Origin of the sequence: Paraburkholderia sp. GV068, from assembly GCF_003058125.1 — a bacterium.
GTDB classification, from domain to species: Bacteria; Pseudomonadota; Gammaproteobacteria; order Burkholderiales; family Burkholderiaceae; genus Paraburkholderia; species Paraburkholderia graminis.
On record NZ_QBUB01000003.1, the window covers coordinates 1 to 55,619 of the forward strand.

At 62.6% G+C, this 55,619-nt stretch carries 55 protein-coding genes (1 of these 55 running past the window's edge); 34 read left to right on the forward strand and 21 right to left on the reverse strand.

Annotated features, from left to right (window positions below):
• Positions 1–136: 136 nt before the first annotated feature.
• Positions 137–337, reverse strand: coding sequence for a CsbD family protein (locus C8K18_RS07635; protein ID WP_006048404.1), 201 nt, complete (start codon positions 335–337; stop codon positions 137–139).
• Positions 338–539: 202 nt separating this feature from the next.
• Between C8K18_RS07635 and C8K18_RS07640 the strand changes: the two genes are divergently transcribed.
• Both C8K18_RS07640 and dcm read left to right on the forward strand, forming a co-directional pair.
• Positions 540–866, forward strand: a complete 327-nt coding sequence (locus tag C8K18_RS07640) for a hypothetical protein (RefSeq protein WP_006048405.1) — start codon at positions 540–542, stop codon at positions 864–866.
• Positions 867–1,189: 323 nt separating this feature from the next.
• Positions 1,190–2,464, forward strand: coding sequence for a DNA (cytosine-5-)-methyltransferase (gene dcm / locus C8K18_RS07645; RefSeq protein ID WP_181324832.1), 1,275 nt, complete (start codon positions 1,190–1,192; stop codon positions 2,462–2,464).
• Positions 2,465–2,539: 75 nt separating this feature from the next.
• On the opposite strand, the gene C8K18_RS07650 is transcribed toward dcm, so the two are convergent.
• Positions 2,540–3,235, reverse strand: coding sequence for an alpha/beta hydrolase (locus tag C8K18_RS07650; RefSeq protein ID WP_029970011.1), 696 nt, complete (start codon positions 3,233–3,235; stop codon positions 2,540–2,542).
• A 148-nt stretch (positions 3,236–3,383) separates the two neighbouring features.
• Entirely contained in the window at positions 3,384–4,310 is a 927-nt protein-coding gene (locus tag C8K18_RS07655) for a LysR substrate-binding domain-containing protein (protein ID WP_006048408.1), read from the reverse strand.
• A gap of 165 nt (positions 4,311–4,475) precedes the next feature.
• On the opposite strand from C8K18_RS07655, the gene C8K18_RS07660 reads away from it, so the two are divergent.
• The 6 genes from C8K18_RS07660 (at position 4,476) to C8K18_RS07685 (ending at position 10,291) form a co-directional block, all read left to right on the forward strand.
• Positions 4,476–5,798: a hypothetical protein gene (locus C8K18_RS07660; RefSeq protein ID WP_107707353.1), complete on the forward strand. Its 1,323-nt coding sequence runs from the start codon at positions 4,476–4,478 to the stop codon at positions 5,796–5,798.
• A gap of 31 nt (positions 5,799–5,829) precedes the next feature.
• A complete protein-coding gene (locus tag C8K18_RS07665; RefSeq protein WP_107707155.1) occupies positions 5,830–6,750 on the forward strand; it encodes a glutamate/aspartate ABC transporter substrate-binding protein in 921 nt (306 codons plus the stop codon).
• Positions 6,751–6,776: 26 nt separating this feature from the next.
• Positions 6,777–7,514 (forward strand): amino acid ABC transporter permease, encoded by a 738-nt coding sequence (locus tag C8K18_RS07670; RefSeq protein WP_107707156.1) that lies wholly within the window; start codon positions 6,777–6,779, stop codon positions 7,512–7,514.
• A gap of 1 nt (position 7,515) precedes the next feature.
• Positions 7,516–8,193: an ABC transporter permease subunit gene (locus tag C8K18_RS07675; protein ID WP_107707157.1), complete on the forward strand. Its 678-nt coding sequence runs from the start codon at positions 7,516–7,518 to the stop codon at positions 8,191–8,193.
• 76 nt (positions 8,194–8,269) lie between these two features.
• A complete protein-coding gene (locus C8K18_RS07680) occupies positions 8,270–9,124 on the forward strand; it encodes a LysR family transcriptional regulator (protein ID WP_232292248.1) in 855 nt (284 codons plus the stop codon).
• A 216-nt stretch (positions 9,125–9,340) separates the two neighbouring features.
• Entirely contained in the window at positions 9,341–10,291 is a 951-nt protein-coding gene (locus C8K18_RS07685; RefSeq protein WP_006048414.1) for a LysR family transcriptional regulator, read from the forward strand.
• Positions 10,292–10,362: 71 nt separating this feature from the next.
• Here C8K18_RS07685 and C8K18_RS07690 read toward each other — a convergent pair whose 3' ends face one another.
• Positions 10,363–10,968: a hypothetical protein gene (locus C8K18_RS07690; RefSeq protein WP_107707159.1), complete on the reverse strand. Its 606-nt coding sequence runs from the start codon at positions 10,966–10,968 to the stop codon at positions 10,363–10,365.
• Between the two features lie 422 nt (positions 10,969–11,390).
• On the opposite strand from C8K18_RS07690, the gene C8K18_RS07695 reads away from it, so the two are divergent.
• The 5 genes from C8K18_RS07695 to C8K18_RS07715 all read left to right on the forward strand — a co-directional run bounded on the left by C8K18_RS07695 (position 11,391) and on the right by C8K18_RS07715 (position 15,112).
• Complete coding sequence (locus C8K18_RS07695) at positions 11,391–11,660, forward strand: hypothetical protein (RefSeq protein ID WP_006048416.1); 270 nt, start codon at positions 11,391–11,393, stop codon at positions 11,658–11,660.
• A 200-nt stretch (positions 11,661–11,860) separates the two neighbouring features.
• Positions 11,861–12,142 (forward strand): hypothetical protein, encoded by a 282-nt coding sequence (locus tag C8K18_RS07700; RefSeq protein WP_258196080.1) that lies wholly within the window; start codon positions 11,861–11,863, stop codon positions 12,140–12,142.
• Between the two features lie 250 nt (positions 12,143–12,392).
• Complete coding sequence (locus tag C8K18_RS07705; protein WP_006048418.1) at positions 12,393–12,839, forward strand: very short patch repair endonuclease; 447 nt, start codon at positions 12,393–12,395, stop codon at positions 12,837–12,839.
• Positions 12,840–13,011: 172 nt separating this feature from the next.
• Positions 13,012–13,515: a YbhB/YbcL family Raf kinase inhibitor-like protein gene (locus C8K18_RS07710; RefSeq protein WP_006048419.1), complete on the forward strand. Its 504-nt coding sequence runs from the start codon at positions 13,012–13,014 to the stop codon at positions 13,513–13,515.
• A 148-nt stretch (positions 13,516–13,663) separates the two neighbouring features.
• Positions 13,664–15,112, forward strand: a complete 1,449-nt coding sequence (locus tag C8K18_RS07715; RefSeq protein ID WP_082366951.1) for an MFS transporter — start codon at positions 13,664–13,666, stop codon at positions 15,110–15,112.
• A gap of 170 nt (positions 15,113–15,282) precedes the next feature.
• Here the strand turns inward: C8K18_RS07715 and otsA are convergent, their stop codons facing one another.
• The 6 genes from otsA to C8K18_RS07745 all read right to left on the reverse strand — a co-directional run bounded on the left by otsA (position 15,283) and on the right by C8K18_RS07745 (position 20,113).
• Positions 15,283–16,716 carry an alpha,alpha-trehalose-phosphate synthase (UDP-forming) gene (otsA, locus tag C8K18_RS07720; protein ID WP_029970024.1) on the reverse strand — a complete coding sequence of 478 codons (1,434 nt, stop codon included), beginning with the start codon at positions 16,714–16,716 and terminating at the stop codon, positions 15,283–15,285.
• Positions 16,717–16,942: 226 nt separating this feature from the next.
• Positions 16,943–17,215 carry a hypothetical protein gene (locus C8K18_RS07725; RefSeq protein WP_107707160.1) on the reverse strand — a complete coding sequence of 91 codons (273 nt, stop codon included), beginning with the start codon at positions 17,213–17,215 and terminating at the stop codon, positions 16,943–16,945.
• A gap of 153 nt (positions 17,216–17,368) precedes the next feature.
• Positions 17,369–17,584, reverse strand: coding sequence for a hypothetical protein (locus C8K18_RS33640; protein WP_107707161.1), 216 nt, complete (start codon positions 17,582–17,584; stop codon positions 17,369–17,371).
• A 118-nt stretch (positions 17,585–17,702) separates the two neighbouring features.
• Positions 17,703–19,103 carry a sigma-54 dependent transcriptional regulator gene (locus C8K18_RS07735; protein WP_006048425.1) on the reverse strand — a complete coding sequence of 467 codons (1,401 nt, stop codon included), beginning with the start codon at positions 19,101–19,103 and terminating at the stop codon, positions 17,703–17,705.
• Between the two features lie 299 nt (positions 19,104–19,402).
• A complete protein-coding gene (locus tag C8K18_RS07740) occupies positions 19,403–19,684 on the reverse strand; it encodes a hypothetical protein (protein WP_107707162.1) in 282 nt (93 codons plus the stop codon).
• Between the two features lie 111 nt (positions 19,685–19,795).
• Entirely contained in the window at positions 19,796–20,113 is a 318-nt protein-coding gene (locus tag C8K18_RS07745; RefSeq protein ID WP_006048427.1) for a YqjD family protein, read from the reverse strand.
• Positions 20,114–20,427: 314 nt separating this feature from the next.
• Here C8K18_RS07745 and C8K18_RS07750 point away from each other — a divergent pair, with 314 nt between their 5' ends.
• From C8K18_RS07750 to C8K18_RS07760, 3 genes are all read left to right on the forward strand, one after another.
• Entirely contained in the window at positions 20,428–21,486 is a 1,059-nt protein-coding gene (locus tag C8K18_RS07750; protein WP_006048428.1) for a sigma-54-dependent Fis family transcriptional regulator, read from the forward strand.
• Positions 21,487–21,728: 242 nt separating this feature from the next.
• Positions 21,729–22,343 (forward strand): hypothetical protein, encoded by a 615-nt coding sequence (locus C8K18_RS07755; RefSeq protein ID WP_006048429.1) that lies wholly within the window; start codon positions 21,729–21,731, stop codon positions 22,341–22,343.
• Positions 22,340–22,882 carry a hypothetical protein gene (locus C8K18_RS07760; RefSeq protein WP_006048430.1) on the forward strand — a complete coding sequence of 181 codons (543 nt, stop codon included), beginning with the start codon at positions 22,340–22,342 and terminating at the stop codon, positions 22,880–22,882. The genes C8K18_RS07755 and C8K18_RS07760 overlap by 4 nt, the downstream gene beginning before the upstream one ends.
• An 82-nt stretch (positions 22,883–22,964) precedes the next feature.
• Here the strand turns inward: C8K18_RS07760 and C8K18_RS07765 are convergent, their stop codons facing one another.
• A complete protein-coding gene (locus C8K18_RS07765) occupies positions 22,965–24,311 on the reverse strand; it encodes an AAA-associated domain-containing protein (RefSeq protein ID WP_053857721.1) in 1,347 nt (448 codons plus the stop codon).
• A gap of 111 nt (positions 24,312–24,422) precedes the next feature.
• Positions 24,423–26,174: an ABC transporter permease subunit gene (locus tag C8K18_RS07770; protein ID WP_006048432.1), complete on the reverse strand. Its 1,752-nt coding sequence runs from the start codon at positions 26,172–26,174 to the stop codon at positions 24,423–24,425.
• A 684-nt stretch (positions 26,175–26,858) separates the two neighbouring features.
• On the opposite strand from C8K18_RS07770, the gene C8K18_RS07775 reads away from it, so the two are divergent.
• Positions 26,859–28,550, forward strand: coding sequence for a sensor domain-containing diguanylate cyclase (locus C8K18_RS07775; protein ID WP_029970034.1), 1,692 nt, complete (start codon positions 26,859–26,861; stop codon positions 28,548–28,550).
• Between the two features lie 114 nt (positions 28,551–28,664).
• The gene (locus C8K18_RS07780; protein WP_006048434.1) at positions 28,665–28,931 is read left to right on the forward strand and encodes a hypothetical protein; all 267 of its coding nucleotides are present in this window, start codon (positions 28,665–28,667) and stop codon (positions 28,929–28,931) included.
• 120 nt (positions 28,932–29,051) lie between these two features.
• Here the strand turns inward: C8K18_RS07780 and C8K18_RS07785 are convergent, their stop codons facing one another.
• Positions 29,052–30,371, reverse strand: a complete 1,320-nt coding sequence (locus C8K18_RS07785; protein ID WP_006048435.1) for an ATP-binding protein — start codon at positions 30,369–30,371, stop codon at positions 29,052–29,054.
• Positions 30,355–31,080 carry a response regulator gene (locus tag C8K18_RS07790; protein WP_006048436.1) on the reverse strand — a complete coding sequence of 242 codons (726 nt, stop codon included), beginning with the start codon at positions 31,078–31,080 and terminating at the stop codon, positions 30,355–30,357. Before C8K18_RS07790 ends, C8K18_RS07785 begins: the two co-directional genes overlap by 17 nt.
• A 219-nt stretch (positions 31,081–31,299) precedes the next feature.
• Here C8K18_RS07790 and C8K18_RS07795 point away from each other — a divergent pair, with 219 nt between their 5' ends.
• Positions 31,300–31,833: a periplasmic heavy metal sensor gene (locus C8K18_RS07795; protein ID WP_053857719.1), complete on the forward strand. Its 534-nt coding sequence runs from the start codon at positions 31,300–31,302 to the stop codon at positions 31,831–31,833.
• Between the two features lie 215 nt (positions 31,834–32,048).
• Here the strand turns inward: C8K18_RS07795 and C8K18_RS07800 are convergent, their stop codons facing one another.
• Positions 32,049–32,759, reverse strand: a complete 711-nt coding sequence (locus C8K18_RS07800; RefSeq protein ID WP_107707163.1) for a pirin family protein — start codon at positions 32,757–32,759, stop codon at positions 32,049–32,051.
• 481 nt (positions 32,760–33,240) lie between these two features.
• Between C8K18_RS07800 and C8K18_RS07805 the strand changes: the two genes are divergently transcribed.
• The 5 genes from C8K18_RS07805 (at position 33,241) to C8K18_RS07825 (ending at position 38,315) form a co-directional block, all read left to right on the forward strand.
• Positions 33,241–34,017, forward strand: coding sequence for an ABC transporter substrate-binding protein (locus C8K18_RS07805; protein WP_006048439.1), 777 nt, complete (start codon positions 33,241–33,243; stop codon positions 34,015–34,017).
• A gap of 312 nt (positions 34,018–34,329) precedes the next feature.
• Positions 34,330–35,019 (forward strand): ABC transporter permease, encoded by a 690-nt coding sequence (locus tag C8K18_RS07810; RefSeq protein WP_006048440.1) that lies wholly within the window; start codon positions 34,330–34,332, stop codon positions 35,017–35,019.
• Positions 35,016–35,729: an ABC transporter permease gene (locus C8K18_RS07815; protein ID WP_006048441.1), complete on the forward strand. Its 714-nt coding sequence runs from the start codon at positions 35,016–35,018 to the stop codon at positions 35,727–35,729. Before C8K18_RS07810 ends, C8K18_RS07815 begins: the two co-directional genes overlap by 4 nt.
• A gap of 41 nt (positions 35,730–35,770) precedes the next feature.
• A complete protein-coding gene (locus tag C8K18_RS07820) occupies positions 35,771–36,550 on the forward strand; it encodes an ABC transporter ATP-binding protein (RefSeq protein ID WP_006048442.1) in 780 nt (259 codons plus the stop codon).
• Positions 36,551–37,190: 640 nt separating this feature from the next.
• Positions 37,191–38,315, forward strand: a complete 1,125-nt coding sequence (locus C8K18_RS07825) for a porin (protein WP_006048443.1) — start codon at positions 37,191–37,193, stop codon at positions 38,313–38,315.
• A gap of 208 nt (positions 38,316–38,523) precedes the next feature.
• On the opposite strand, the gene glnK is transcribed toward C8K18_RS07825, so the two are convergent.
• The gene (glnK, locus tag C8K18_RS07830) at positions 38,524–38,862 is read right to left on the reverse strand and encodes a P-II family nitrogen regulator (protein WP_006048444.1); all 339 of its coding nucleotides are present in this window, start codon (positions 38,860–38,862) and stop codon (positions 38,524–38,526) included.
• Between the two features lie 115 nt (positions 38,863–38,977).
• Positions 38,978–40,735: an NAD+ synthase gene (locus C8K18_RS07835; protein WP_107707164.1), complete on the reverse strand. Its 1,758-nt coding sequence runs from the start codon at positions 40,733–40,735 to the stop codon at positions 38,978–38,980.
• Positions 40,736–40,883: 148 nt separating this feature from the next.
• On the opposite strand from C8K18_RS07835, the gene C8K18_RS07840 reads away from it, so the two are divergent.
• The gene (locus tag C8K18_RS07840) at positions 40,884–42,053 is read left to right on the forward strand and encodes a GNAT family N-acetyltransferase (protein ID WP_107707165.1); all 1,170 of its coding nucleotides are present in this window, start codon (positions 40,884–40,886) and stop codon (positions 42,051–42,053) included.
• A gap of 7 nt (positions 42,054–42,060) precedes the next feature.
• Positions 42,061–42,378 carry a GIY-YIG nuclease family protein gene (locus tag C8K18_RS07845; RefSeq protein WP_029970043.1) on the forward strand — a complete coding sequence of 106 codons (318 nt, stop codon included), beginning with the start codon at positions 42,061–42,063 and terminating at the stop codon, positions 42,376–42,378.
• Positions 42,379–42,446: 68 nt separating this feature from the next.
• Here the strand turns inward: C8K18_RS07845 and C8K18_RS07850 are convergent, their stop codons facing one another.
• Positions 42,447–44,561 carry an FUSC family protein gene (locus C8K18_RS07850; RefSeq protein ID WP_107707166.1) on the reverse strand — a complete coding sequence of 705 codons (2,115 nt, stop codon included), beginning with the start codon at positions 44,559–44,561 and terminating at the stop codon, positions 42,447–42,449.
• Positions 44,562–44,847: 286 nt separating this feature from the next.
• Positions 44,848–45,375: an inorganic diphosphatase gene (gene ppa, locus C8K18_RS07855; protein ID WP_006048449.1), complete on the reverse strand. Its 528-nt coding sequence runs from the start codon at positions 45,373–45,375 to the stop codon at positions 44,848–44,850.
• 284 nt (positions 45,376–45,659) lie between these two features.
• Between ppa and C8K18_RS07860 the strand changes: the two genes are divergently transcribed.
• The 4 genes from C8K18_RS07860 (at position 45,660) to C8K18_RS07875 (ending at position 50,293) form a co-directional block, all read left to right on the forward strand.
• The gene (locus C8K18_RS07860; protein WP_107707355.1) at positions 45,660–47,099 is read left to right on the forward strand and encodes an aldehyde dehydrogenase family protein; all 1,440 of its coding nucleotides are present in this window, start codon (positions 45,660–45,662) and stop codon (positions 47,097–47,099) included.
• 60 nt (positions 47,100–47,159) lie between these two features.
• Positions 47,160–47,918 (forward strand): SDR family oxidoreductase, encoded by a 759-nt coding sequence (locus C8K18_RS07865; protein WP_107707167.1) that lies wholly within the window; start codon positions 47,160–47,162, stop codon positions 47,916–47,918.
• Positions 47,919–48,095: 177 nt separating this feature from the next.
• Complete coding sequence (locus tag C8K18_RS07870) at positions 48,096–49,415, forward strand: MFS transporter (protein WP_006048452.1); 1,320 nt, start codon at positions 48,096–48,098, stop codon at positions 49,413–49,415.
• A 152-nt stretch (positions 49,416–49,567) separates the two neighbouring features.
• Complete coding sequence (locus tag C8K18_RS07875) at positions 49,568–50,293, forward strand: hypothetical protein (protein ID WP_107707168.1); 726 nt, start codon at positions 49,568–49,570, stop codon at positions 50,291–50,293.
• On the opposite strand, the gene C8K18_RS07880 is transcribed toward C8K18_RS07875, so the two are convergent.
• A complete protein-coding gene (locus tag C8K18_RS07880; RefSeq protein WP_258196081.1) occupies positions 50,275–51,249 on the reverse strand; it encodes a transcriptional regulator GcvA in 975 nt (324 codons plus the stop codon). The two genes, C8K18_RS07875 and C8K18_RS07880, sit on opposite strands and share 19 nt — an antisense overlap.
• Positions 51,250–51,428: 179 nt before the next feature.
• Here C8K18_RS07880 and gstA point away from each other — a divergent pair, with 179 nt between their 5' ends.
• Together gstA and C8K18_RS07890 are read left to right on the forward strand one after the other, a co-directional pair.
• The gene (gstA, locus tag C8K18_RS07885; protein ID WP_107707170.1) at positions 51,429–52,040 is read left to right on the forward strand and encodes a glutathione transferase GstA; all 612 of its coding nucleotides are present in this window, start codon (positions 51,429–51,431) and stop codon (positions 52,038–52,040) included.
• Positions 52,041–52,128: 88 nt separating this feature from the next.
• Positions 52,129–52,890: an Imm50 family immunity protein gene (locus C8K18_RS07890; RefSeq protein ID WP_165919804.1), complete on the forward strand. Its 762-nt coding sequence runs from the start codon at positions 52,129–52,131 to the stop codon at positions 52,888–52,890.
• Position 52,891: 1 nt separating this feature from the next.
• Here the strand turns inward: C8K18_RS07890 and C8K18_RS07895 are convergent, their stop codons facing one another.
• Positions 52,892–53,830 carry a LysR family transcriptional regulator gene (locus C8K18_RS07895; RefSeq protein WP_029970053.1) on the reverse strand — a complete coding sequence of 313 codons (939 nt, stop codon included), beginning with the start codon at positions 53,828–53,830 and terminating at the stop codon, positions 52,892–52,894.
• Positions 53,831–53,960: 130 nt separating this feature from the next.
• Between C8K18_RS07895 and C8K18_RS07900 the strand changes: the two genes are divergently transcribed.
• Positions 53,961–54,818, forward strand: coding sequence for a class I SAM-dependent methyltransferase (locus C8K18_RS07900; RefSeq protein WP_107707171.1), 858 nt, complete (start codon positions 53,961–53,963; stop codon positions 54,816–54,818).
• Positions 54,815–55,619, forward strand: the 5' portion of a protein-coding gene (locus C8K18_RS07905) for an MFS transporter (RefSeq protein ID WP_107707172.1). 26 nt of this gene lie beyond the right edge of the window; the window shows 805 of its 831 coding nt (coding positions 1–805); it begins with the start codon at positions 54,815–54,817; the stop codon falls past the right edge of the window. The genes C8K18_RS07900 and C8K18_RS07905 overlap by 4 nt, the downstream gene beginning before the upstream one ends.

A 55,619-nucleotide genomic window follows, 5' to 3' on the forward strand; every position in this document is an offset into this window, starting at 1 on the left:
GCTGCATGGGTGTCGGTTTCCTGAGCATGACGCCCATTAAACGACAAAGCCCGGCGCGTGGCCAGGCTTTGGGGGGTACTTTGTCAGCAGTCTGAAGGCGCCGAGGCGCCCTTTCGTCAAACCGCATCACACGGGATTACGGGTTGTTGCGCTTGGCTTCGTCCCTGGCGTCCTTGGCGTCTTCCTTCGCGTCGCCGTAGCTCTGCTGAACCTTGCCCGCGCCCTGCTGGAGATCGCCCTTGAGTTCCTTGCCGGGGTTATCGGTTGCCTTGCCCACGGCTTCGTTGATCTTGCCCTTCACCTGTTCGCCTACCCCTTTTACCTGGTCCTTGTTCATCTTCGACTCCGGTTGAAAGCAATGCCGACGCGATATTGCGCCAGTAACCGGATCGAGCAACGGCCATGCCCGCCATTCTTCGGACCGAAACGGCCACGCATAAGCGGGCGGAATGCCCGCGCGCCGCCAACCGCAGGAATATTTTTCGCGGAAGCCCTAAAGTTTCCCTTCAGCCGGCCGTAATAGCGGCCATGGAGGAGCCATGGACCGCACACCCATCAACCTGTCGGCATCGTCGAAAGCCGCGCTGATCGACGGCGACATCACGCACATCGCGCGTGTCATGCGACTGTCGCTGCAAGGCGACCTCGCCGGACCGATCCTGGCGCCGGCCTACTGGCGCGAGCGCCTCTACAAGCTGCTCGATACGGGCAGCCTCACGCACCCGCAGCTCTGCGCAGTCGACAGCCTCCTGCTCCAACTCGACCAGTTCGAGGCCGAGCCGCCCGTCCCGTGGGACGAACTCGCGCCCGCGACCGCGGCGCTCTTTCCGCCGACGCACGAATCCGGCGCGGGGCACCCCGTCTAGCCGCCGCTTCATCGCGCTTGCCTCACGCGGCCCGGCCTAGCGCAGCCGGCCTGACGCGGCCCGCCGCGCGAACGACGGCGATGCGCCGTCGCCGACGACCTTCTCGCCCTAAAAAAACGGCCGCGAACCATGCCGCGGCCTGAACACGTCGCAACGCAGGGACTTCGCGTCACGCTGCTAGCGTACACATCCAACCGTGACAAGCGCATTTCGCCGCCGACGTTCCGGCGCGCCACATCGCGCCCCAAAATTCCTGGACAGGCGGTTATCGAACGGTCAAAATGTCCGCCAAAATTCCCAGCGAAAAACACATGACACGCGACATGACCCTGGCGACGAGCCACGACCTGCTCACTCAAGCGTTGCAGGTCTATAGCCAGGCCGAAATCGCGGCACGCTGCGGAAAAAACGTTCGAACCATTCGCCGCTGGAAGACCGATCAGAGTTGCCCGCGGATTGCGCAAGCGGCGTTGCGTGAAATGCTGCGAACGAAATCACGCAGCGGGCTCGCGCAAGGCGCGCCGGCTTTTCGCTTCATCGATCTCTTTGCCGGCATCGGCGGGATTCGGCGCGGCTTTGAAGCACATGGCGGTCAGTGCGTCTTCACGAGCGAATGGAACGAGTTCTCGAAGAAGACGTATCAGCAGAATCATCGCGACGCCGACGACTCGCATCAGTTCGTCGGCGACATCGTTTCGTTCGCGGAAGACGAGATTCCGCCGCACGACGTGCTGCTCGCCGGCTTTCCATGCCAGCCGTTCAGCATCGCGGGCGTGAGCAAGAAGAATTCGCTCGGCCGCCCGCATGGTTTCGAATGCACGACGCAAGGCACGCTCTTCTATGACGTCGCACGCATTATCGATGCAAAACGTCCGGCCGCGTTCGTGCTCGAGAACGTCAAGAACCTCATGTCGCACGATAAGGGCAATACGTTTCGAACGATTCTCGAAGTATTGCGCGACGAGTTGAAATACGACGTGCACTATAAGGTCATCGACGGGCAGCATTTCACGCCGCAGCATCGCGAGCGAATCGTGATTATCGGGTTTCGTTCGGGCACCGAATTTTCTTTCGACGACCTGCGCTTGCCCGCAATCGGGCCGCGCCTCGCGTCGATCCTGCACAAGACCGACGGCAGCGAGCCGCTGTTGCCGCACGACGGCGAGCGTTTCTTCGATCACGTTCAGCGCAAGGTTCAGCCGAAGTACACGTTGACGCCGAATCTGTGGGCGTACTTGCAGGCCTACGCCGACAAACATCGCGCCGCTGGCAACGGGTTCGGCTTCGGGTTGGTCACACCGCAAAGCGTCACACGCACGCTGTCGGCGCGTTACCACAAGGACGGCTCCGAGATTCTTCTCGCGCAAGGCCAGGGCGAACGGCCGCGCCGCTTGACGCCGCGCGAGTGCGCCCGTCTGATGGGCTTTCCCGACGACTTCGTGATTCCCGTGAGCGACACCCAGGCGTATCGTCAGTTCGGCAACAGCGTGGTGGTGCCGGTCATGCAGGAAGTGGCGCGCATCATGGCGCCGCATATCGGTGCGCTGCTCGGGCAAGACGTTCAAGCGAAGCGCGCAAAAGTAGCACTGCGCGCATAGTCGCTTGCACACACGCGGTCCTGTCGCGTAGTCGGCGTGGACAGAACCGCGTGGCCGCAAGACTCGTCCGTAAACTCAGCTTGTCGGCTGCGTCGCGGCCTCGTGAATCAGCGCCGCGACCTCCGTGGGCCGCGACGCGAGCGACGCGTGACTAGCCGCAAGCGTCACGATCTTTCTTGCGTTGAGCCGCGCGGACATCATCTTCTGGTTCTCCGGATGAATCATTCGGTCTTCGCTGGAAATCTGATACCACGATGGTTTCCGCGCCCATGCCGCCGAAGTGATTGGGTCTCCGAACGTTCCCGCTAATGGCGCCTTCTGCGTGACGGCCATGACAAGCGCCTCATCGGCGCTCAGGTCCTGACAGAAGCTTTGACGGAATTTCTCCGGCTTGATCCACAGGTAACCGTCGCTGTCCGGCTCGAGATTGGCGGCCGCCTCTGGCGGACGCTGCTGCGTGATGCCGCCCGGACTCTCCCCCGTATCCGGCGCGAACGCCGCGATATACACGAGCCCCGTCACGTTCGGATGATTGCCCGCCTGCGTGATGACCGCGCCTCCATACGAATGACCGACCAACAAGACCGGTCCGCCGATCTGGGCGATCATCTTGCTGGTTCGTTCGACGTCGTCAGCAAGCGAGGTCAGCGGCAATTCAACGGCGCGAATCGATTCGTGACCTTGACGCGCAAGCTCGACGATGACTTTGCTCCAATGGGCGGCTCCTCCCCAAAAACCGTGGACCAGCAAGATCGCAGGCTGATTGCTCATGACAGCACTCCTGTTGTTCGATTCGTAATGGCTCTGCGCTCACCACGGCATTGATCGTCTCCGAAGTTTGCACGCGACGTGTCAACCGCTGTCGCAAAGACAGCGGTGAAAACATCATAGGTCCAATGAAACGGAACAACGAGAAAGTTTATCGGCGTGCGGAGACGTCGAGCGCGGACCCGGCGATCGTGTCCAGATGCGCGCGCAGAACATCGATGAAATGCCGGCTCAATAGCGATGGCGCAGTGTGCGCGGGCATCGCCATGCGCACCGGCACATCGATCGTCGGCTCGAACGGTTTCACCAGCAACTGACCGGCATAGGTGCTCGCCACATACGGATTGACGATTGCCACGCCAATGCCCGCGCTCACGAGCGCACAGATGGTGATGGACGACGTGGTCTGGATCGCAAAGTCGACCGGCATATCGTGCGCAGCCAGCACCGCCTTGATCGCGATGGTCAGGTCGTCCATCTCTCCAAGCGAGAGCAAGGGCTCGCCGCGCAGCGCCTCCACATGAACCGTGGACTGATCTTTCAACCGATGACCAGGCGGCAGCACGCATACGGCCGGCACCGTCTTGATGATCTCGGTCTCGAAGTCGAGTTCGTCGAGCTTGCCGGTAGTTAGTATCAGATCGAACAGATCCTGACGCAGCAGGTCGGTCAATTGCGGCGTAGCGGCCGTCTGCAAGTTCAGATACGTTTGCGGAAAACGCGAGCGGAACTCGCGGATGACCTGCGGCAAAAGGCCGCTGCCGAGCGTCGGCGTGCAGCCGATATGCAGTGCGCCCGTCCCCGAATTGCGCAGAATCGAGACCACGGACTCGATGTTCTCCAGACCGTTGAAATGCTTCTGCACCGTCTTGTACAGCAGTTGTCCTTCGCTTGTCGGTCTCAACCTGCCGTGGTGCATCTCGAACAGTTTCAGGCCCGAAGAGCTTTGCAGTTCAGCGAGGCGGCGACTGACGGACGGCTGAGTCGTATTGAGCGCCGCAGCGGCGCCGGTCGTCGTACCCATCTGCATGACGGCGCGGAACGCCTGAATCTGCTGGAAGTTCAATGGCCGCGTCATGTAGAGGAAATCCAATCGACTAGGACGGCTGACTATACCAAACGCGAATAGCCGTACCGCAAAAATGAATTGTCCGGCGTCGCCGAGCGGCGATATTCTTCTGCCACTCTTCGCGCCGGCATGAACCGTCGGCGCTTTGTCTGCATTCTTTGCCTTTGGCCGCTCATGATCGCCTCGCCGCTTTGCATTGCTGACCGCCCTGGCCACCGCGCACGAACCGTTCGGCGCACCTGTCCTATCCAGCGGCTACGCGGCGGCGAGCAGCATCATTTCTTCGGCTATTACAACAAGAGCGCGTGGGATCGCACGGGCCGCTATCTGCTCGGCAACGAGGTCGCAATGATGGATGCGCCGCTTACGCCGGACTTGCAAGCCAACGTCGGGTACTTCGACCTTAAGGATGGCGAACTTTTTCATGCGATCGACACAACCACCGCATGGAACTGGCAAATGGGCTGCCAGTTGCAATGGCTCGACGGCGAGCCCGGCCACAAGTTCATTTACAACATACGTACCGACGATATGTCGGCGCGTTACCCAGGTTTCGGCGCGATTGTTTTCGACATCGGCAGCCGGAAAAAGACGGCGCTTTCAATGCCCGTTTATGTATGCGCACCCGATAGCCGCTATGCGCTTTGCGTCGATTACCGGCGCCTCTATGTGACGCACGAAACGATAGGCTACGCGGAGCATGGCGGTCCATTCACGTTAGAGCTGGCGCCGGCAGACGACGGCATCCATCGCCTCGATCTCGCAACCGGCGAGACTGCATTGATTGTCAGCTATGACGATTTGCGCGAGTTCCACCCGGTTGCGTCGATGGAGCGCGCGATCCACTGGGTAAGCCACATCGAGATCAATCCTGCGTCGTCGCGCATGCTGTTTTTGCACCGCTGGACGGAGCGCACCGCCGACGAAACGTGCTTCCTGCACCGGCTGATTACGATGAACGCCGACGGCTCCGGCATGCGCCTGCTCGAATGCTCGGACCATCCGCTGCCGCAACTGGCGGATGATTTCGATCCGTCCGCAGTCGGCACGTTCGACTACGAGAAGTCCGAATACCAGATCTCGCACCCGTTGTGGCAAGACGATGCGCACGTCGTCGCATGGAGCCCGCACGCCGGCAGCATTCACTATCATCTGTATGAAGACGCCGACGACGGCCAGGTGGAAGTGATCGGCCGCGACCTGCTGACCGAGAACGGGCATATGAGCTTTTCGCCGGTCGACACGCGCTGGCTGTTATCCGACACCTATCCTGATTCGCGGACCAACACACGCATTCTGTTTATCTACGACATGCGTGAAGGCGTGCGCTATGAGATCGGCGAATTCCATGCACCGCCGGAGCTGAAAAAAGAAAACCGCTGCGACTTGCACCCGCGCTGGAATCGCGACGGTCTCGCCGTGTGCATCGATTCCGTTCACGAGGGTGAACGCCAGATGTATGTGATCGACGTTTCGCAGATTACCGGCGCACGCTGAAGCAAAGATAATGAAGACCGTGGAGACAACGATGAAACGAGAGTACTTCGCCCGCGCCATCGTCACCGTTGCAATTGCAACATCGAGCGCGCTTCAGCTTCATGGCGTGAAGGCGGCGGAACCCGCGCTCACGGGCACGCTTCTGAAAGTAAGCGAAGACAAAGTGATTACCATTGGCTACCGCGATGCGTCGGTTCCGTTCTCCTACTACGACGCGAATCAAAAGCCGATCGGCTACTCGATCGACGTCGCGAATCTGGTTATCGAGCGTATCAGAAAAGATCTGAAACTTCCGGACCTGAAGGTCCGCACTATTCCGATCACTTCGCAGAACCGCATGTCGCTGCTTCAGAACGGCACGATCGACTTCGAATGCACGAGCACGACGAACAACGCCGAGCGCGCGCGGCAAGTGTCCTTTTCAAACAGCTTCTTCATTATCGGCACGCGTCTGCTCGTCAACACGAAGTCGGGCATCAAGGACTTCGACGATCTGAAAGACAAAACCGTCGTGGTCGGCGCGGGCACTACTTCGGAAAAGATCCTGCGCAAGATGAATGCCGAGAAGTCGATGAACATGGACATCATCAGCGCGAAAGACCATGCCGAATCGTTTCTCATGCTGACCACGGGCCGCGCGAAAGCCATGATGATGGACGACGCGTTGCTCGCCGGCGAACGCGCCAAAACGCGCAATCCCAATGACTATGAAATTGTCGGCACGCCGCAGAGCTACGAGGCGTACGGCTGCATGCTGCGCAAAAACGACGCGCCGATGAAAGCCATCATGGACGCCGCGATCGCCGACGCCCAGAAGTCCGGCCTGGCCGCGAAGATGTACACGCGCTGGTTCGAGCAGCCGATTCCGCCGAAGCAGCTCAATCTCGGTGTACCGCTGTCGCCGCGAATGAAGACTCTGTTCGCCAACCCCGGCGACAAGCCGACATCGTGAGCCGCGTCGCAGGCTAGAGGCATTCAATGGATTACAGATGGCACTGGGGTGTGCTGCTGCAGCCGGTCGCGACCGGCGAGCCCGCCACTTATCTGGACTGGCTCTTCTCCGGACTCGTGAATACCGTCGAATTGACCTTGCTTGCCTTCTCGCTTGCACTTGCGATAGGCACCGTATTCGGCGTCATGCGCACCTTGCCGAACCGCGCGGCAAATGCGGCGAGTGCGGCCTATGTTTCAATCTTTCGCGGCGTACCGCTGATCGTGCAGTTCTTCATCTGGTTCTTCGTCGTGCCAGAAGTACTGCCCACCGCTGCCGGAGACTGGTTCAAGAGCCTGCCCTCTCATCCGCAGTTTCTGATTGCGTCGGTTGTATCGCTCGGCGTGTACACGGGTTCGCGAATCTGTGAGCAAGTGCGCGCGGGCATACAGGCGCGACCCGTGGGACAGTTCCATGCGGCGTTCGCACTCGGGCTCACGCGAGCCCAGGCCTATCGCCATGTTCTGCTGCCTGTCGCGTTTCGCACGATACTCGGCCCGCTGACATCCGAGTTCCTGATCATATCCAAGAACTCTGCTGTGGCTTCCACGATCGGTTTGCTCGAACTGTCGGGTCAGGCGCGGCAACTTGTCGACTACACCGCGCAGCCGTATGAATCGTTTATCTGCGTGACGCTTGCCTATATGGCACTCAACTTCGCGATTCTGCGCGGCATGCGCTGGATTCGCCGGCGCACTGCGCTGCACGGAATGATCGGGACTTGATATGTTCGAGATGGACTGGCAAGGGCTCGTCGACTCGAGAGACGTGTTGCTCTCAGGCATGCAGGTCACATTGCAGATTACCGTTGTCGCGATTCTCGTCGGTCTCGCCTGGGGCACGGTACTCGCGATATTCAGTTTGTCGGCGAATCGCGCACTGCGGCTCTTTACGCAAACCTATGTAGCGCTATTCCGATCGATTCCGCTCGTCATGCTGTTGTTGTGGTTCTACCTGATCGTGCCGCAACTGCTGAAGGCGCTCTTCAATCTTCCGTCCACGGTCGACTTGCGGCTCGTTTCGGCACTGACTGCTTATTCGTTACTCGAGGCGGCGTTCTTCTGCGAAATCATTCGCGCGGGCATCGCCGGCTTGCCGAGCGGACAGCTTCAGGCGGGATACGCACTCGGCATGACATCCATGCAGACGCTGCGTTATGTGATTCTGCCGCAGGCGTTTCGCGCGATGGTGCCGCTTGCGCTTACACAGTGCATCGTCATCTTTCAGGACACGTCGCTCGTCTATGTGATCGCGCTGGGCGATTTCTTCAGGCGCCTGACGGCAATCGGCGAACGCGACGGCACCATCGTCCCCGTGCTGATCGTTGCGGGCGTGGCTTACTGGGCGATCACCACGATGATGATCGCGATCACTCATTGCGTTCGCACGAGGCTCGCAAAATGATTGCATTGAAAGACGTTTCTAAACGGCATGGACACGCGCCATCACGATGAGTACCAGCCACGACACGCAATTGCGCATGTTCGTCGCCGTCGCGAAGTTCCATTCGCTGCGCGCGGCGGCTGAAGCGGTCGGCATCACGCAGCCGGCCTTGAGCCGGCATATTCAGTCGCTCGAATCGAAACTCGGCCACGCGCTATTCAGGCGGCACGGTCGCGGAATGCAACTGACGTCGGATGGCGAAGCGTTGTTTCGGGCGGTAGAGCCGCTTCTCGACGCGCTGGACCAGTCGGTTTCGCACGCCACCGCGCATGGGCCCGGCTGGGGACTGTCGCTGCGCATTGCCACAGTGGACACACTGGTTGGACACTTCGTACCGAGCCTCGGCCGCGAACTCTTGCGAGTCTATCCGCAGACGCGTCTCTCTTTGCAATGCAGCACTTCCAGTAGCGTCGTTGAAATGGTGTTGCGCGGCACGGCCGATCTCGGCCTGGCTTATTCCACCGAGTTGAGCACGACCGACCTTCAAAGCGTCGAGCTTCACGAAGAACGCCTCGCGCTTTACCACAGCGCGCGGACTGATGTCAGCCGCGAAGCCATGTCGCGTTTGTCGGAGTTGAAGCTGGTGCTGCCGCCTCGTCACTTCGGCGTGCGGCGTTATGTGGAGCGCGTGCTCGGTTGTGCGATACAGCCGTCGATCGAATGCGACTCGCTCGAGTTGTCATTGCGAATGGCGTCGGTTAGCGGAGCGATTGCGCTATTGCCAGAACATGTCCCAGAGGACTTAATGGCATCCTGTGAGTTAAATCGCATAATTCTCGCGGACATTCCCGCTCGACGGCTGGTCGCTTTCTGGCGCGCTCAAACCAGAAGATGTGTGGTACTCGAGACGGCCATTGAAATCGCCAGGCGAACCCGAGCCAGCGAACGATAACTGCACGTTAATCCAGAATTATTTCTGGGACGATGGCGCCGTGCATTCGCCACGGTCATAATCGCAAAGGCGTTGCGCAGCATCAACGCAAACTTCAAATACCTCCTGAACCGCTACACAACAAAGGCACTGCGAAAGGGCACTGCCAACAAATCGCCTGAATCGTCAAACAGTTTTGACAATTAGTCATGCATACCTTCAAACGGTGAGGACACGATGAAGAACCATCAACTTCGCGCGCTCGTCGCCATTGCAGACGCCGGCAGCGTTCGCGGCGCAGCCAGGGCATTGGGATTGTCGCCCTCCGCCATCACGCAGGCGCTGAAAGATCTCGAAGACCGCGTCAACGCGCCTTTGATCGTGCGCGCATCGTCAGGGGCGACGTTGACGGAATGCGGCAATACGCTGCTCCCTCATGCAAGACTTATCGTGTCGCAAGTAGAACGCGCGCATGGCGCTTTGAATGAGATGCGCGGCGAGCCGTGCGGAAAACTGTCGCTCGCGATCACGCCGTGGATAGCTTTATGTTTTCTTCCCGAGATATTCATTCAGTTCCGCAAGCTGATGCCGAATGTGCAACTCGAGATGTTCGAAGGCCTCATGTCGATCGCCTATCCGCGTTTGCGCGATGGCAGCGTCGAAGTATTCGTGGGCCAGCAGGCTCCCGATACGGTCAACACGGAATTCAATTTCCGCCCGCTCTTGTCGTGCGGCCTGACCGTGGTCGCGCGGCGTGGACATCCACTCGCGCAGTCCCGCTCTCTTGCGGATCTGATGGATGCCGATTGGCTGGTGTGCCTCGACTCGGACATGGAGTGCCGGCTCTCGAAGAAAATGTTCTATCGCAATGGCTTGCCGGAACCGCGTAACGTTCACTACATGCATTCATTGATGGTGGCCGCATCGGTACTGCAAAGAACCGACGCAGTGAGTATCTTCCCGTGGCCACTCGCGGAACTGTGTGTGACGCGCTTCAAGTTCTGCGCGTTCCCGCTGAGAGAAGAACTCGAAGATACATCCATCGGAATCGTTTCGCGCCTCGGCCATCCTCAAAGCGCGGCGGCAAATTGCCTTATCGACATACTTCTGGAGACCATCCGCGATAGCGACAACACAGGAAGCGTAGAAGCAAAGCGGGTTCTGCAATCGACTGAGCGGCTGTTTTAGTTCGCGCCATTGTCGTGCAACGCCGGCGGCTGTACTCGGCTTTACGCTTCACCGCCGGCTCATCATAACGATTAGCGAATCGGCTTGCCGCCGCGTGTGATGAGAACCGCCGTCTCAGCGCTATATGTCGCGTGCACGCTGTCGCCTACCGCGATCTTGTCGAGGGGTACGTTCGGGGCAATTTGCAGCAGCATACTGCGCGAGGGTCCGCGCAATACGACCTGGCGATTCTTGCGGTCGATGCTTTGCACGGTCGCGACCACGTCGACCTTGCGCAGCTTCACGGCCATGCTGTGCGATATGGGCCTGGCGGATTCTTCTTCGACTCGCGAGCGCACGCCCTTGGCCGCCACCTTTTCCGCCGACAACAACAGCGCGCTTTTGTATTGGACCTGTATCTCGTCGCCGACCTTGAGCAGCCTGATATCGGCCACCTCGGGATCGACCTCCATCACTACTATCTCGCCGTGCGATCCCTGCACGGTGATACGGTTCATCTGCGCGTCGATATTGACGATACGGCTGGTGAGCCAGGCGACCATTTGCGCACCCGGTGCGCTTGCCGGTGCAGGTGTCCGATCGTCTTGCGCGCGACTTGCTGCCGGATAGCCCAGCAATAATGCCGCGGCAAAGGCGAGGTTTAACATACTCGACGATTGCGCTGTAAGTGCACGCATAACTTGCTCCGATTTCAATTTCATAGTGAGTAGGTGTGGTGGGCAGTCCTCGACAACATCAGCGCTTTAATTAACCGGTCGCCTGTTGACTGCCAGCAGCGAACGTATCGCGAGCCCATGCACGCTGTGAAGCAACATAATGCTGAACGCGTTAATCGCTTCCGAACAACACAGCAAGGAGCCGGGCGCTCCATTCCGCATACGCACGCGCGTCGCCGCAACAGATCCATATCGCTTTCAATGAACCGCGTTCGCTTTTGCTTTACGCGTACGCCATTCCGCTTCTTCCGCCGACGGTTCGCTTGCATTAACTTTCCAACACGTTGCAGCGAGTAACGAACCCCGAGCCGCCACTTACCAAGGTCTGAGTGGTGGACTTTCGCGGCCGCTAAGGCGGCCGCTTTTTTTCAGCAGGAGCGCCCATGAAGAAAATCGTTTCCACTCTGTTGTTCTGCATGATTAGCGCGGCGTCGACATCCTGGGCACAAACCCCGGCGAATAAAACATCGCCGGGTACAAGCGATCAGATCGTGCAGATGCACGAGCGCATTTCCGCGGCTAATCACGTATATGACGGCAAAGTGGCCGCCGCCAAGCGCGTGTATATGCGGCAGAAAGCGGCCGCAGCGAAAGAGCGCGACGCCGCCGTCGCCGCTGCTCGCGACGGTGTTCCCGCAGACGCCGCTCAATAGGCGGTCTTATTGGCGCGGCCGGAGAACGCGCGTTCCGGCACGCGATGTAAAGACGATCCAGCACTGCTAACGCAGCAAGAAGAGAGGCGTCGACTATGAACCGGGATAACGAGGCAACAGATAGACACGCAAAGGACACACATGCAAAAGAGGAGGCAGCAAAACGCAGAAGACTGACTGCGTCGAGTCTCGACGCCATCATGACACCAGGCGTGCGCTATACCTGCGTCGCGCTCGCGAATCAGTTGAACAGCAGCACACGGCAAATCAAGGCTTCGCTGAGTCAGCTCGTCGACGCCGGCACGGTCCGCCATATACAGGAGGCCCGCACCGGCATTTACTGGGTGCCGACAAGCGACGAGAGGAAGAGCTTCGAGCAAAGACGCATGGCGCGCAGAGTGCTCCTCGGCCATACGCTCGAAGGTTATGACGCGGGTCTGCACAGCTTGCAAAGCCTGTGCATGCTGGTACGTCGATCCTGACGACGCCACCGCTCGTCTCCAATACGCGCGCGGTGCAAGCGATTTTGCGTAAACTGCCGGATGCCGGCATACGCCGGCTTGCCTGCGCGCGGTTTCAATCGAATCCCGGCGTCGCCCGAAGTGGCGCGCATCGTGCTCCAGCGTAGGCAACGCTGCTTATTGCACTGCTTCAGGAGCCATCGCATGAATCGACACAAGCGCCTTCCCTGCACGCCGACTTGTTCGGGCTGCGCAAACTCGCCGCGCTAGCATGGTCGATATCGTCGACAGCGCCACGCGTAGCCGCATGATGTCCGGCATTCGCGGCCGCAATACGAAGCCCGAAGTGCTGATCCGCAGCCTGCTGCATCGGCAGGGCTTTCGCTTTCGCCTGAATGCGCGCGACTTGCCGGGGCGCCCCGACATCGTGCTGCCTCGCTACCGCGCCGTCGTGCTCGTGCATGGCTGCTTCTGGCATGGTCACGACTGCCCTCTTTTCAAATGGCCGCAGACGCGCCCCGAGTTCTGGCGCGAGAAGATCGGCCGTAACCGCGCGAACGACGACAAGGTGCGCGCCGCGCTGCTCGCGGCCGGCTGGCGCGTCGGCGTCGTGTGGGAATGCGCGTTGCGCGGCGCGAATCGCGACATCGAGGGCGTGCTGACGCGTCTCGTCGAATGGCTGAAGAGCGACGCGCCGAGCTTCGAAGAACGCGCCTGAAAGCGCCCTTGCCCACCGCCTGCTACGCGCGGTTTGGCGAGCGAACCGAAAGCCCTCGGTGATACACTCGACTGGCTAACCCGAAGCGACTTAAGCCCGCCGACTTTCACGCCGGCACGGCACTCACGGTGCTCGCTTCGGCCATCAAACCCGCCAGCAAGGGAGGCACACAATGGCTGATTTCCGTCTGTGGTCCGACGATTTTCCCAATAGCGGCTTCATGCCGAAGGCGCACGAATACGACGACAAGGCATTCGGCGTCGACGGCGAAAACATCTCGCCCGCGCTGCAATGGGAAGGCGCGCCGGCCGACACGCAAAGCTTCGCGCTCACCGTGCACGATCCCGACGCGCCAACGGGCAGCGGCTTCTGGCACTGGGTCGTGGTCAACATTCCCGCGGACGCACGCTCGTTGCCGCGCAACGCCGGCAAGGCCGACGGCTCGCTGCTGCCGCAAGGCGCGCTGCAGGTGCGCAACGATTACGGCACGGTCGGCTTCGGCGGTGCCGCGCCGCCGCGCGGCGACAGAACGCATCGCTACATTTTCCGGCTGCATGCGCTGAAGGTGCCGCACCTGCCCATCACCGCCGAGACCACCAACGCGGTCGCGCGCTTCATGACTCATCTGAACGAGATCGACTCGACGACGCACACCGGGCTCTACGAGCTCAAATAGCGGCGAGCTGCGGACGATGCCGCAACGCACGCCATCATATTGAGCGGCGCGGCATCGACCCAGCGCGCGCGAACCTTTCGCGAAAGCAGCCATAAGTCGCGACCCGCCGCGCTTTCGTGCGGAACGCTGAAGGCAACTCGAACAACCGATGCACGCACAACCATCCCGCAACGGCGGGACCCTACCGCCGGATGCCGCGGACACGCTCGCTCCTGACAGCGCGCGGCCGTCCAATGCCGAACCCGGTCTGCCCACGCCGCAACGCTATTGGGCGATGCTCGTCATCGCTCTTGCGCTGACGCTTGCGGTGCTCGACAGCGCGATTGCCAATGTCGCGCTGCCCACCATCGCGCGCAACTTGCAGGCGAGCGCGGCCGGCTCCATCTGGATCGTCAACGCGTATCAACTCGCCATCACCATTTCTCTGCTGCCCCTCGCGTCGCTTGGCGACCGCATCGGCTATCGGCGCATCTATCTGGCCGGGCTGATTCTGTTTACGGTGGCCTCGTTCGGTTGCGCGCTCTCGACCTCGCTGCCGACGCTCGCGATCGCTCGCGTCGTGCAGGGCTTCGGCGCGGCGGGCGTCATGAGCGTGAACACGGCGCTCGTGCGCATGATCTATCCGCCGACGCAACTCGGACGCGGCGTCTCGATCAACGCGATGGTGGTTGCGGTGTCGTCGGCAGTCGGACCCACGGTCGCTTCCGGCGTGCTCGCGGTCGCTCCGTGGCCGTGGCTGTTTGCGATCAATGTGCCGATCGGCATTGCGGCGATTATCGGCGGCTTCAAGGCGCTGCCGATGAACCGCGGCCACGATTCCCCGTACGACCTGTTGAGCGCGGTGATGAACGCGTTCGTATTCGGCCTGCTGATTTTCGCCGTCGACGGACTCGGCCACGGCGAACGGCTCGGCTATGTCGTCGTGGAACTGATCGGCGCGGTGGTGATCGGCTACTTCTTCGTGCGCCGTCAGTTGAGCCGCCCCGCGCCGCTGCTGCCGATCGATTTGCTGAGGATTCCGATCTTCGCGCTGTCGATCGGCACGTCGGTGTGTTCGTTCTGCGCGCAGATGCTCGCGTTCGTGTCGCTGCCGTTCATGTTGCAGGACATGCTCGGTTTCTCGCAGGTCGACACCGGTCTGCTGATGACGCCGTGGCCCGCGATCATCATCGTCGCCGCGCCGATTGCCGGCGTGCTGTCGGACAAGGTCTCGTCGGGCTGGCTCGGCGGCGTGGGGCTCGCCGCGATGACGGTCGGCCTGCTCCTGCTCGCGACGCTCGGCCCGCATCCGGACGCCTGGCAGATCGCGTGGCGCATGGCGTTGTGCGGCGCGGGCTTCGGCATCTTCCAGTCGCCGAATAACCGCACGATGCTGTCGTCCGCGCCACGCGAACGCAGCGGCGGCGCAAGCGGCATGCTCGGTACTGCGCGCCTGACCGGTCAGACGCTCGGCGCGGCGCTCGTCGCGCTGATCTTCGGCGTCGCGCCGCACAGCGGGCCGGTCATCGCGCTTTATGTTGCCGCGGGTTTTTCGGCGGTGGCCGCCGTGGTCAGCACGATGCGCGTGATGCAGCGGGTCAATACGCGCGCCGCGTAACGACGCCACGCATCCGACAAACGACGCAGATACGAAAAGGGCGCGCATCGCATGATGTGCGCCCTTTCCTTGCTCTGCTCCAACGCTTTCTTCCAGGCTCTCACTTCGACGTGATCAGCTTCGCGCGGCTTCTAACAAACGCAAAGAAACCGCGCAGCCGCCCACAACTCCTACGACGACGACGACGCCGTCACGTCAGCGAGCTTTACCGCTTTGGCCGTCACCGAAGACGCGGTCGCCACGTTACGCAGATCCGCCAGGAACGTATCGCGCCACACGGACAGGTTGTTCTCGCGCATCGGCGCCATCATGTCGGCGTGACGCGCCTGCCGCTCGGCAAGCGGCATCGACAGCGCGCGTTCGAGCGCCTCGGCCATTTGCGAGAGATCGAACGGATTGACGACGAGCGCGCCCGGCAATTGTTCGGCCGCGCCCGCGAACTGCGACAACACGAGCACGCCAGGATCGGCCGGGTCCTGCGACGCGACGTATTCCTTCGCGACGAGATTCATGCCGTCGCGCAGCGGCGTCACATAGCCGACCTGCGATTGACGGAACAGCGCCATCAGAAGATTGCGCTCGTATTTGCGGTTCAGGTACTGGATCGGCGTCCAGTCGAGCTGCGCGAAGCGTCCGTTGATGCGGCCGGCCTCGCCTTCCAGCGTCTGACGAATCCGCTGATATGTTTGCACGTCGGAGCGCGTCGGCGGCGCGATCTGCACCAGCGACACGCGCCCGTGCCATCCCGGCGCATTCAGCAGCAGACGTTCGAACGCCTGGAAGCGCTCGACGAGCCCCTTCGAATAATCGAGGCGATCGACGCTCATGATCAGCTTGCGTCCGCGCATGCCGTCGCGCAGGCTGCGCACCGGCTTTCGGTCGGTGAACTGCTCGGCGGCCTTCGCGATCGCATCGGGATAGATGCCGATCGGATACGCGGCGACCTTCAGGAAGCGGTTATACGCGTGGACCATGCCGTCTTCGCTCGAGGTGCCGTGATGACCGCGCTCGATGAAATCGACAAACGACTGGCGATCCGCCTCCGTCTGAAAGCCGATCACGTCGTAGCTGCACATTGCCTTGACGAGTTCCTCGTGCGGCGGAATCGTGCGCAGCACCTCGGGAACCGGAAACGGAATATGCAGGAAGAAGCCGATCGGATTCTTCACGCCGAGATCGCGCAGGCAGCGCGCGAACGGCAGCAGATGATAGTCGTGAACCCAGATGATGTCGTCGGGCCGCAGCAGTTCCTTCAACTGCTTCGCGAGCGTCGCATTGACGCGCTGATAACCCGCGTATTCCTGCCGATCGTAGCGCGAGAGGTCGTTGCGATAGTGGAACGTGGGCCACAGCGTCGCATTCGAAAAACCGCGGTAGTACTGGTCGTAGTCGCGCTTGGTCAGGCCGACCGTCGCATACGTGACGTTGCCCTGCTTCTCGATTACCGGCGCCGACGGTTCGCTCACCGTCTCGCCGCTCCAGCCGAACCAGACTCCGCCGGTTTCCTTCAACGCGTCCAGCACGCCGATCGCCAGGCCACCCGCTGCGGGCCGGCCCTCCTGGGTCGGCGCGACACGATTCGATACCACGATCAGTCTGCTCATTGGTGCTCCACCTAGTTCAGTTGTTTCGTTGCATGCGGACATGTGCGGCAAGATTGCACGCAAGTCGCGTGCCGTTTCGGTGCAAATGGGAAATAAAAATGTGTGCAAATGTGACAAACGAGCACAAACCCGCGCCGCCATGATGCGGCGAAGGAGTTTCTTCCGTTTCGTCACATGAAAGTGGAAACGTCTTGCTCGGGCTGGAAGCTCGGGCTGCCGAGCAGTCTTATGCGTCCTGCTCAGAGCCCAGGTCGCGCTGGTAGTCGAGGCCTTCCTGGCGCACGCCGCCCTGGTTGTATTCCCCGTCAGGTGGGGCGTCGGGGGCGACGCGATTCTGCGCGGACGGATCGTGGTGCGGCGCGGACGAGGCCGCAGCGGCCGCGGCGGCCGAAGCGTCCGGAACGGGTCCGGACGAAGCCGGCGGTGGAGCGCTCTTGTCCGTAGAACGGCTGTCGCGCTTGGAATGGCGCGCGGAACGCCGCAGCGCTGGATGTCTCATGATCGATGCCTCCGGGCAAAGCCGCGCCGCCTGGCAGCGGCGGCATCAACACAGTCTAGGAGCGACGACATTGAATTGCCGGTAAATCATGCGTCGCATTTGTAACATGTACACAAATTTGCTGCGCCCGCCAAGGCGCGAACGGCAAGGAATTCAGAGTTGCAGAGAGATTGGCGGACGCCGACTGGCCTGCGGAGTCTGCGTGGGCTGCGGAGGCGGGTCGCCAATCGGCGGCTCGACGGGTTCGATCGGTTCAGGATCCGGATTGGGCACCGTATCCGGCTCGCTTGGACTCGGCGGCTCGATCGGCTCCGGTCGATGCGCGTGCTGGCGAAGCGGCAGCGCGGGAGCGGCAGCGTAGTGCGGCATGTCAGTGGTCCTCGCTATGCATTTGTGTTGAATGCAGCAAGGGCTGTGCCGTTCGACGCCGCGCTCCCGACGGGAAGCGGCGGGTGGACTTTACGCGCCGGACTTTAAGCGCAGGACGTTAAGCGTCCGCGCCGCCGAGCGCACGCGATTCATCGGCGGCATCGCCGTCTTCGCGCGCGTCGTTGCCGTATTCCACGAGGCGGTTGTACAGCGTCTTCAGGCTGATGCCGAGAATTTCCGCGGCGCGCGTCTTCACGCCGCCGCACTGCTCGAGCGTGGCCAGAATCAACTGACGGTCGGCTTCAGCGAGCGACGTGCCGAACGGAATCGTGATCGCCGTGCCCGCAGCCGGCTTCGACAACGTGATCTGCAACGGCACGGTCGCGGTGCTGTCCGAGTCCGTGCCCGACATGATGTGCGCGCGCTGCACGTAGTTCTTCAGCTCGCGCACATTCCCCGGCCACGGATACGACAGCAGCATCTCCTTCACCGCGGGCGGGAAATGCTTCTTTGTGCCGTGCCGCTCGTTCAGTTCCTCGAGGAACGCTTGCGCGAGCAGTTCGACGTCCTTGCCGCGATCGCGTAGCGGCGGCAGGCTGATCGGAAACACATTCAACCGATGGTAGAGGTCGAGCCGCAGCTTTCCTTCCAGCACCGCCTGCTCCGGATCGCGGTTGGTCGCGGCGATCAGCCGCACGTCGGTTTCGATTTCCTTCGTCGTGCCGACCCGCATGAACATGCCGGTTTCCAGCACGCGCAGCAGCTTGACCTGCAGCTCGATCGGCATTTCGGTGATTTCGTCGAGGAACAGCGTGCCGCCGTTCGCGCGCTCGAAATAACCCTTGTGCTGACGATCCGCGCCCGTGAACGAGCCGCGCTCGTGGCCGAACATTTCCGACTCGATCAGATTCGGCGAAATCGCGCCGCAGTTCACCGCCAGAAACGCATGCTTGCGACGCAGGCTGAGCTCGTGCAGCGTCTGCGCGGCCACTTCCTTGCCGGTGCCCGACTCGCCGACCAGCATGACGGAAGCCGCCGTCGGCGCGACACGGCCGATCTGGTCGTAGACCTCCTGCATGGCCGGCGAATTGCCGAGCATCAAACCGAAGCGGCCCATGCGGCGCAGTTCGCCGCGCAAGGTGCCGATTTCGGCCTTCAGGTCGCCGGCGCGCGGCAGGCGCGACAGAATCGCCTTCACGCGCTGCATGTTGATGGGCTTCACCAGGTAGTCGGTGGCGCCCATTTTCAGCGCGTTCACCGCCGACTCGACCGTGGCGTGGCCGGTAATCACGATCACTTCCACGCCGGAGCGCGGATCGAGATCTTCGAACAGTTCGACCCCGCTGCCGTCCGGCAGCTTGAGATCGGTAAAGACAACGTCCGGCATCTGCCGGACCAGTTGAATGCGCGCTTCGCGCAGATCGCCCGCGGTGGCGGTGGTCAGACCGTCTTCCCCGATGATGGCGGAAAGCGCCTCGCGGGTACTTGCGTCGTCATCGACAATCAGTACATGTGGCATCGCGTCTCGAAAGCCTGCAAGCGTGGGAGGAACAGCATGCGGCGAGCATGCTGAAAAAGCGCCGACGACCTCGCGCGGGTGGCGGGCATACCTGTCTCAAAGTGAGCGTACGCCAACTTCCGACAGCGCTTGGTCACCGATTCCATTCAATATTGCAACAATACACGCATAAATCGCGACGTGATCGGCACTATTGTTCTGTATTTACCTATTATACGGCTTTATAGAGACAATTTAACAGTCCCGGAGACGCGCCGCATGCCCGGCGGATCGGCGGCGGCGCGCGGCGGGAAAGCAGTCTAGCTGCTGTGCGGGAACGGCCAGGCGTCGGGGTGAGAGGAGCCATTCGGCCCATGCGCGCCCGGACCGGCGGAGGCCGGCGAGCCCGCGCCGGACTGCGCGGAAGAAGCGGACGACGACGCCGCCGACGGCGTGATAACCGCGCCGCCCTCGTCTTCCCAGCGGTTCAACTCGCGCCCGGTGGTGGATTGCGCGGCGCGGCTGCGCTGCACATAACGCACCGCGAGGTAGCCGCCGAGCGCCATCAGCGCACCGAAAATGCCAATTTTGGGTCGAGCCATCATGAACTCCTTGTGGTCGTTTTGTGATCGTTAGATGCAGAGAGGCAGAGAGTGCAAACCGCCGCGCCGCGCAGCCGGCCGCAGCGGACGCCGCGGACGCCGAACCCGCGCCTAGCGCGCGCTCAGCACGCCCAAGACGAAGCCGACGCCAGCCGCAATCGCGACGGAACTCCACGGGTTCTGCCGCACATAGCGTTCCGTGTTGACGGTTGCGAAGCGATAGCGCCGCTGCGCGTTTTCCTGCGCGTCGCCGAGCGCGGACTGCAGCGTCTCGACATGGGTGCCGAGCTTCTGGCGCAGCGCGCCGACGCCCTCGCCCGGCACATTGGCGGCAAGCCGCAGCATTTCTTCCGAATCCTTCAGCAGCACCCGCAGATCCTGGACGATCTTCTGGCCGCCGAGTGCGAGCTGTTGCGTCGTGTCAGTCATCTTTCACTCCTCGTCTGGTTCAGCGCCCGCGCGGACCGCGGCGTCCGCGGTGTCCGCGGCCTGAGCGCACGCGTGCCGGGGGCAAGCTGCAATGCATGTGCCCGGTAACTTTGCTGGTTCGCGGGCGCGGCCGGCGCGCGCCACGCGCAGTTTCGACCGACTCGCCGCGATGCGCGGCCGATCGCCTTCACATAGATTGCAGGAAGCGCTGTCAAAGTGGTTAAATCGACCTTTGTGAGATAGAACTTCGGTCGTCTCGTTCCCAGGCCTGCGCGCCGCACCAACGAACTCATTTGCACAGGACTTCCCCGTTTATGGCGTCAATCGATCTGGCCTCGCCCACTGTGTCCGCCGGCGGCAGCGCTTCCGCACAGGCAAAGCAGCGCGTAGCGGACGGCGTCGCGGGACTGAAATCGTACGGCCTGCTGTACGGTTCGTCCCCGGTGATGCTCGACCTGTACGAGCAGATCGAGCGCGTCGCGAGCACCGACGCGACCGCGCTGATCATCGGCGAATCGGGCACCGGCAAGGAGCTGATCGCCCGCACGATTCACGATCAAAGCAGCCGCAGGGAGGCGCCGTTTGTCGCCGTGAATTGCGGCGCGATTCCCGACGAGCTCATCGAGGCCGAACTGTTCGGCCACGAAAAAGGCAGCTTCACTGGCGCGGTCCAAGGGCGCGTCGGCTACTTCGAGCATGCGAACGGCGGCACGCTGTTTCTCGACGAAGTCACCGAAATGGCGCCCGTGCGTCAGGTGAAACTTCTGCGCGCGCTCGAGACCGGCACGTTCTATCGCGTCGGCGGCAACGAGCTGATCAGCGGCAACGTGCGCGTGATCGCCGCGACCAATCGCGACCCGGCCGTCGCGGTCAAGGAAAACGGTCTGCGCGAGGATCTGATGTACCGGCTCGCGGTGTTTCCGTTGCGCGCGCCGCCGCTGCGCGAACGCGAGAACGACCGCGAACTGCTCGCGCAACACTTTCTTGCGCAGCTCAATCAGCAGGAAGGCACCAGCAAGAGCTTCAGCAAACGCTCGATCGAAACGCTGCGCACGTGGTCGTGGCCAGGCAACGTGCGCGAGCTGAAGAACGCGGTGTACCGCGCGTTCATTCTCGCGGAGAAAACGGTCGAGTTGCCGCACCCGCACCTCGCGTCGAAAGTGAAGCGGCCCGTGACGCAAGGCGACGCGATGAGCGTATGGATCGGCACGCCGCTCGCCGACGCGCAAAAGCAGATCATTCTCGGCACGCTGAAGTACTGCGGCGGCGACAAGCGGCGTGCGGCAAAAGCACTCGGCGTGAGCCTCAAAACGCTCTACAACCGCTTGAGCGCATATGGCGACGAAAGTACCGACGAAGACACCGAACAGTAGACGCGCTTCAGCAGAAGTTTCCTCATCAAACAGTTCGCACCGCCAATCAAACCGGTCTGCAGTCTGAGCAGAAACCGGTTTGGTGCGCACCATGTTTTGCAATTGCTTGCACTTTCCCTCTGCCATTTACAAAACGCATCCTGCAAAATGCAGCAGCCCATTTTCGACGATGGGACGACATGCCGCCGGCTCGCCGTTGCCTTCGCACGCGAGCCGGAGCACTTGCAAGAGTAGAGACAGGGATGCAAAAGAAAATGCTGTGCGCCGGGTGCCTGGAACCAGGCTTGAAACCGCGCTTGAAAGTGCGCCGCCAACCAGAAGCGAGGCGCGGATGGGGTAACGCAACGGTCCTCGTTGCGTTGAGCCTGGCGCTCGCGTCGGCGCTCTCGGGCTGCAGTTCGTTCTACACAGAAGGCGCCACCGCCGGCGCGGGTATCGCCGGCGCCGCGCTCGCGGCGAAGGTCACGAGCAACGCCGCCGTCGCGACCGGCATCGGTCTCGGCGCGGTGGCCGCGGCGCGAGCGGGCGTGCAGTACTCCGAGCGCGTGGTCCACCGGAATACGCAGGACGGCATCGCGAAGATCGCCGGGCCGCTCGAAGTGGGCGCGATCGCGCCGTGGAGCGTCACGCATTCCATGCCGATCGAAGACGACGAACACGGCCGCGTCACGGTCAGCCGCACGATCAGCGCGGGCGCGCTCGACTGCAAGGAAATCGTCTTCTCGGTCGACCACATCGCGACGAAAAACGTGCCGGCCAGCAGCGCGTTCTACGTGGCCTCCATCTGCCGCGACGGCGAAAACTGGAAATGGGCGTCGGCCGAACCCGCCACCGAACGCTGGGGCGCATTGCAATGACCGCGCGTGCGTTTCCGGCCGCTCAGCGGCTGCATCGCGCGAGTCTGACGGCGCTCGCCGGCGTGCTATGTCTCAGTGCGACGCTGCTCACGAGCGGTTGCTCGTCGATCGGCGCCGCGAGCGGCGCAGCCGCCGGCGTCGCGTCGGGCCTCGTCACGTCGAATCCGGCGGTGGGCATCGGCGTCGGTATCGCGGTGCAAGCCGCCACCGACGAAGCCATCGGCCGCTACATGCGCAGCATGCACAGCGACCAGCAGAATCTGATCGCGGCTTTGGCCGGCGCGATGCCCGTCGGCGAAACGCGTCCGTGGTCCGTCAAACATACGCTGCCCATCGAGAACGGCCACGGCCAGGTGCGCGTCACGCGCGCGTTCGGCTCGGCGCTCGCGCTATGCAAGGAGTTCGTGTTCTCGGTGCAGGACGGCGACGGACCGAACGCACGCGAAGACTGGTACACGGCAAGCGCGTGTCAGCAGGAGAAAGGCTGGAAATGGGCGTCCGCGGAACCGGCCGTGGAGCGCTGGGGCAATCTGCAATAAAACGAATCGCACCGCATAACGAAAAACGGCAGGGTCTCCCCTGCCGTTTTCATTGAACCGTACTACGTGAGCGCCGCGGTGGTCACGACTCCACGTCTTCCAGACTGAAGATTTCGGTCTGGTCGTTGTAGGAAAAAATCTCGCCATAGCGCCCCCAGTTGATGACCGCGTCGAGCGTTTCTTCGGCGGCGCTGTCGGACAGAAAATCCTCCAGTTCCTGCTCGAAGCGCACACGCGGTGCGCGATGCCCCGGCCGCTCGTTCAGCACCTTCTTGATTCGCGCGGCGAGCGGCACATGCCGCAGTAGATGCTCGGCGAACATCATCTTGCGCTCCTGCGTGCCGAATTCGGCGAACACGCGCGCGGGCGGCGTCAGGAAAATATCGCCTTCGCGGACGTCGGCGAAACCGAGGTGCTGAAGCACTTCCGCGACCGGGAACAGGTCGTCCACTTCGAGATGCAGCGAACGCGCGATTTCCGGCATGTCCGCGCGGCCGTGATACGGCGCGGCGGCGAGCGTCTCGATCAGACCGGCCATCAGGTTGGTCGACACGTGCGGCAACCAGCTATGCAGCTCGAGGCCCTTCCGCGTTTTCTCGTCGGTCTGACGCGCGGTCATCTTCGCGTAGATCTCATCCACCAGACGCCGGAACGCCGGATCGAGACGATTGCGCGGATGCTTGAACGGCACCTTGATCTCGGCGATCACGCGGCCAGGATTGGACGACAACACGAGAATCCGGTCGCACATGAACACCGCTTCCTCGATGTTGTGCGTGACGATCAGCACCGCCTTGATCGGCATGCGGCCTTGCGTCCACAAGTCGAGCAGGTCGGTACGCAGCGTCTCGGCGGTCAGCACGTCGAGCGCGGAAAACGGCTCGTCCATCAGAAGCAGTGTGGGGTCGACCACCAACGCGCGCGCAAAGCCGACGCGCTGGCGCATGCCGCCCGACAGCTCGCGCGGATACGCGTTCTCGAAGCCGTCGAGGCCGATCAGGTCGATTGCGGCGAGCGCGCGTTCGCGCCGCTCGCGCGCGGCCACGCCTTGCGCCTCGAGCCCGGCTTCCACGTTTTGCAGCACGGTCAGCCACGGGAACAGCGCGAAGGTCTGGAACACCATCGCGACGCCCTTCGCGGGACCGTCGAGCGGCTTGCCCATGTATGTGACTTCGCCGTCGGTCGGCTCGATCAGACCGGCGATGATGCGCAGCAGCGTCGACTTGCCCGAGCCCGAACGCCCGAGCAGACCGACGATCTCGCCTTCGCGCAGCGACAGGTTGGCGTCGTCGAGAACCAGCAGTTCGCCTTGCGACTTGTTGAAACCGCGGCACACGTCCTTGACGCGCAGGATTTCTTCGCCGAGACGCGGCGGCTTCGGCGGCGTCTGGATGGGCGCGGCGGTCGTGGCAGCTTTAGGATTTTGCATCGCGTTATGCCTTCAATTCTCAGGAAAACACCGGGCCGCGCAGGTTTGTCGTGCACCGCGGCAGGCCAGGCGCGTAGCGTCAGGGCCTCAGGGCTTCGTGGCCTCAGGGCCTCAGTCGAGCCGCAGCTTCGCTTCGGCGTAGGCGTACATCGGACGCCACAGCAGGCGGTTGAACAGCGTCACGAATAGCGACATCACGGCGATGCCGACGATGATCTTCGGATAATCGCCCGCCGCCGTCGACTGCGCGATATAGGCGCCGAGCCCGTGCGCGGCCACCTTCGTGTCGCCCCACTGCACGAATTCCGCGACGATGCTCGCGTTCCACGCGCCGCCCGACGCGGTGATCGCGCCCGTCACGTAGTACGGGAAGATGCCCGGCAAGATGGCCTGACGCCACCACTGCCAGCCGCGGATATGGAAATTCTTGGCCGCCTCGCGATAGTCGTTCGGATACGAAGTCGCGCCGGCAATCACGTTGAACAGGATATACCACTGCGTGCCGAGCACGATCAGCGGCGAGAGCCAGACGTCCGGGTTCAGGTTGAAGCGCACGATCACGATCACGAAGACCGGAAACAGCAGATTCGCCGGGAACGCGGCCAGAAACTGCGCGAGCGGCTGAATCTTCTCGGCGAGCGCGGGCCGCAGGCCGATCAGCACGCCGACCGGCACCCAGACCACAGACGCCAGCGCGATCAGCACCACAACCCGCAGCAGCGTGATCAGCCCGAGCACGAACACGTGGCCGACTTCATCGAGCGATACGCCGGTGCGCACGTAGATGAACACGCGATACACCACGTAGACAGTGGCGACCAGCACGAGCGCGCCCCACACGATGTCGCCGATGCGCGAGCTCTTCTGGATCTGCGGAATCGGAAAGCGCGGCGCCTGCAGCGCGGGCAAGCGGAATGGCACGCGCGCCGCCTTCGCGAACATCCAGCCGAGCGGCACCAGCAAGCGGTGAATCAGCCGCGTGCGGCGAATCAGATCGAGCAGCCACGACTCGGGCGCGTCGCCCGAACTGGTGGTCTCCATGCGGAACTTGTCGGCCCACGCCACCAGCGGACGGAACAGCAACTGATCGTAGGCGAGAATCACGACCGTCATCGCGAGGATCACCCAGCCGATCGCATGCAGGTTCTTGACGACGATCGCCTGCGCGAGATACGCGCCGATGCCGGGCAGCGTGATCGTGTTATTGCCGACCGTGATCGCCTCGGATGCGACCACGAAGAACCAGCCGCCGGACATCGACATCATCATGTTCCAGATGAGGCCGGGCATCGAGAACGGCACTTCGAGTTTCCAGAAGCGCTGCCATGACGTCAGATGAAAGCCGCGCGAGACTTCATCGAGATCGCGCGGCACCGTGCGCAGCGACTGATAGAAGCTGAACGTCATGTTCCACGCCTGGCTCGTGAAGATCGCGAAGATCGCCGCGAGTTCGGCGCCGAGCACGCGGCCCGGAAAGAGCGCGAGAAAGAACGTGACCGTGAACGAGATATAGCCGAGCACCGGCACCGACTGCAGGATGTCGAGAATCGGCACCAGCACGAGTCCGGCGCGGCGGCTCTTCGCGGCCAGCGTGCCGTAGGCGAGCGTGAAGATCAGCGACGCGACCATCGCCGCGAGCATGCGCAATGTGGTGCGCATCGCGTACTCGGGCAGATTCGCCGGATCGAGCGAGATCGCCTGGGTCTTCAGCGTCGACATCGGCGCGAGCGTCTCGTGAAAGCCGATCGCCGCCATCGCGATGATGCAGATGATGAGCGGAAACGCGACGAAGTCCCAGCGGTTGGGCAGCACGCGCCATGCCGACGCGTTGGCGGTGCGCTTCAGGTTGAAGCTGAAATCCATCAGACCGGCTCCTCGTTAATACAGGCGTTCGAATGCGCGAAGGAGGCCGCGGCTGCCGCGCGGCGGTCTGAAGTTCGGTCCGGAAAGCGGAAATCAGGCATGGCAAAACGCGTGTGCGCGGTAAATCGTTAGCGTACGAGACAGGTGGACCGGCAACGGAAGCGCCGATGGGCAAGCCGCCCCCGAACCGCAACCGTCAAGCCTGAGTCCTGTCGCCGCAGGCGCCGCCCGTAGGCTGGCGAGCTTTCCTTTGTTTTGGACGGCACGACACTACACCATCCTATGTTTCAGGCACAACCTTTGAAGGCAAATCCGGCAACTTGCTGCGCCCCGCCTGACAACGGCCCGGCAATGGCCTGACAGTGGCCTTCCGCGAAGCTTCCGTGAAGACCGCGAGCCTCGTTGCGCGTCTCGTCGCGCGTGGCCTATTGCCGCTCCCGGCATCAAGAAAACGGCGCGGTTGCCGTTAAGAGCCTGATGGGTGCAGCCCATCTGGATTCATTGCCGCGATAAGGGTGCCGTCTGGCCCCATGACGGTTAGAATCCACTAAAGATGCGCCCGTATGGATGGTTTTATCCCGGCCCGCGCGGCGCAACCCCGAGCGAAACCCCGGGCGAAACGGCGCCGCGGCGCTGCCACGAATAAGCTAGTTGCATGTCTCAGCCAGACGGATCAGAGGGTCGATGAACAGGACAACCTTGCGCCAGGCAACCGGCCCGATCGGCTTCGTGCTGATCGTACTGGCTTGCTGGTTCGTGGCCGGCATGGTCGCGGACCGGATGGTACAGCAAGAGCTCAACGCGGCGTTGCACGCGCAGCGTCAGATGGCCGCCTCGATCGTCGACAACATGGCGGAGGTGATCGCAAGCGACCTCGCGATGTCGCGAGCCATTCCCGCAACCATGGCCGAAATGGACGTGGTCCAGAACGCGCTGGTGCAATCCCGGAATTATGCCGCGAACGGCGAGACGACGGAACCCGCGCTGCGCGCCGCGTTGCTAAAAGACCCGCATCTTGGCGCGGTCAGCACCTTCCTGCACCGGGCACAGGGCTTCTCCGGGCTCGATCAGGTATGGCTCGTGAATGCCAACGGCATCTGCGTGGCCTCGAGCGATGTCTCCGGCGATCCGCAGAGGCGGCGCGCCTCGTTCGTCGGCGTCGACATGCGGGTGCGCGCGTATCTGACCAACGCGCTGCTCGGCGCGTTCTCCGAAACCTATGGCGTGGGCCGCACGAGCGGCGAACCCGGCATCTTCATCGCGGTCCCCGTCTATGCGGACGGCGAACTCGCGGGCGCGGTCGTCGCCAAGGTCGGCATCGCGCGGTTGCGCCACTGGGTCGCGCATGCCGGCACCTTCGTCGCCGACGATAACGGCGTCATCATCATGGCGCACGACAGCAAGCTCGAAGGCCACGCGCTGCCCGATTCGCGCGTGACGAAGATGAGCGTCGCCGAGCGCACCGTGACCTATCGCCGCGACGCGTTCCCGGATATCCAGATTCGCGTCGACAACGAAGTGCGCGAGCAGGCGCCGTGGGTCTCGGCGACCGTCGCCGGGCAACTGTTCGGCTCGGCCGGCCGCCTGGGGCCGTCGCTGTATCAGACTCGTGGCGGCCTGAACTCGGGGCTCTCCGCGCATCTGGTCGAGCCGCTCTCGGCCTGGCCGGAGCTGTTGCGCAACCATAAGCGCGATCATCTGCTGGTGTTTCTGACGCTGGCGGGCACCGTGGCGCTCGCGTGGGTGATCACCGTGTCGTACGTGCGCGAGCGGCGCCATCATCGGGCCACGCGCGATCTCGCCGAGCAGCTACAGTCGGCCAATACGCTGCTTTCGGCGGAGGCGCGTCACGACGCGTTGACGGGCGCGCTGTCGCGCCGCTACTTCCTCGATCTGCTGCGTCACGAGATCGATCGCGCGCACCTCGGCAACCAGCCGCTGTGCATGGCGATTGCCGACCTCGATCACTTCAAGCAGATCAACGACCGCTTCGGCCATGCCGCCGGCGACCGCGCGCTCGAGCATTTCGTCGAGACCTGCCGCGCCGAACTGCGCGGCGCCGATGCGATCGGCCGGCTCGGCGGCGAGGAGTTCGGTGTGCTGCTGCCCGGCACCGATCTCGCGGGCGGCCGCGAAGTGGTCGAGCGCCTGCGCTTGCGTCTGAAAGCCGTGCCGTCGGCGAAACTGCCTGCGTCCGTTACGCTCAGCGTGAGCATCGGCATCACGGAGTTGTCCGTCGACGACCTCCCGGAGCGGATCATGAGCCGCGCCGACATGGCGCTCTATGCGGCCAAGACCGGCGGGCGCGACCGCACCGAAGCGCTGCCGCCCGACGACACCGCCCCGCCCGCGCGCACGGTCGCAAGCGTCTGGTAACGGCGGCCGCGCTCCTTGACGCGACGCAAGCCGGAGCTTCGAGCCTTCCGCAAGCAAGCAGGTATGATCGACACTGACCTCGAGTTGTCGCTACCGCTTTAACGGGAGATTCGCATGAAGGGAAATCTGGTCATTGTTTGCCGCGATCAGGATGCTGACGCGTTCGACCATCTGCTGGCTGAGTACGGCGCGTTCCAGACGCGGCTGTCGTCGACCGCGTGGTATCTGAAGCTCGATGTCGCGCCGGAAGTCATTCAGGAAGAGATACTCGGCCGCCTCGGCAAGTACACGACCCACTATATTTTCGAAGCCGAAACCGTGACGTGGAATACGGTGGATAGCGAAGCCGCGAACGCGCTAAATACGTTGTTTTCGGATTAGCTCGCGAGCGGGAAGCAGTTGTGGTCGCGGTCGCAGTAATGACCTGGGATGACCTCGGCGGCGGACCACACCAGCCCACGACCAAACCAGGCCGACGGAACGCCGCGCCTGCAACTCAAATCACCAGACACTGCTCTCCGACGCCGCCCTCGCCTGAGGCACCGCCGAAAACGGGAAGCTCATCAAGACGCGCAAGCCGCGGCCGTCGTGGTTGCCGATCTGCCACTCGCCGCCCGCGCGCCGCACCAGCCGCTCGACAATCGCAAGCCCAAGACCGCTGTGGCCATTGCCGCCGCGCGCGGGGTCGAGCCGCACGAAAGGCCGGCTTGCGTTGACGAGATCCTGCGCGGCGATGCCCTTGCCGTTATCGCTCACCGACAACGTGAAGCCTTCCGCCGTGCGCGCAGTGGCGACGACGATAGGCGGCGCTCCGTACGCATGCGCGTTGTCGAGCAGGTTCGACAGAATCCGGTCGAGCGTGGCGGCGGGCAGCATGAAGCCGGGGCCGGCTCGCAGATCGGTCTGCACCGCAGGCGCGCCCGAGGCCACCGCGCGATAGCTGCGCACGACGCGTTCACATTGAGCATCGACCTCGACGGCTTCGCTGCGATCCGCGCCGTCGTGCGCGAACACCAGGAATTGTTCGACGATGTGCGTCATCGAATCGACGTCGCGCACGACGCCGTCGCGCATCTTCGCTTCGTCCATCATTTCGGCGCGCAGACGCAAGCGCGCAAGCGGCGTCTTCAGATCGTGCGCGACGCCCGCGAGCATCACCGCGCGGTCGTTCTCGGTGCGCGCGACTTCCTGCACCATCTGGTTAAAGCCATGCGTCAATTGCCGCAACTCGCGCGGTCCGCGCTCGGGCACGGGCGGCACCGGCAAGCCGCGGCCGAAGCGCGCCACTGCCTGGGCGAGCGAGCGCAACGGCTGCTGTAACGCCCATGCGGCGAACAGCGCCGCCATCACCGCGAACGAGAAGATGATGACGAGCCACAGCACCGTTCGGTCGAGCGAGCGCGGTGGCCGCAGCGGCTGCACCGGCACGACGATCCAGCTACGGTCCCTGGGCGCGCGCACCCACAGCGTGGGCGGCGCTCCCGGCAAGCCGACGCGCACCTGCGTGCCGGACGGCATGCGGTCGCGCGCGTCTTCGATAAACCGTTCGAGCGGCGGCGGCAGATTCGATGTCTCGGGCGGTACTTCGGGACTCGCCGGATCGACCAGCTTTACGCGCGACGGGAGCGGCTGATCGGGATTGCGGGCCACGTGCTGACGCACCGCGTCGACGAGGAACGTGGCTTCTTCAACGGCGTAGCGGGTTTGCAACTGGCTGCGCTCGAGGCGCATGAGCGCATACCACGCGAAGTGCGACAGCAGCAGCACCGCGACGACCAGCAAGGCCAGCCGTCCGAACAACGAATCAATGGGCCGGCGCATTCTGATCGCCGTCGGGCACGAACACGTAGCCGCGCCCGCGCACTGTCTGAATGAAGCGCGGCGTGGACGGGTCCGTTTCGAGAATGCGCCGCAGACGCCACACCTGGACGTCGATACCGCGGTCGGTGCCGTCGTATTCGGGACCGTGCAGCAGCTCGAGCAGACGCTCGCGCGTCAGCGTGCGCATGGGATGGTTCACGAAGATTTTCAGCAACGCGAACTCGCTGCCCGACAGCGTGAGCGGCTTGTCTTCCTGATGCAGCGTGCGCGACTGGAAGTCGAGCGTGAAGCGGCCGAAGCTGAACGGCTCGCGCTGTTCGGGCGCGGCCGCCGAAGGCAGCGTGCGCCGCCGGCGCAACACCGCCTGCACGCGTGCGAGCAGCTCGCGCGGATTGAACGGCTTGCCGAGATAGTCGTCCGCGCCGAGTTCGAGACCGACGATCCGGTCGACGTCGTCCGCACGCGCGGTCAGCATGATGACCGGGATATCGTCGCCCGACGCGCGCAGCTTGCGCAATGCAGTGAGCCCGTCCACGCCCGGCATCATCAGGTCGAGCACGATCAGGTCGGGACGCTCGCGTTCGAGCCTGCGCTCGAGCGAGCCCGCGTCGTGCAGCACCGAGACTTCGATGCCCTGACGGGCCAGATAGTCGCGTAGCAGATCGCGCAGTTCGACGTCGTCGTCGACAACAAGTATTTGAGTAGCCATGGAATGAAGTTTAACGCGCGGCAGCAGCGCTTTTCGATTTCACAGAGGCCTCAAGGGTTACCGGGTGTTACGGTGAAAGCTGCACGTAATGGCCCGTAACAGCGGCGCGAAGGCGCGTAACACAGCGCCGGATGCAGTTCTCTACGCTGTGTCTTACCGAATGCAGGCCGTCAACTGGATCGGATGCATCGTCGGCTATTCCATTACAAGGAGCCTTACATGTCCACCAAAAAAATCTCGCGCGCCCTCGCCGTTGCCGCCACCGCTCTCGCCATCGGCGCGGGCGCTGCTTATGCCGCCCAACCCGCTCATGAGGCCCACGGCGGTCCGGGCGGATGGCACGGTCACTTCATGAAAGAGCTCACGCAACTACATGATCAGTTGAAGCTGAACGCGGATCAGGAAAAGCAGTGGCAAGCCGCACTCGACACGATGAAGCAAGGCCATGAAGCGATGCGCGCGAACCACGAGCAGATGAAGAACCAGTTCAAGGCCGCGCAGCAGCAGCCGATTCTGGATCTGAACGCGATGGCTTCCGCTCATCAGCAGATCGAGCAGAAGGACGCGCAGTTGCGCCAGCAAACCACGGACGCCTGGCTCAAGTTCTATAACGGCCTGAACGACCAGCAGAAGACGACCGTCAGCACGGCGCTGAAGCAGCGCTTTGCGAAGATGGAGTCGCGTCACGAGAAGATGCGCGAGCGTTGGCAGCAGCATCATGGCGCGGCGTCGGCGCCGGCTGCGAGCCAGTAAGCGGCGCGGCCGCCGCGCTGCAAAGCGCGGCGGCTTCGCAGAAACAGAAACGCCACGGAGCGCAGTTCAAAAACTCCGTGGCGTTTTCCATATATACATATAGCGGCGCGCGTGTGCATTCCCGCTGAAACTGAGCTTGCAGCACGCGCCCTTTGTGCCGTCCTGGTTGCGCCCTCAACCAACTCCGCGTTGAGCGGCGCAACAACTGCCCTGCTTCAGCTATCGAGCCGCCCAAGGTCGAACAGCAGCACTTCTGCGTGGCCGCCCTTTTCCAGCGTCACCGTGTCCGTATCGCTGAGCTTCGCGGCATCGCCCGCTTGCAGCGCCTCGCCGTTCACCGTCAGCGAGCCGCGCGCGACGTGCACGTACACGAGCCGTCCCGCGGGCACCGCGAAGCTGGCCGTCTCCGCGCCGTCGATCAAGCCCGCGTAAATCGACGCGTCCGCGTGGATCGTCACCGAGCCGTCGCGGCCGTCGGGCGATGCGACGACGCGCAGGCGGCCGCGCTTGTCGGCGGCGTCGAAGCGCTTTTCCTCGTAGCCCGGCTGATCGCCCGCGCGTTGCGGAATCACCCAGATCTGCAGCAGATGGGCCTCTTCGTCCGGCGACGCGTTGAACTCGCTATGCATCACGCCCGTGCCGGCGCTCATGCGCTGCACGTCGCCGGGGCGGATGGTCGAGCCGTTGCCCATGCTGTCGCGGTGCGCAAGCGCGCCTTCGAGCACATACGTGACGATCTCCATGTCGCGGTGCCCGTGCGTGCCGAAGCCCTGGCCGCCCGCGATGCGGTCTTCGTTGATCACGCGCAGCGGCCCGAAATGGACGTGCTCGGGATCGCGATAATCGGCAAACGAAAAGCTGTGATACGAGTCGAGCCAGCCGTGGTTGGCGTGGCCACGCTCGTCGGAGCGGCGAATCTCGATCATGACGTACTCCCGGTGAAATTGGCGATGGCGAGAATGTATGGGCTCGCCGCCCGATCCACAATCGGGCGCGGGCGCACCGGATCGTTTCGCAAATCCGCTTAATCGAAGTTGGCGAAGCGGGCCGCGCCCATCGAACCGTCGTCTACCGCTTTCGCAACGCGCCGCGCGAATGCGTCGCGCATACGCAACGGCCTTGATGCAGCGCCGGCGCCGCGGGCAACGCGCACTGGCGCCGCGCCCCTGTTCGGGTAAAATACCGCGCTTTTCAACGCATAGGGTGGCCGAAGGCTCGCCTGCCAAAGCCTTGGCAAAGGCTCGCAATGGCCTGGCAAGGCCGGACACCACGCGGAAAACCGCGGCGGCGCGACAATTTTGACCGCCTAGAATAGCGACGGCCGGCCACGAGCCGAGGCGACGGCCGGCCACGAGCCGGCTTCGTCGGGATCGGACACCACGACGATCAGTTTGACCCAGGAGAAACATGAAGAAGCTCGCACTGTGCGTAGCGCTCGCCGTCATGGCCACCGGCGCCATGGCAAAAGAATGGAAAACCGTACGCATCGGGGTTGACGCCAGTTATCCGCCGTTCGAATCGAAGGCGGCCAGCGGCCAGGTCGTCGGGTTCGACGTCGACGTGACCAAGGCGCTGTGCGCACGAATGAACGTCAAATGCGTGTGGGTGGAGCAGGATTTCGACGGCATCATCCCGGCATTGAAGGGCAAGAAGTTCGACGCGATCGTGTCGTCGCTGACCATCACGGACAAGCGCCGCGAGCAGATCGACTTCTCCGACAAGCTCTTCGACGCCCCCGCGCGCATGATCGCCAAAGCCGGCTCGCCGCTGCTGCCAACGGCTGAATCGCTGAAGGGCAAGCGTGTCGGCGTCGAGCAGGGCACGACCCAGGAAGCGTACGCCAAGGCGTATTGGGAGCCGAAGGGCGTGACCGTGGTGCCCTATCAGAACCAGGATCAGGTCTACGCCGATCTCACGTCCGGCCGGCTCGACGCCGCGCTGCAGGACGAAATCCAGGCCGACGCCGGTTTCCTGAAGACGCCGCGCGGCAAGGGCTTCGCGTGGGCGGGCCCGGAAGTGAAGGACCCGAAGACCATCGGCGAAGGCACGGCCATCGGTCTGCGCAAGGACGATGCCGAACTGAAGGCGATGTTCAACAAGGCGCTGGCGCAGATTCATCAGGACGGCACTTTCACGAAGCTCGAAAAGCAGTACTTCGACGTCGAGATCTATCCGGCACACTGAGCACGCACCTGGGCACCGTCGGAGCGCCGCCTTTGGGCACCGGGCGCCGCTCCGGTCCGGAGCAGTAATCGCAGCAATGAAAAGACTCGGGCTCGCCCGCATGGGCGCTCGCGAGGCTTCGTAATACAGTCGGTCTAGTTTCAAAGAGAGTCGAAAAGCGCGCTGCAGGACCGGCAACGGCCATGCAGTCATGATTTGCACAGCGGTGCGCTGTGCGCCGCGGATCACGGCGAGCCACGCTCGCGGTACATGCGGCGCCAGGCCGCCCGCGTCTTTCGCGGTGTGCCGCAAGCGCATCGTCAAGGACCCCCTATGTTCCTTCAAGGCTACGGCCCGCTGCTTCTCAACGGCACCTGGCAAACCGTCAAGCTGGCGGTGTTGTCACTGGCGCTCGCTTTCTTGCTGGGCCTTCTCGGCGCGGCGGCGAAACTGTCGAAGAACCGCTTCTCGCACGGCGCCGGCACCGTCTACACGACGCTCGTGCGCGGCGTGCCCGACCTCGTGCTGATGCTGCTGCTGTTCTACAGCATCCAGATCTGGCTCAACAATCTGACCGACCTGCTCGGCTGGGACCAGATCGACATCGACCCGTTCGTGGCCGGCGTCGCGGTGCTCGGCTTCATTTACGGCGCGTACTTCACCGAAACCTTCCGCGGCGCCTTTCTCGCGGTGCCGCGCGGTCAGCTCGAAGCCGGCGCGGCCTACGGCATGACGAGCTGGCAGGTGTTCGCGCGCATCATGTTCCCGCAGATGATGCGCTTCGCGCTGCCCGGCATCGGCAATAACTGGCAGGTGATGGTGAAGGCCACGGCGCTCGTGTCGATCATCGGACTCGCTGACGTAGTCAAGGCTTCGCAAGATGCGGGCAAGGGCACGTTGCGGTTCTTCTTCTTCACCCTGCTTGCGGGGGCGATCTATCTCGTCATCACCACAGTGTCGAACTTCGTGCTGATGTACCTCGAAAAGCGTTACTCGACCGGCGTGCGAAAGGCGGATCTATGATCGAGATCATTCAGGAATACTGGCGCAATTATCTCTACACGGACGGCTACCGCTTCACGGGTCTCGCGATCACGCTGTGGCTGCTGGTGGTGTCGATCGGACTCGGCTTCTGCCTGTCGATCCCGCTTGCGGTGGCGCGCGTCTCGAAGAGGAAATGGCTCGCCGGTCTCGTGTGGCTTTACACGTACATCTTTCGCGGCACGCCGCTTTATGTGCAGTTGCTGCTGTGCTACACGGGCTTGTACAGCCTCGAAGTCATCCGCAATCACGAGCTGACCAACGCGTTCTTCCGCGACGGCATGCATTGCACGCTGCTCGCCTTCACGCTGAACACCTGCGCGTACACCACCGAGATTTTCGCGGGCGCGATCAAGGCCACGCCCTACGGCGAAATCGAAGCGGCGCGCGCGTATGGCATGTCGTCGTTCACGCTGTACCGGCGCGTGATCCTGCCGTCGGCGCTGCGCCGCGCGTTGCCGTACTACAGCAACGAAGTGATTCTGATGCTGCACGCCACGACCGTCGCCTTCACCGCGACCGTGCCGGACATTCTGAAGATCGCGCGCGACGTGAACTCGGCGACGTATCAGTCGTTCAACGCGTTCGGCATTGCCGCCCTGCTCTATCTGTGCATTTCTTTCGCGCTCGTGTGGCTGTTCCGCCGCGCCGAGCGCCGCTGGCTCGCTTACCTGCGGCCGCAAGGCAAATAAGCGGGCACACGCCCCGCGGTTAAGCACGCCCAAGGACCCCGATGAACAACACGAAGCAAAAGCTTTTCGTCGACGAACTTCATAAACAGTACGGCGATAACGAAGTCCTCAAAGGCGTTTCGCTGAAGGCGAACGCCGGCGACGTCATCAGCGTGATCGGCTCGTCCGGTTCGGGCAAGAGCACGATGCTCCGCTGCATCAACTTCCTCGAACAGCCGAACGCCGGCCGCATCTTCGTGGACGGCGAAGAAGTGCGCACGCAAAAGAACAACCAGGGCGCGCTGCGCGTGTCCGACCCGAAACAGTTGCAGCGCGTGCGCACCAAACTGTCGATGGTGTTTCAGCACTTCAACTTGTGGTCGCATATGAACGTGCTCGAGAACATCATCGAGGCGCCCGTGCATGTGCTCGGCCTAAAACGCAAGGAAGCCGAAGACCGCGCGCGCGAATATCTCGAGAAAGTGGGCCTCGCGCCGCGTCTCGAGAAGCAGTATCCGTCGCATCTGTCGGGCGGTCAGCAGCAGCGCGTGGCGATCGCGCGCGCATTGGCGATGCATCCCGACGTGATGTTGTTCGACGAACCGACTTCCGCGCTCGATCCCGAACTCGTCGGCGAAGTGCTCAAGGTCATGCAGACGCTCGCCGAGGAAGGCCGCACGATGATCGTCGTCACGCACGAAATGGCGTTTGCGCGCAACGTGTCGAACCACGTGATGTTCCTGCACCAAGGGCGCGTCGAAGAAGAAGGCCGCCCCGACGAGGTGTTCAAAAACACGCGCAGTGAGCGCCTGAAGCAGTTCCTGTCCGGCAGTCTGAAATAGCAATGCGGTAGCAAAACATATCGCACAGCCTGGTATTTGAGATTTGGCGATGACTCATCGCAACGCCTCATGACCGGGCTGTAGTCGAAGTACTTTTTACAAGGCACTTACGAGCGCCTTTTTTGTTTCGGTCACCTGTGTAATCCGCGCTTTTCGGCCGCGAAACCGTCGCGTACACGCCTCCCAACGCGTCTTTTCGCCCCTACCCTGCCGTATCCGAAGCGTCAATAGTGGCAATCCTTAATCTTGCCCCCGTCGATCCGTGATTCCCTTGTCGCATAAGGGCTTTAGCCGTTTTGACACAGGCGGCAATGGGTCTTTGCCCACATCGGTATTGCAATTTGGAGACACAGGTCAACGCCGGTACTAATTTCTTCTCACACTCAAGTGTATTTTTGATAAATTAGTAACCAAAGTAGCAAAACTAAGTTCATTAAAAGTAGTTTTACTTCAAAGCACAGAGGAGAACCGGTCGGCGAGGGATCGGCATGACGACCAGACAGCCCCAAGGCTGCACGTCAGGATAGGAGACCAATCCGCCCGCTAATCTCCCTGGTACCGATTTCTGTTCGGCGCAACTCGCGTCCGAACACCATTCGCAGTACTGGGTTTCACTTTTTGACAGGGTATGGAGGAGAAGATGAAGAAAGCTTTGCTCGCCGCTGCGCTGATGTCGGCCGGGGTTGTTGCACATGCCCAAAGCAGCGTAACGCTGTATGGCCGCCTGGACGCAGGTCTCGAATACATCAGCGGCCTGCCGAACGCCAACTATACCGGTTCAACCTCGCGCTTTCGCGCGGAAAGTGGTGACTGGGGCACGAGCCTGTGGGGCATGAAGGGCGTCGAGGACATCGGCGGCGGCAATAAGGTCCTGTTCCAGTTGGAAGGCTCGTTCAACACGATGAACGGTCAGGGTCCTGGCGGCGGCGGTCTCTTCAATCGCTGGGCAACGGTCGGTCTGTCGAACAGCGCATACGGTACGTTGACGATGGGCCGCATGCTCTTCATCTCGAACGGCGTGTGGGACTTCGACCCGTTCGGTCAGTCGAACTGGTCGTCGGCGTCGCTGGTGCGTGGCCGCAACTGGCCGCAATCGAGCAACAACATCGCTTACCAGTCGCCGAAGTTCTACGGCTTTGACGTGTACGGTCAGTACGCGCTGTCGAACGCGACGAACTGGAACGGTAACGGCACGACGCCGCAAGGCCGCGAAGCCGGTCTGCAAGTGACGTACACCTCGTCGCTGTTCCAGTTGCGCGGCATGTACGACGAAATCCGCAACAACACCAACGGCAACTTCACGGACCCGTTCACGGCATCGCGCGAGTACACGGCTGCGTTCAACGTGTTCCTCGGCCAGTTCAAGATCCAGGGCGCGTATCAGGCAGTGCGCACGTCCGCGGCTGCCAGCGCGGTAAACGCTGCGCCGACCTCGCTCGATCACGAATGGGGCGGTGTGACGTGGCAAGCCACGCCGGCTGCAGCCCTGATCGCGGCTGTGTATCACGTGAACGCGAACAAGGGCGGCGGCAACGCAACGATCTACACGATCGGCGGTTCGTACAACCTGTCCAAGCGCACGCTGCTGGACATCCAGGTCGCGACCGTGCGTAACAGCAAGTCGGCTAACTTCGGTCTGGATGCGAACAACGCAGGCCGTGGCGGCAACATCACCGCTTCGGACGGCACGGTCTCGTACAACGAGAACCCGCTGCCGGGCCACAGCCAGACCGGCGTGTACGCAGGCATTCAACACTCGTTCTAATCGAACGGTGTTCCCCGAAGGCGGCGCCTTCGGGGCTTAGAAGTTCTTCAAGAGAATCTTTTTCACGCTGCTGCGAGAGGCGCGTATCGGTGCGATGTCCGAAAGGGTATCGCACCGTTTTTTATTGGCGCGAAGGCTTCGCGAGTTCTGTGGACGTTGCGCGAAGTCTCCTGCTCGCGCCGGCGCACCGCTTCGGTGCGCGAGCCGCTTAGACTGCGGCTTCGTTTTCTTCGCCGGTACGGATGCGAATCACGCGCTCCACGTCCGCGACGAAAATCTTGCCGTCGCCGATCTTGCCCGTGCGCGCCGCGCCGATGATCGCGTCGATCACCTGGTCGCACTGGTTATCCGCGACGACGACCTCGATCTTCACCTTCGGCAGAAAGTCGACCACATACTCTGCACCACGATAGAGCTCGGTATGGCCTTTCTGCCGGCCAAATCCTTTGACCTCGGTGACGGTCAGGCCCGTGAGGCCGACTTCAGCGAGCGCCTCGCGCACTTCGTCGAGTTTGAACGGTTTGATGACTGCGGTGATGCGCTTCATGGCGAACCTCGTCTCGTGACTGGAAGAGTGAAAGGGAAATGGATGATTTTTATTCTACGCCGCGCCGGATGCGTTGCGGCAGTCCGGCGTGCGTCGCAATGCCCGCGGCTCCGATTCATTCCACCGGTTCGGTGTAGCGCGACGTGATCGGATAGCGCCAGTCGCGGCCGAACGCGCGATGCGTGACGCGAATGCCGATCGGCGCCTGGCGGCGCTTGTACTCGTTGATCTTGATGAGCCGCGTGACGCGCTTCACGTCGTCGGCCGCATAACCCGCGGCGATGATTTCGGCGAGCGAGCGGTCCTCTTCCATGTACATGCGCATGATCGCGTCGAGCACGTCATAGGGCGGCAAGCTGTCCTGGTCGGTCTGGTTCTCGCGCAATTCCGCGGACGGCGCGCGCGTCAGAATGCGCTCGGGAATCACGTTCTGCGTGCCGAAGGCCGTGGCCTGATTGCGGTAGTGGCACAGCCGATAAACGAGCGTCTTCGCGATGTCCTTGATCACCGCAAAGCCGCCGGCCATGTCGCCGTAAAGCGTGCAGTAGCCCACCGCCATCTCGCTCTTGTTGCCGGTCGTGAGGACGATCGAGCCGAACTTGTTCGACAGCGCCATCAACAGCGTGCCGCGGATGCGGGCCTGGATGTTTTCCTCGGTGGCGTCTTCCGGGCGTCCTTCGAATTCCTGCGCGAGTGAACTGCGGAACGCATCGAACATCGGCGCGATCGCAATTTCGTCGTAGCGCACGCCGACGCGGCGGGCCATCTCGGCGGCGTCGGTGGTGGAGATGTCGGCCGTGTAGCGCGAGGGCATCATCACCGCGCGCACCCGATCCGCGCCGAGCGCGTCGCACGCGACCGCCAGCACGAGCGCCGAATCGACGCCGCCCGAGAGGCCGATCAGCGCGCCAGGGAAACCGTTCTTGTTGACGTAGTCGCGCACGCCGATGACGAGCGCCGCGTAGACCTGTGCTTCGAGCGAAAGCTCGGGGGCGATGGCGGAGTTGGCGCGGGTTGCGCTGCCGACGAGCTGCGCGTCGCCATGACCGCGCAACGGCACCGCGTTTTCAAACTCGACAAACGCCGTCGCTTCCTCGAACTGCGGCATCTTCGCGACCAGTTCGCCTTGCGCGTCGAGCACGAACGAGCCGCCGTCGAACACCAGTTCGTCCTGCGCGCCGACCATGTTCACGTAGACCATCGGCAGTCCCGTCTCGCGAATCCGCGCACGCAGGATGTCGAAGCGCACCGCTTCCTTGTTCAGGTGAAACGGCGAGCCGTTCGGGATCAGCAGCACTTGCGCGCCCGCGGCTTTGGCCATTTGCGCGGCCGACGCATGCCACGCGTCTTCGCAGATCACCACGCCGTACTTCACGCCGTCGAGTTCGAAGACGAACGGCTGCGCGTCGGACGCGAAGTAGCGCTTCTCGTCGAACACTTCCGTATTGGGCAAATCCTGCTTGCGATACATGCCGGCGATCCGGCCGTCCACCACCAGCGACGCCGCGTTGAACGTGTCGACCGGCGGCACGCCGCGCTGGATCGGCGCGTTTGCATTACCATGACCACTCGCCGCGCTGTTGGCAACACTGTCGGCAGCGTCGCGCAACGGATGACCGACGATCACATGCAAGCCGGCGAACTGCTTCAGTTGTTGCGCGAGGTCCGCCAACGCAGCAGCGCTCGCGGTATAAAACGCGGGGCGCAGCAGCAGATCTTCGGGCGGATAGCCGGACAGCGCGAGTTCGGGCGCGACCAGCAGCTTCGCGCCGGCGCTGTGCGCGTCACGCGCGGCGGCGACGATCTTCGCGACGTTGCCGGCGAAGTCGCCGACGGTGACATTGATTTGAGCAAGAGCGATTCGTGTCTTCATGGCAGGATCGACGGGCAAGCGAAAGGCTTGCGGAGGGCTTGCAAATAAAGCGGCTTGTTGTGGGCTCGACGGAACGGACAACTCGGATAAACGAACGACGCAGTACGTGCTTGACGCACCGCGTCGCTCATTGGGACAGTCACACAGATTGAATCAGGAACGCTTTGATTATCGCACGGGCATTCTGGCGTCGCCCTCCGAGGTTGACGCCGCCGAATGGAACACCCTCCTCGCGCAGCAGACGCAACCCACGCCGTTTCTGCGGCATGAGTTCCTGAGCGCGCTGCACGCGACCCGTTGCGCAGTCGCGGACACCGGCTGGGCGCCGCAATTCGTCACGCTGACCGACCCGCTCACGGGCAAGCTCGCCGCGGCCGCGCCGGTTTATCTGAAGGGCCACTCATACGGCGAGTACGTGTTCGACTGGGCCTGGGCCGACGCCTATAAGCGCAACGGCTTGCCCTACTACCCGAAGCTGCTGTGCGCCGTGCCGTTCACGCCGGTGCAAGGCAACCGCCTGCTCGCCGCCGATTCGCACGCGTTGCGCCACCTTGCCGCGACGTTGATGGCGTTCGCCGAGCAGGCCGACGTGTCGTCGCTGCATGTGCTCTTTCCGACCGAAACCGAAGCCAACGCGCTCACCGAGATGGGCATGATGCAGCGCGAAGGCGTGCAGTTTCATTGGCTGAACGACGGCTATCGCGACTTCGACGATTTCCTTTCGACGCTCGAACAGAAGAAGCGCAAGAACATCCGCGCGGAACGCCGCAAAGTCCACGACGCCGGCATCACGATGCGCCGTATTCGCGGCGAAGACATTCAGGACGCGGACTGGCGCTTCTTCAGCAAGTGCTATCGGCAGACTTATCGCGAGCACTTTTCGACGCCGTATCTGAACCTCGATTTTTTCCGCATGATCGGCGCGTCGATGCCGGAGAATCTGCTGCTCGTGATCGCCGAGTACGAAGGCAAGCCGATCGCGAGTTCGCTCGTCGTGTATCAGCGCGATGCGAAAACCGGCGGCACGCTGTACGGCCGTTACTGGGGCGCGCTCGAACATGTGCCCTGTCTGCACTTCGAGACCGCGTACTATCAGCCGCTCGAGTTCTGCATCGAAGAAAAGCTCGGGGCATTCGAAGGCGGCGCGCAAGGCGAACACAAAATGGCGCGCGGCTTCCTGCCCACAGTGACGCGCTCGGCGCACTGGCTCGCGCATCCCGCTTTCGCCGATGCGGTCGGCCACTTCCTCGACAACGAAAAGAACAGCATCCACGCTTATGTGGACGAGCTGCGCGAACACAATCCGTTCAAAGGCTGACGCGTCCGTGGCGTGGTTTCTCTATCTGCTCGAATGCTCGGACGGCAGCGTCTACACCGGCATTGCGACCGACGTCGACGCGCGTTTCGAAAAGCACGTCAGCGGCGCCGGCGCGCGCTATACGCGCTCGCGCAAGCCGGTGCGCGTGCTGGCATCGTTCGAACTGGCGGATCGTTCGAGCGCGTCGCGCGCCGAGTATTGGGTGAAGCGCTTGACGCCCGCGCAGAAGCGGACGCTGGCGGCGGGTGGGCGGACGCTCGAGTCGGTGATGCCGGAGCCTGAGCCGGCTCTGGATGATGATGAAGTCGAAGGCGACGCGGCGTGAACGGCGTGCGTTCGCTGATCAGTTGGCGGTGACTGTGCCACCGTCAGCCACGCTTCATTAACGCCCAATCACCCCCGCGCTTCGCGCATCCGCTCCGTCAGCAAGCGCTGCATCAACGCAAGCTCGCCCACTGCATCCGCTTCGAGCGATGTCAAACGTTCGCGCGCCGGCAACTCATGCCGCAGCGGCACGATCGCGCGATTCAGCGACGCCTCGATGTCCGCGCTCACCGCCTCCACCCACGCGCGAAGCTCGGCGTGCACATCGTGAGCTTCACGCCGGTTCGCGCTCAAGCGCAACTGCGTCGCCGTGCCCGCCATCTTGCGCAGCACGCTCAGCACCGTCAGCGTGACCGTGTCGACCATCGAGTGCTCCAGCTTTTCGAGGCGAATCCGTGCGATCGCCTCTTCGGCGTTATTGCTGCCGAGGCCCGCCGCCCTGCGCAGGCGCTCCATATCCTTTTCCGTGCGACGCGGCGATTCGAGCGCGGCAAGCAGATACGCCAGATTGGCGCGCACGGCGTCGCCGAGATACGCGCGGTAATCGGTTTTCTCGCGCGTCGGCCATAGATAGAACGTGGCGAACAGCGCGAGCACGCAGCCGAGCACATTGTTGCCGAGCCGCGTGAGCGCATACGCGATCTCGCTCGCGCCGGGCGTCGCGAAGTCGGCCACGAGCACGAACGTCGGCGTGAGGAACAACACGAACAAGCTGTAGCTGACGGGGCGCAAGGCCATCGTCGCCATCACCAGCGGAAAGACTGCGAGCGAAATGCCGAGCGGCGAATGAATCGCATAGCCGATGCCCGCCGCCAGCACACCGCCGACAATGCTGCCCGCCGCGCGCTCGATGCTGCGCGGCCAGGTCGCGGCAATCGAAGGTTGCAAGATCAGCAGCGTCGCCATGGTCGCCCAATAGCCGAACGGCAAGCCGAGCACGCGGATCACGACAAAGCCCGCGGTCGTCGTGACGCCGACGCGCGCCGCATGGCGCAAGCCGACCGACTCCAGCGACAGGTTTGCCTTCAGCGTCGACCAGACCCGCGCCAACGTGATCGCGACACTCCCTAAGAAATGCGGCGGCGCCTGTACCGGCGTGAAGTCGACGAGTTCGAAGTCGGACTTCAGCTTGACCGGCTCCATCAGCGCGGTTTCAAGACGCCGCGCGAGCCGGCGCAAGCGCAACTGCAATTTCACGAGATGCGTCCAGCGCGCTTCGTTCGCATCGGCGCCGATGTTGCGCAGCGTCTCGCCCAGCGCCGTGAGCAAACGTGCCGCGCGTCTGATGTGGCGAGCGTGGTGTTCGTCGCCGGGCATTTTTTCGCACGCGCCCGAGACGGCGATCAGATACGCGAACAACGCCTCGCCTTCCGTCAGCAAGCCGAGCAGCGCGTCGTAGGTCTCGCGCGCGGCGGTTCGCGTCGGCGGCACGCGCGCCAGCGCCTTGCGCGAGCGCTCCAGCGCCGCGCGCGCATCGGCGCGAAACTGCGCCGCATGCGTCGCCCATTCGCGCGGCGTGCTGCGCTGTTCAAGCAGACGGGCGCTGTCGAACGCAATATCCGCGAGCCGCAGATACACCGTGCGCAACGAAGCGCGGCTTGCGCCAAACGGCTGAATGCGCCACACGGTCAGGCTCAACGCGACCGCGAACAGGCAGCCGATCAGATAGACGCCGAGAAACGCGAGCCCTTCGCGGACGTCGTGCATCGGCCGGTCGACCATGACGACGCAGGCGGTCGCGGCGAGAATCGTCACTTGCGAGGTCGCCGCGCCCCAGATGCGGCCGAACGCGCCAAGGCTCGTGAAGACGAGGACTGCGAGCGCGGCAACCACCGTGCCGCTCGCCGACGCGAAAGCGGTGAGCCCGCCGCATGCGGTGGAGAGCAGCGCGAAGCCCATCATCGATGCAAAGCGGGCGCGGTTTGAACCGGCGGCATCGGCGAGACAGGTCCAGAATGCGCCGATCGCGGCCCACGCGAAGACCGGATCGTGCAGCAAGTTGCCGAGCGCGAGCATCGCCGTCGATGCGCACGCGGCGCGCAAGCCTTCGGAGAGACTGGCCTCGCTGGCGGAGAACGACACCATCCACACCGGCCGCTTGCGATAGATCGCCGTGGCGATCGCATACAGCCGGTTCGACCAGCGAGGCAAGGAACGCGGCGTAGTGGACTTGCGGTTCGTCATCCGGACAGTGGGCTCCTGAGGCGGCGTGTGGCTGGGCAATGGCAGATTGGGCCGCGGTCGGGACAATCCGCCGCGGTCACAAATCATAAGGGTTTATACCTGGATATAAAAATGGCTTCGGTTCATCCGCGCGATGCAGTTGGGCTATACGAGCGCGCCGCGAGTGCAATTGCCAATAAAAAACCGCGCGGCCCGTTCGGGCTCGCGCGGTTTTGCGCACCTGGCTGGCGTCTGGCGTCTTACTTGGCGGGCCGATGATTCGATCTCATCGACGCGCTAAAGCCATTTACTTCTTGTAGTTCGCCACGCCTTCGCTGATTTCCTTGTGCGCGGCTTCCATGTCGGCCCAGCCTTCGACCTTCACCCACTTGCCCTTCTCCAGCGCCTTGTATTGCTCGAAGAAGTGCTTGATCTGGTCCTTCAGGTAGGCCGGCACGTCGTCGATCGACTTCAGGCTTGCGGTCATCGGGCAGATCTTGTCGTGCGGCACCGCAATCAGCTTCGCGTCCACGCCCGATTCGTCGGTCATTTGCAGCATGCCGAGCGCGCGGGCGCGAACCACCGAGCCTGCCAGCAGCGGAAACGGCGTGATCACCAGCACGTCGACCGGGTCGCCGTCGCCCGACAGCGTCTGCGGAATGAAGCCGTAGTTTGCCGGATAGCGCATGCCGGTGCTGATGAAACGGTCGACGACGAGCAGGCCCAGGTCCTTGTCGGCTTCGTACTTCACCGGGTCGCTTTGCGCCGGGATTTCGATGATGACGTTGAAATCTTGCGGAAGGTCTTTCCCTGCGGGGACGTTATTGAAGCTCATGAGCGCTCTCTGGTCAGATGGAATTCGGAGCACGGCATGCGGCGCGTGGCCCGAGGCGATGCATGATGAAACTCGCCCCGAACGCGAGCGCTGCGGCCGGACAGTGCGGAATGCGCCATTATAGCCAATCGGCCGATGGCATCCGTCGGCGGATCGGCGCGATAATCATCAGGCGTCGCTCGATTGTGCCTCTCGTTTATGAACACCGCGTAACGGCGTTCGTTCAGCGTTCCGTCGAACTTCTGTGGAACGTGCGCCGGTTGCGGACATGTCAAGGAGTCTGCATGGAAGAAGCCCGACACTTCATCGGCGGCGAGTGGGCCGCTGCTTCAGGCGGCGAGACCATCGCCGTGCTCGATCCCTCGGACGGCCAGCCGTTCACGCAACTCGCGCGCGGCACAGCGGCGGACATCGACGCCGCCGTGCACGCCGCGCGCCGCGCGTTCGAAGGTGCATGGGGCGCGGCGAGCGCGGCCGAACGCGGACGCGTGCTGTACCGGCTGTCGATGCTCGTCGCCGCGCATCAGGAAGAACTGGCGCAGCTCGAAGCACGCGATACCGGCAAGCCGCTCAAGCAGGCGCGCGCCGATTCGGCTGCGCTCGTGCGCTACTTCGAGTTCTACGCGGGCGCGGCCGACAAGCTGCATGGCGAGACGCTGCCCTACCAGGCCGGCTACACGGTGATGACGATCCGCGAGCCGCACGGCGTGACCGGCCACATCGTGCCGTGGAATTATCCGATGCAGATTTTCGGGCGCAGCGTGGGCGCGGCGCTCGCGGCGGGCAATGCGTGCGTCGTCAAGCCCGCCGAAGACGCGTGCCTTTCGGTGCTGCGCGTCGCCGAACTGGCGGCCGAAGCGGGCCTGCCCGCAGGCGCGCTCAATGTCGTCACCGGTTATGGACACGACGCGGGAGCGGCGCTCGCGCGTCATCCGGGCATCGATCATATTTCGTTCACCGGCTCGCCCGAAACCGGCAAGCTCGTCACGCAAATGGCCGCCGAGAACCACGTGCCCGTCACGCTCGAGCTGGGCGGCAAGTCCCCGCAAATCGTTTTCGCCGACGCGGACCTCGACGCCGCGCTGCCCGTGCTCGTTTCCGCGATCGTGCAGAACGCCGGGCAAACCTGTTCGGCGGGCAGCCGCGTGCTGATCGACCGCGGGATTTACGAGCCGCTGCTCGACCGGCTGAGCGGCGCGTTCAACGCGCTGCGCGTCGGTCCGTCGCATGCGGATCTGGATTGCGGCCCGCTCATCAACGCGAAACAGCAGCAGCGCGTGTGGGACTTTCTGTCCGACGCGCAGCATGACGGCATCGCGATGGCCGCGCACGGCGAAGTGATTCCCGAGGCGCCGGAAAGCGGCTTCTATCAGGCGCCCACGTTGTTGCGCGACGTGCCCGCGAGCCACCGCCTTGCCCGCGACGAAGTATTCGGCCCCGTGCTCGCCGCCATGTCCTTCAGCGACGAAGACGAAGCGCTCGCGCTCGCCAACGGCACGCAATACGGCCTGGTGGCCGGCATCTGGACACGCGACGGCGCGCGCCAGATGCGTCTCGCGCGGCGTCTGCGCTCGGGCCAGGTGTTCATCAACAACTATGGCGCGGGCGGCGGCGTCGAATTGCCGTTTGGCGGCGTCAAGCATTCGGGCCACGGACGCGAGAAAGGATTCGAGGCGCTGTATGGCTTTACGGTGCTGAAGACGATTGCGATCCGGCACGGCTAGTTCGTGTCTCTGCATGCCCCGACTTACGCATCAACATCTACGACAAACAATGGAGACATCATGCGGTTGACAGGTAAAACGGCCATCGTCACGGGTGGCGGCTCGGGTTTCGGCGAAGGCATCGCGAAGACCTACGCGCGCGAGGGCGCGAACGTCGTCGTCAACGATCTCAACGGCCCCGCCGCCGAGCGCGTCGCGAGCGAAATTGCGCTGGCGGGCGGCAAGGCGATTGCAGTGACGGGCAACGTCGCGCAACGCGAGGACTGGCAAAAGCTGCGCGAGGCGGCGCTCGAAGACTTCGGCAGCGTGCAGATCGTCGTCAACAATGCGGGCACCACGCATCGCAACAAGCCGGTGCTCGAAGTGACCGAAGCCGAGTTCGACCGCGTGTACGCGGTGAACGTCAAGAGCATCTACTGGAGCGTGCAGGAGTTCGTGCCGTATTTCCGCGAGCAAGGCGGCGGCAGCTTCATCAATATCGCGTCGACGGCGGGCGTGCGGCCGCGCCCTGGACTCGTCTGGTACAACGGCAGCAAGGGCGCGGTGATCATCGCGAGCAAGTCGCTGGCGGTGGAACTCGGGCCGGACCGCATCCGCGTGAATTGCGTGAATCCGGTGATCGGCGAAACGGCTTTGCTGTCCGAATTCATGGGCGTCGAAGATACGCCTGAGAACCGCAAGCGCTTTCTCGCGGGCATTCCGCTCGGACGCTTTTCGACGCCGCAGGACATTGCGAACGCCGCGCTCTATCTGGCTTCGGACGAAGCGGAGTTCATCACCGGCGTGTGTCTGGAAGTGGATGGCGGGCGCTGCGTGTAGTCGTGGCTCTGGCGTTGGGTTTGGCGTTGGTGGCGTTGCCCTGAGCAAGCGCCGTTCACGTACGGCGCTTGCCGGGCTCAGTGTTTTCCCCCGGTATCTAATTGACGTGCGAGCCGCGCCGCACGGCTAGAATCGATCGACGCGGCACTTCAATTCCACAAGAAAAGAGGAGACACCATGGCTAGTCCCGCAGATCCGCTCCACCATCCCGGCGCGGGTGCGCCGCCTTCCACGTTCGAAGAGGCGACCTATCGCAAGGTCAACTGGCGGCTCGCGCCGCTCCTGATGCTCTGCTACGTGGTCGCGTATCTCGACCGCGTGAACGTCGGCTTCGCGAAGCTGCAAATGACGAGCGACCTCGGCCTGAGCGATGCGGTTTATGGCTTTGGCGCAGGCATTTTCTTCGTCGGCTACTTTTTCTTCGAGATCCCAAGCAATGTGATTTTGCACAAGGTGGGCGCGCGCGTGTGGATTGCGCGGATCATGGTGTCGTGGGGCGTGATCTCCATGCTGACCATGTTCGTCACCACGCCGACCATGTTCTACGTGATGCGCTTTCTGCTCGGTATTGCCGAAGCGGGTTTCTTTCCCGGCATCATTCTGTATCTCACCTACTGGTATCCGTCGCATCGGCGCGGACGCATGACGACGTGGTTCATGACGGCGATTGCGCTCTCGGGAGTGATCGGCGGGCCGGTGTCGGGCTATATCCTGAAGACGTTCAATGGCGTGAACGGTTGGCACGGCTGGCAGTGGCTGTTTCTGCTCGAAGGGCTGCCGTCGGTGCTGGTGGGCATTCTGGTTTTCGTCGCACTCGATGATCGTATTTCGAAGGCCAAGTGGCTGACCGACGAAGAAAAGGAACTGCTGCAGCGCCACGTTTCCGCGGAAGAAGCGACCAAGCACGACATGCCGATTCGCCAGGTGCTGACGAGCGGCCGCGTGCTGATGCTTAGCCTCACTTACTTTTCGTTCGTGATGGGTTTGTATGGCGTGAGCTTCTGGCTGCCGACGATCATTAAGGCGACTGGCGTGACGGATGCGTTCGCGATCGGCCTGCTCTCCGCGATTCCGTTCGCGGCGGCGGTGGTGGCGATGGTGCTGGTTGCGCGCAGCGCGGACCGCATGCGGGAGCGTCGCTGGCATATTGCGTTGCCGGCGTTTGCGGGAGCCGTTGGACTGGTGCTTTCGGTGGTGTACACGCACAACACCGTGCTCGCGATGGCTTCTCTCACGCTTGCGACGATGGGCATTCTCACTACGTTGCCGCTGTTCTGGAGTTTGCCGACGGCGATTCTTGCGGGAACGGGTGCCGCGGCCGGGATTGCGATGATTAATTCGATTGGCAATCTTGCGGGGTTTTTGAGTCCGTATGCGGTGGGGTGGTTGAAGCAGGCGACTGCGGCTAATGATTCGGGGATGTATATGCTGGCGGCGTTTCTGGTTCTTGGGGGACTGCTGGCGATTAGTGTGCCCGCGAGGATGGTTAATCGGTGAGTGGTTGAGTGATGGGACAAGCCTCGGCGGTTATGTGCCGCTGGGGCTTTATGCTGTTACAAAACGCGATGTCGTCGAGTTCACGGTATTGCCCCCGACGAACCATAGGTCTCTGTACGTTTACCTTGGTTTATACGCTTTCGAGGGCGCACATGAGATACGGCAAAGAGTTTTTCGACCTGCAACTTCGCTTTGCGCGCGTGGTCGCTGCGCTGGCAGCGATACCGTTGGAGCAAGCACTTCTCGACTATACAAACTTGTCCGTGCGCTTCGGGCTGGGCCGAGCGTTCGATCAGGACCACCCGACGTGGCGCCGATATATACAAGGATTAAGCCAAACCACGCACGCGAGCGACTGGACATATAGCTTTTATCTCGCCCATGCGCAGGCAGGCAGAGAGACGCCGTTGGTGGCGACATTCGGCTGCTTTTCGTATGCAACACCGGATAGCCAATCCATACGCTTGCACTTTCAGAACACCGATGCCGCGACCGTCTCGCCGTTGAGCATTGATCGGCTGCCGATGCGGCTTTCCGAACTTCAGGCGCTATTCGATCACGTACGCAGATACGAACCAGAGGCCGAAAGCGTACTCGGGACTTCGTGGCTCCATAACCTCCGGGCCTATCAGCGACTCTTTCCGGAAGCGTATATCGCAAGCGCTACGGTTGCGGACAAGCGCTTTCGTAACATGTCCTTATGGGGCCAATTTCTCGACCGCAACGGAGGATTGAAAGTTGGCTTTACTGAGGAATTTTTGCGCAGGCTTTCGAAGACAACGACAGTGAGAGAACTCGCATCCTGCTTTCCGCTTCAAGCATTGGCTGTCAGCGCGCCGATCACTCAATTTCATACGTTCTACGACAGCGCAATGTGATCGTCACCGACCGCGTCAACGTTGTCATCGAAATCGGCGAGCCCAACGGTAGCCTCATTTCGCGAATCGCCAATCACGCCCATGAGCCACGTGCGCAGCGCCACCACCTTCGCGCAGTTGGCGAGATCATGCGGCGAGACGAGATAAAACGCGCGGTCGGTTATGACCGACTTGCCAAACGGCGCGATAAGGCGGCCGGCGCGCAAGTCGTCCTCCACGTAAGCACGCCGCCCGATGCACACGCCGTGACCCTCTACCGCGGCTTGCACGGCCATCAGCGCGAGATCGAAAGTCAGCCGCGCGCCCCCGCGCAAATTGGTTGGCAGCTTGGCCGCGTCGAGCCAGATGCTCCAATCGTTGCTTGTCACGCCGCTCACCTGCAATAGCGTGTGATGAGCGAGATTGTCGACGCTCGTGAGTGGATGACTGCCCGTCAGCAGCTTTGGACTGCATACCGGGAAGATCTCGTCGTCCATCAGCCGGTCAACGCGCAGCCCTTTCCATTCGCCGCTGCCGTAACGAATTGCCGCGTCCGCGCCACCGGCCACGAAATCGATCAAGTCAGTAGAAGCGCTCAGGCGAATGTCGATATCGGGATGCTTAAGACGAAATGACCCCAAGCGTGGCAGCAGCCATTTAGATGCGAACGTGGCAAGCGTGGAAATGGTGAGCGTACTCTTGTTGGAGCCTTCGAGCAGTTGCTCGGTGGAGAAGCGTAACTGCTCAAACGCGAGGCTCACTCCCTGCAAATAGGCCTGCCCCGACGCAGTCAATTCCAGGCGCTCCTTGAAGCGATGAAACAGGCGGATGCCCAGTTCATCCTCGAGACGCCGTATCTGATGGCTAACCGCCGTCTGCGTCACATTCAGTTCGGCGGCCGCCTTGGTGAAGCTCATATGACGCGCGGCACATTCGAATACTTTCAAGCCGTTCAGTGAGGGAAGTTTCCCCGCCATTGCATTGCACCGTGTATAGCAAACCTGTAGACAGACCACGCTCGTTAAGCGGTCGATTCGGCATCTCGCTGCCGTCATGACAATTTCTCATATCGTAGCAGGCGAGATGTCGTTTGCCAGGAGACCAGCTTGTTGCGATGCTTCGCGCTCGATCTGACCGCAACAGAAGGACCTAACTCATGAAACTCTATTTCGCCGCCAATGCGTGCTCTCTGTCGCCGCATATCGTTCTGCGCGAACTCGGCCTGCCGTTCGAACTGGTCCGCGTCAACAACAAGACGAAGCAGACGTCCGAGGGCCGCAGTTTCCTCGACGTGAACCCGAAGGGCTATGTCGCCGCGCTCGTACTCGACAACGGCGAAGTGCTCACCGAAGGGCCGGCGATTCTTCAGTACCTGGCGGACCTGAAACCGGAGAAGATGCTCGCGCCGGCGAACGGCACCTGGGAACGTGTGCGACTCCAGGAAACGCTGAACTTCATCACGTCGGAAATTCACGCTGGCTGCGCCCCGCTGTTTAGCAGCGAGATTCCTGGGAGCGTGAAGGACATCGTCAAAGAGAAGTTCTATAAGCGCCTCGACAATCTCGACGCCACGCTTTCGCGCAAAGACTACTTGCACGACGAGTTCGGCGTGGCCGACGCCTATCTGTACACGGTGCTGTCGTGGCTGCCGATATTCTCGATAGACATCAAGCGCTGGCCGGCACTCGCACGCTTTCAGGACCGCATTGGCGCACGCCGTTCAACTCGAGCCGCGTTGGCAGCCGAGGAAGCCGCGCCCGCGGTCTAAAGCTACGCGAGAGCGACAGTATCGCGATCGATCTGCAAATAGCTTGCGCTCTACGATGATGCCTGTTAGAACGTCGGCGATTTCCTATATGAGCGCGGATACAGCGTCCGATCCCAAGCGCGGCATAGAAGGATTGATGACCAGTAGTACCGAGAGAGAGATAAAAATGCAGCTTCAGTCAAACTACGCCAAGACGTTTAGATGCGTTCGGCAGAATGAAAGGCGCTTGCCTTATGACATTGGTTATCACCTCATTCAGCGCGACGACGGTACCTTCATCTATGGCTTTGAAATCGTACAGGAGAAGGGCAATGGTCGCCTCGCAAGCGGCGCGACTACGCTTGACTTCCGGGGATCGCTCGAAGAGGCGGAACGATACCTCGTAAACAAGCTGGAGCTGATAGTCGAGGGTTTGCCGGAGTCGTGGGAATCGGACCGATACAAGAACCGCAAGGAAACGGACGAGAGTGCGGTCAAGCATGCCTGGTTGATACGAAGTATCTTTGGTTATTGGCCCAACTTTCACGATGCCGAGGTACTTGAAGTAACCCTGCGCCGGGTGAATGCGAACGGAGCATGGCATACCGATATGGAGCTCGTAATCCGTCATAGTGGACAGGACAATCCGGCATGGAACGGGCATCATGCGCCTTGCAGGATTACATTCTTTCTTGAGGAAGTAGAGGGAAGCGGGTTCACAACTGAAAACGTGTCTGATCCGTCGTGGATTTATGATTTGCGGTTTTCTCACTGCGACGATGGTCGCATCCAGGTCGACCTGAATCCGTCGACAGGTTTGGACATTCTGCTTTACTGCCGTGCTGCAACCGTGACACGTATCGAGCCGTAAGTCATCTCGTCCCCGGGACTTTCCTGCTACCCGCCGCACGGCTCTTCACATGATCGATGAACGCGCGCAGCTTCGGCATGATCTGCCGGCGGCTCGGATAGTAGAGAAACACGCCCGGCATCATCGGTGCGAACCGCTCCAGCACAGCTACCAGTTTCCCGGTTCGCAGTCCTTCAGCGACCATCGGCTCAGGCAGTTGGGCAAGGCCTATGCCTTCGACGGCCGCGCCGAGCATCGTGGGGAAATCATGGGCGATGAAAGGGCCGCTTACGGCGATCTCGATCGCGTTGCCGTCGTCGTTGAATGACCACGGCGCCAGCGCGCCGCCGGACCTGCGCCATCGCAAGCACGCGTGCTGACGCAGATCGTCCGTGTGCTCGGGCCGGCTGCGCGCCGCGAAGTATGCAGGGCTGCCGACGACAACAAAACGAAACGGCGGCGTCAACGGCACCGCGACCATGTCGGCGTCGACGAACTGACCGAGCCGTATGCCGGCGTCGAACCCTTCGCTTGCAAGGTCGATCAGCTCGTTGCTTGCGGCGATCTCCACTTCGATCTCGGGATAAGCCTCGCAGAAAGTTGCGATCAAGGGTTCGAGGAGGATCGGCACCACCGCGCGCGGCACTGAAAGACGCAGCAATCCGGTGGGCCGCTGCCCGAGGCCACGCGCAACCTCGCTGGCGGCGACAAGCTCCTCGAAGGCGGGCTTCGCGCGCGCAAGAAATTGTTCGCCGGCTTCAGTCAGTCCGACGCTGCGCGTAGTCCGCATGAAGAGCGCTGCGCCAATGCGTTCTTCCAGTACACGCACCGCCTGGCTGATGGCCGACGGCGTCACGCCGAGTTCCGCGGCTGCCCGGCGAAAACTGCGATGCCGGGCAACGCTCAGAAACGCCTCCACGCCATCCAGCGCGCCCTGCCTGACTGTGAAGATCTGCTTCATAGCCCGTCAACATTGTGAGGAATAGTCGCTCGCGAGTGACGATGGTACACCTATGTCTGTCGACGAGCAGTCGCGCCAACGCCGGCTCGCAAGCCTTCGACAACCCGCCAGGACCGTGGAGAAACCTGCAATGAACGATGCACTGGATGACGTGCGCGGTTACTATCGCGCGACCGGCCTGACCGGGCGGCTGAGGGTCGCCCTCAGTGCCTTTGGACCGGAGGATCAGCCGCTAACACCGCAGCAATTGGCCGCCCTCGACCAGTTTCACACACGCGGTCTTGCCGCCACCGCCGAGCTTGCCGGATTGGCCCGAATCACCGCGGATATGTCGGTGCTGGACGTCGGTTCGGGCGTCGGCGGGCCGGCCCGTTTTCTGGCCGCTACGTATGGTTGCCGCGTGACAGGCATCGACCTCAGCGAGCCGTTCGTGGATGCCGCACGTTATCTCACGCAGCGAACGGGGCAAAGCGAACAGGTGTCGTTCCATACGGCGAGCGCGCTGGAACTTCCCTTCGAAGACGCCCAATTCGACGCCGTATTCCTGCAGCACGTGGCGATGAACATCACCGATCGCGCACGGCTTTACCGGGAGATCGAACGCGTGCTGAAGCCAGGCGGCAGGTTTGCGACGTTCGACGTCGTCGTTGCAAACGGCGGCGAACCACACTACCCCGTGCCTTGGGCACGAACGCCGGCAACAAGTTTTCTCCTGACCGCCGATGCAACGCGCGAGGCGATCGAGCAAGCAGGTCTTCGCACGCTGGCATGGCAAGACGACACCGACACTGCAAAGGCCTGGTTTGCAGAGCTGCGTGCGTCAGGGCCGCCGCCCTCGCCCAATCTCGGCGTGGTGATGGGTCCGGACTTCGCGCAGCTTACGACCAACCTTGGGCGAAATATCCTGGAAGGCCGACTCGGCATACTGACAGCGGTGTTCGAGGCGGCATCCGCGAAGACTGCGCATCACCTGGAGAATGGTCAATGACCGTCGTCCGCGTTCCCGTCGATAGCGTCTCGCCGGGTCCAGCGTGGCGCAGCCTGTTTTGGCTCGTCCCGTTGGTCGCGCTATGGATCGCGTTGATCTATTGGCAGCCGATCATCCCGACCAGCGGCGTTCCGACCACAGTTCATCAGTTGAGTGCTCATGCGCTGATTGCACTAGGTTTGTGGCTCGGCCTCGAAAGCACAGACCTCACGCCGGCCCAACGCCGTGCCACCTGGCTCGCGGTCATGATCCCAGACACGCTTTGGTTCGCTGTCGTCTGGAGCGCGGCGATCAATGGCGCTTTCCGCGCAGGCGTCTCACCATTGCCGTTGTTGCCGTTGGCGATCTTCCTGCCGGTGATGATCGGCGCACCGCTGTTGCTGTTGTCGAAGCGGGTGGGACGCGTGCTCGATGGGATGCCGGCCAGTTGGCTCGTCGCTCTTCAGCTTTACCGCGTATTCGGCAGTTGGGCGCTCGCTGCCTGGCTGCATGGACTGCTGCCAGGCGTCTTCGCGTTGCCGGCGGGAATTGGCGATGTGTTGACCGGCCTGTTCGCCGTGCCGGTGGCAATCGCCGTGGCGAGCGGTGCGAGTCGAGGGCGGAACGCTGCGATCGCCTGGAACCTCTTCGGCCTCGCCGACTTCGCCGTCGCGATTACTTTGGGGATGCTCACCTCGCCCGGCCCGTTGCAGTTGATCCATCCGGCTATGCCGAGCATCGGCGCGGGCGCTTATCCCGACGTGCTGACACCTGCGTTCGTGGTGCCGGGCTCGATCCTGTTGCACGCGTTGTCGCTGCGTC

Bases quoted from the DNA above. Each gene is read 5' to 3' on its own strand.
- C8K18_RS07635 (WP_006048404.1), bottom strand. From the start codon at position 337: ATGAACAAGGACCAGGTAAAAGGGGTAGGCGAACAGGTGAAGGGCAAG.
- C8K18_RS07640 (WP_006048405.1), top strand. From the start codon at position 540: ATGGACCGCACACCCATCAACCTGTCGGCATCGTCGAAAGCCGCGCTG.
- dcm (WP_181324832.1), top strand. From the start codon at position 1,190: ATGACCCTGGCGACGAGCCACGACCTGCTCACTCAAGCGTTGCAGGTC.
- C8K18_RS07650 (WP_029970011.1), bottom strand. From the start codon at position 3,235: ATGAGCAATCAGCCTGCGATCTTGCTGGTCCACGGTTTTTGGGGAGGA.
- C8K18_RS07655 (WP_006048408.1), bottom strand. From the start codon at position 4,310: ATGACGCGGCCATTGAACTTCCAGCAGATTCAGGCGTTCCGCGCCGTC.
- C8K18_RS07660 (WP_107707353.1), top strand. From the start codon at position 4,476: ATGATCGCCTCGCCGCTTTGCATTGCTGACCGCCCTGGCCACCGCGCA.
- C8K18_RS07665 (WP_107707155.1), top strand. From the start codon at position 5,830: ATGAAACGAGAGTACTTCGCCCGCGCCATCGTCACCGTTGCAATTGCA.
- C8K18_RS07670 (WP_107707156.1), top strand. From the start codon at position 6,777: ATGGATTACAGATGGCACTGGGGTGTGCTGCTGCAGCCGGTCGCGACC.
- C8K18_RS07675 (WP_107707157.1), top strand. From the start codon at position 7,516: ATGTTCGAGATGGACTGGCAAGGGCTCGTCGACTCGAGAGACGTGTTG.
- C8K18_RS07680 (WP_232292248.1), top strand. From the start codon at position 8,270: ATGTTCGTCGCCGTCGCGAAGTTCCATTCGCTGCGCGCGGCGGCTGAA.
- C8K18_RS07685 (WP_006048414.1), top strand. From the start codon at position 9,341: ATGAAGAACCATCAACTTCGCGCGCTCGTCGCCATTGCAGACGCCGGC.
- C8K18_RS07690 (WP_107707159.1), bottom strand. From the start codon at position 10,968: ATGCGTGCACTTACAGCGCAATCGTCGAGTATGTTAAACCTCGCCTTT.
- C8K18_RS07695 (WP_006048416.1), top strand. From the start codon at position 11,391: ATGAAGAAAATCGTTTCCACTCTGTTGTTCTGCATGATTAGCGCGGCG.
- C8K18_RS07700 (WP_258196080.1), top strand. From the start codon at position 11,861: ATGACACCAGGCGTGCGCTATACCTGCGTCGCGCTCGCGAATCAGTTG.
- C8K18_RS07705 (WP_006048418.1), top strand. From the start codon at position 12,393: ATGGTCGATATCGTCGACAGCGCCACGCGTAGCCGCATGATGTCCGGC.
- C8K18_RS07710 (WP_006048419.1), top strand. From the start codon at position 13,012: ATGGCTGATTTCCGTCTGTGGTCCGACGATTTTCCCAATAGCGGCTTC.
- C8K18_RS07715 (WP_082366951.1), top strand. From the start codon at position 13,664: ATGCACGCACAACCATCCCGCAACGGCGGGACCCTACCGCCGGATGCC.
- otsA (WP_029970024.1), bottom strand. From the start codon at position 16,716: ATGAGCAGACTGATCGTGGTATCGAATCGTGTCGCGCCGACCCAGGAG.
- C8K18_RS07725 (WP_107707160.1), bottom strand. From the start codon at position 17,215: ATGAGACATCCAGCGCTGCGGCGTTCCGCGCGCCATTCCAAGCGCGAC.
- C8K18_RS33640 (WP_107707161.1), bottom strand. From the start codon at position 17,584: ATGCCGCACTACGCTGCCGCTCCCGCGCTGCCGCTTCGCCAGCACGCG.
- C8K18_RS07735 (WP_006048425.1), bottom strand. From the start codon at position 19,103: ATGCCACATGTACTGATTGTCGATGACGACGCAAGTACCCGCGAGGCG.
- C8K18_RS07740 (WP_107707162.1), bottom strand. From the start codon at position 19,684: ATGGCTCGACCCAAAATTGGCATTTTCGGTGCGCTGATGGCGCTCGGC.
- C8K18_RS07745 (WP_006048427.1), bottom strand. From the start codon at position 20,113: ATGACTGACACGACGCAACAGCTCGCACTCGGCGGCCAGAAGATCGTC.
- C8K18_RS07750 (WP_006048428.1), top strand. From the start codon at position 20,428: ATGGCGTCAATCGATCTGGCCTCGCCCACTGTGTCCGCCGGCGGCAGC.
- C8K18_RS07755 (WP_006048429.1), top strand. From the start codon at position 21,729: ATGCAAAAGAAAATGCTGTGCGCCGGGTGCCTGGAACCAGGCTTGAAA.
- C8K18_RS07760 (WP_006048430.1), top strand. From the start codon at position 22,340: ATGACCGCGCGTGCGTTTCCGGCCGCTCAGCGGCTGCATCGCGCGAGT.
- C8K18_RS07765 (WP_053857721.1), bottom strand. From the start codon at position 24,311: ATGCAAAATCCTAAAGCTGCCACGACCGCCGCGCCCATCCAGACGCCG.
- C8K18_RS07770 (WP_006048432.1), bottom strand. From the start codon at position 26,174: ATGGATTTCAGCTTCAACCTGAAGCGCACCGCCAACGCGTCGGCATGG.
- C8K18_RS07775 (WP_029970034.1), top strand. From the start codon at position 26,859: ATGAACAGGACAACCTTGCGCCAGGCAACCGGCCCGATCGGCTTCGTG.
- C8K18_RS07780 (WP_006048434.1), top strand. From the start codon at position 28,665: ATGAAGGGAAATCTGGTCATTGTTTGCCGCGATCAGGATGCTGACGCG.
- C8K18_RS07785 (WP_006048435.1), bottom strand. From the start codon at position 30,371: ATGCGCCGGCCCATTGATTCGTTGTTCGGACGGCTGGCCTTGCTGGTC.
- C8K18_RS07790 (WP_006048436.1), bottom strand. From the start codon at position 31,080: ATGGCTACTCAAATACTTGTTGTCGACGACGACGTCGAACTGCGCGAT.
- C8K18_RS07795 (WP_053857719.1), top strand. From the start codon at position 31,300: ATGTCCACCAAAAAAATCTCGCGCGCCCTCGCCGTTGCCGCCACCGCT.
- C8K18_RS07800 (WP_107707163.1), bottom strand. From the start codon at position 32,759: ATGATCGAGATTCGCCGCTCCGACGAGCGTGGCCACGCCAACCACGGC.
- C8K18_RS07805 (WP_006048439.1), top strand. From the start codon at position 33,241: ATGAAGAAGCTCGCACTGTGCGTAGCGCTCGCCGTCATGGCCACCGGC.
- C8K18_RS07810 (WP_006048440.1), top strand. From the start codon at position 34,330: ATGTTCCTTCAAGGCTACGGCCCGCTGCTTCTCAACGGCACCTGGCAA.
- C8K18_RS07815 (WP_006048441.1), top strand. From the start codon at position 35,016: ATGATCGAGATCATTCAGGAATACTGGCGCAATTATCTCTACACGGAC.
- C8K18_RS07820 (WP_006048442.1), top strand. From the start codon at position 35,771: ATGAACAACACGAAGCAAAAGCTTTTCGTCGACGAACTTCATAAACAG.
- C8K18_RS07825 (WP_006048443.1), top strand. From the start codon at position 37,191: ATGAAGAAAGCTTTGCTCGCCGCTGCGCTGATGTCGGCCGGGGTTGTT.
- glnK (WP_006048444.1), bottom strand. From the start codon at position 38,862: ATGAAGCGCATCACCGCAGTCATCAAACCGTTCAAACTCGACGAAGTG.
- C8K18_RS07835 (WP_107707164.1), bottom strand. From the start codon at position 40,735: ATGAAGACACGAATCGCTCTTGCTCAAATCAATGTCACCGTCGGCGAC.
- C8K18_RS07850 (WP_107707166.1), bottom strand. From the start codon at position 44,561: ATGACGAACCGCAAGTCCACTACGCCGCGTTCCTTGCCTCGCTGGTCG.
- ppa (WP_006048449.1), bottom strand. From the start codon at position 45,375: ATGAGCTTCAATAACGTCCCCGCAGGGAAAGACCTTCCGCAAGATTTC.
- C8K18_RS07860 (WP_107707355.1), top strand. From the start codon at position 45,660: ATGGAAGAAGCCCGACACTTCATCGGCGGCGAGTGGGCCGCTGCTTCA.
- C8K18_RS07865 (WP_107707167.1), top strand. From the start codon at position 47,160: ATGCGGTTGACAGGTAAAACGGCCATCGTCACGGGTGGCGGCTCGGGT.
- C8K18_RS07870 (WP_006048452.1), top strand. From the start codon at position 48,096: ATGGCTAGTCCCGCAGATCCGCTCCACCATCCCGGCGCGGGTGCGCCG.
- C8K18_RS07875 (WP_107707168.1), top strand. From the start codon at position 49,568: ATGAGATACGGCAAAGAGTTTTTCGACCTGCAACTTCGCTTTGCGCGC.
- C8K18_RS07880 (WP_258196081.1), bottom strand. From the start codon at position 51,249: ATGGCGGGGAAACTTCCCTCACTGAACGGCTTGAAAGTATTCGAATGT.
- gstA (WP_107707170.1), top strand. From the start codon at position 51,429: ATGAAACTCTATTTCGCCGCCAATGCGTGCTCTCTGTCGCCGCATATC.
- C8K18_RS07890 (WP_165919804.1), top strand. From the start codon at position 52,129: ATGAGCGCGGATACAGCGTCCGATCCCAAGCGCGGCATAGAAGGATTG.
- C8K18_RS07895 (WP_029970053.1), bottom strand. From the start codon at position 53,830: ATGAAGCAGATCTTCACAGTCAGGCAGGGCGCGCTGGATGGCGTGGAG.
- C8K18_RS07900 (WP_107707171.1), top strand. From the start codon at position 53,961: ATGAACGATGCACTGGATGACGTGCGCGGTTACTATCGCGCGACCGGC.